The organism is Pseudomonas sp. B3(2017) (genome assembly GCF_002113595.1).
Classification (GTDB): Bacteria; Pseudomonadota; Gammaproteobacteria; order Pseudomonadales; family Pseudomonadaceae; genus Aquipseudomonas; species Aquipseudomonas ekonensis.
In genome coordinates this window covers 171562-229232 of record NZ_NEIU01000001.1, presented here as the reverse complement: position 1 = coordinate 229232, position 57671 = coordinate 171562, and the positions used below count along the sequence as shown (strand labels likewise).

The 57671-nt window shown below is 64.4% G+C and carries 47 protein-coding genes, 1 tRNA gene and 1 pseudogene (1 of these 49 running past the window's edge); 15 read left to right on the top strand and 34 right to left on the bottom strand.

Annotated features, from left to right (window positions below; genetic code table 11):
* Window positions 1-42: 42 nt before the first annotated feature.
* From CAG33_RS00925 to CAG33_RS00840, 18 genes are all read right to left on the bottom strand, one after another.
* Window positions 43-118: transfer RNA gene (locus tag CAG33_RS00925), tRNA-Lys, on the bottom strand.
* Window positions 119-181: 63 nt separating this feature from the next.
* Window positions 182-874, bottom strand: a complete 693-nt coding sequence (gene queC, locus CAG33_RS00920) for a 7-cyano-7-deazaguanine synthase QueC (RefSeq protein ID WP_085629538.1) — start codon at window positions 872-874, stop codon at window positions 182-184.
* A gap of 1 nt (window position 875) precedes the next feature.
* Window positions 876-1523 carry a 7-carboxy-7-deazaguanine synthase QueE gene (gene queE, locus CAG33_RS00915; protein WP_085580478.1) on the bottom strand — a complete coding sequence of 216 codons (648 nt, stop codon included), beginning with the start codon at window positions 1521-1523 and terminating at the stop codon, window positions 876-878.
* Between the two features lie 181 nt (window positions 1524-1704).
* The gene (gene ybgF, locus CAG33_RS00910) at window positions 1705-2538 is read right to left on the bottom strand and encodes a tol-pal system protein YbgF (protein ID WP_085580476.1); all 834 of its coding nucleotides are present in this window, start codon (window positions 2536-2538) and stop codon (window positions 1705-1707) included.
* A gap of 6 nt (window positions 2539-2544) precedes the next feature.
* The gene (pal, locus tag CAG33_RS00905; protein WP_003178634.1) at window positions 2545-3042 is read right to left on the bottom strand and encodes a peptidoglycan-associated lipoprotein Pal; all 498 of its coding nucleotides are present in this window, start codon (window positions 3040-3042) and stop codon (window positions 2545-2547) included.
* A 52-nt stretch (window positions 3043-3094) separates the two neighbouring features.
* A complete protein-coding gene (tolB, locus tag CAG33_RS00900; protein ID WP_225927298.1) occupies window positions 3095-4354 on the bottom strand; it encodes a Tol-Pal system beta propeller repeat protein TolB in 1260 nt (419 codons plus the stop codon).
* A gap of 38 nt (window positions 4355-4392) precedes the next feature.
* On the bottom strand, window positions 4393-5472 hold the full coding sequence (gene tolA / locus CAG33_RS00895; protein ID WP_085580472.1) for a cell envelope integrity protein TolA: 1080 nt from the start codon (window positions 5470-5472) through the stop codon (window positions 4393-4395).
* Complete coding sequence (tolR, locus tag CAG33_RS00890; RefSeq protein WP_170929939.1) at window positions 5472-5924, bottom strand: protein TolR; 453 nt, start codon at window positions 5922-5924, stop codon at window positions 5472-5474. Before tolR ends, tolA begins: the two co-directional genes overlap by 1 nt.
* Window positions 5925-5947: 23 nt before the next feature.
* Entirely contained in the window at window positions 5948-6643 is a 696-nt protein-coding gene (gene tolQ / locus CAG33_RS00885; protein WP_085580467.1) for a protein TolQ, read from the bottom strand.
* Complete coding sequence (gene ybgC, locus CAG33_RS00880) at window positions 6633-7100, bottom strand: tol-pal system-associated acyl-CoA thioesterase (RefSeq protein ID WP_085580465.1); 468 nt, start codon at window positions 7098-7100, stop codon at window positions 6633-6635. Before ybgC ends, tolQ begins: the two co-directional genes overlap by 11 nt.
* Window positions 7101-7227: 127 nt before the next feature.
* Window positions 7228-8289, bottom strand: coding sequence for a Holliday junction branch migration DNA helicase RuvB (gene ruvB, locus CAG33_RS00875; protein WP_085580463.1), 1062 nt, complete (start codon window positions 8287-8289; stop codon window positions 7228-7230).
* Entirely contained in the window at window positions 8290-8898 is a 609-nt protein-coding gene (ruvA, locus tag CAG33_RS00870) for a Holliday junction branch migration protein RuvA (protein ID WP_085580461.1), read from the bottom strand. It lies immediately after the preceding gene.
* Window positions 8899-9012: 114 nt separating this feature from the next.
* A complete protein-coding gene (ruvC, locus tag CAG33_RS00865; protein WP_085580459.1) occupies window positions 9013-9537 on the bottom strand; it encodes a crossover junction endodeoxyribonuclease RuvC in 525 nt (174 codons plus the stop codon).
* A 158-nt stretch (window positions 9538-9695) separates the two neighbouring features.
* On the bottom strand, window positions 9696-10442 hold the full coding sequence (locus CAG33_RS00860) for a YebC/PmpR family DNA-binding transcriptional regulator (protein ID WP_085580457.1): 747 nt from the start codon (window positions 10440-10442) through the stop codon (window positions 9696-9698).
* Between the two features lie 136 nt (window positions 10443-10578).
* Entirely contained in the window at window positions 10579-12354 is a 1776-nt protein-coding gene (gene aspS, locus CAG33_RS00855; protein WP_085580455.1) for an aspartate--tRNA ligase, read from the bottom strand.
* Between the two features lie 109 nt (window positions 12355-12463).
* Window positions 12464-12685 carry an FmdB family zinc ribbon protein gene (locus tag CAG33_RS00850; protein ID WP_085580453.1) on the bottom strand — a complete coding sequence of 74 codons (222 nt, stop codon included), beginning with the start codon at window positions 12683-12685 and terminating at the stop codon, window positions 12464-12466.
* A 119-nt stretch (window positions 12686-12804) separates the two neighbouring features.
* Window positions 12805-13149, bottom strand: coding sequence for a ribbon-helix-helix domain-containing protein (locus CAG33_RS00845; RefSeq protein WP_085580451.1), 345 nt, complete (start codon window positions 13147-13149; stop codon window positions 12805-12807).
* A gap of 183 nt (window positions 13150-13332) precedes the next feature.
* Window positions 13333-13803: a Dps family protein gene (locus CAG33_RS00840; RefSeq protein WP_085580448.1), complete on the bottom strand. Its 471-nt coding sequence runs from the start codon at window positions 13801-13803 to the stop codon at window positions 13333-13335.
* Between the two features lie 309 nt (window positions 13804-14112).
* On the opposite strand from CAG33_RS00840, the gene CAG33_RS28890 reads away from it, so the two are divergent.
* Entirely contained in the window at window positions 14113-14715 is a 603-nt protein-coding gene (locus tag CAG33_RS28890; protein ID WP_085629532.1) for a cold-shock protein, read from the top strand.
* A gap of 77 nt (window positions 14716-14792) precedes the next feature.
* Here CAG33_RS28890 and CAG33_RS00830 read toward each other — a convergent pair whose 3' ends face one another.
* Together CAG33_RS00830 and CAG33_RS00825 are read right to left on the bottom strand one after the other, a co-directional pair.
* The gene (locus CAG33_RS00830; RefSeq protein ID WP_085580444.1) at window positions 14793-14999 is read right to left on the bottom strand and encodes a SlyX family protein; all 207 of its coding nucleotides are present in this window, start codon (window positions 14997-14999) and stop codon (window positions 14793-14795) included.
* A 3-nt stretch (window positions 15000-15002) separates the two neighbouring features.
* Window positions 15003-15428, bottom strand: coding sequence for an HIT domain-containing protein (locus tag CAG33_RS00825; RefSeq protein WP_085580442.1), 426 nt, complete (start codon window positions 15426-15428; stop codon window positions 15003-15005).
* An 878-nt stretch (window positions 15429-16306) separates the two neighbouring features.
* On the opposite strand from CAG33_RS00825, the gene CAG33_RS00820 reads away from it, so the two are divergent.
* On the top strand, window positions 16307-17635 hold the full coding sequence (locus tag CAG33_RS00820) for an OprD family porin (protein WP_085629531.1): 1329 nt from the start codon (window positions 16307-16309) through the stop codon (window positions 17633-17635).
* A 138-nt stretch (window positions 17636-17773) separates the two neighbouring features.
* Here CAG33_RS00820 and CAG33_RS00815 read toward each other — a convergent pair whose 3' ends face one another.
* Both CAG33_RS00815 and CAG33_RS00810 read right to left on the bottom strand, forming a co-directional pair.
* Window positions 17774-18616, bottom strand: a complete 843-nt coding sequence (locus CAG33_RS00815) for a mechanosensitive ion channel family protein (RefSeq protein ID WP_085580438.1) — start codon at window positions 18614-18616, stop codon at window positions 17774-17776.
* Between the two features lie 137 nt (window positions 18617-18753).
* Window positions 18754-19239: a YajQ family cyclic di-GMP-binding protein gene (locus tag CAG33_RS00810; protein ID WP_085580436.1), complete on the bottom strand. Its 486-nt coding sequence runs from the start codon at window positions 19237-19239 to the stop codon at window positions 18754-18756.
* Between the two features lie 140 nt (window positions 19240-19379).
* Here CAG33_RS00810 and CAG33_RS00805 point away from each other — a divergent pair, with 140 nt between their 5' ends.
* The 3 genes from CAG33_RS00805 to CAG33_RS00795 are packed head-to-tail and all read left to right on the top strand — an operon-like array spanning window position 19380 to window position 22967.
* Entirely contained in the window at window positions 19380-20297 is a 918-nt protein-coding gene (locus CAG33_RS00805) for a putative 2-dehydropantoate 2-reductase (RefSeq protein WP_085636608.1), read from the top strand.
* A gap of 45 nt (window positions 20298-20342) precedes the next feature.
* Complete coding sequence (locus CAG33_RS00800; protein WP_085636606.1) at window positions 20343-22379, top strand: ATP-binding protein; 2037 nt, start codon at window positions 20343-20345, stop codon at window positions 22377-22379.
* 3 nt (window positions 22380-22382) lie between these two features.
* On the top strand, window positions 22383-22967 hold the full coding sequence (locus CAG33_RS00795; RefSeq protein WP_085580430.1) for a cob(I)yrinic acid a,c-diamide adenosyltransferase: 585 nt from the start codon (window positions 22383-22385) through the stop codon (window positions 22965-22967).
* A 120-nt stretch (window positions 22968-23087) separates the two neighbouring features.
* On the opposite strand, the gene CAG33_RS00790 is transcribed toward CAG33_RS00795, so the two are convergent.
* The 4 genes from CAG33_RS00790 to secA form a co-directional block, all read right to left on the bottom strand.
* Window positions 23088-24032, bottom strand: coding sequence for a Nudix family hydrolase (locus tag CAG33_RS00790; RefSeq protein ID WP_085580428.1), 945 nt, complete (start codon window positions 24030-24032; stop codon window positions 23088-23090).
* Entirely contained in the window at window positions 24029-24661 is a 633-nt protein-coding gene (locus CAG33_RS00785) for a glutathione S-transferase (protein WP_085580426.1), read from the bottom strand. Before CAG33_RS00785 ends, CAG33_RS00790 begins: the two co-directional genes overlap by 4 nt.
* A 151-nt stretch (window positions 24662-24812) precedes the next feature.
* Window positions 24813-26030 carry a bifunctional glutamate N-acetyltransferase/amino-acid acetyltransferase ArgJ gene (argJ, locus tag CAG33_RS00780; protein ID WP_085580424.1) on the bottom strand — a complete coding sequence of 406 codons (1218 nt, stop codon included), beginning with the start codon at window positions 26028-26030 and terminating at the stop codon, window positions 24813-24815.
* Window positions 26031-26152: 122 nt separating this feature from the next.
* Window positions 26153-28891 (bottom strand): preprotein translocase subunit SecA, encoded by a 2739-nt coding sequence (gene secA, locus CAG33_RS00775; RefSeq protein WP_085580422.1) that lies wholly within the window; start codon window positions 28889-28891, stop codon window positions 26153-26155.
* A 320-nt stretch (window positions 28892-29211) separates the two neighbouring features.
* Here secA and CAG33_RS00770 point away from each other — a divergent pair, with 320 nt between their 5' ends.
* Window positions 29212-29667, top strand: coding sequence for a DUF721 domain-containing protein (locus CAG33_RS00770; protein WP_085580420.1), 456 nt, complete (start codon window positions 29212-29214; stop codon window positions 29665-29667).
* Between the two features lie 30 nt (window positions 29668-29697).
* Here CAG33_RS00770 and CAG33_RS00765 read toward each other — a convergent pair whose 3' ends face one another.
* Entirely contained in the window at window positions 29698-31185 is a 1488-nt protein-coding gene (locus CAG33_RS00765; protein WP_085580418.1) for a helicase HerA-like domain-containing protein, read from the bottom strand.
* Between the two features lie 189 nt (window positions 31186-31374).
* Here CAG33_RS00765 and CAG33_RS28920 point away from each other — a divergent pair.
* Together CAG33_RS28920 and CAG33_RS28915 are read left to right on the top strand one after the other, a co-directional pair.
* Window positions 31375-32406, top strand: a pseudogene (locus tag CAG33_RS28920) (cache domain-containing protein); the annotation flags it as partial.
* Window positions 32407-32499: 93 nt separating this feature from the next.
* Window positions 32500-33264 carry a methyl-accepting chemotaxis protein gene (locus tag CAG33_RS28915; RefSeq protein WP_371856095.1) on the top strand — a complete coding sequence of 255 codons (765 nt, stop codon included), beginning with the start codon at window positions 32500-32502 and terminating at the stop codon, window positions 33262-33264.
* Between the two features lie 292 nt (window positions 33265-33556).
* Here the strand turns inward: CAG33_RS28915 and CAG33_RS00755 are convergent, their stop codons facing one another.
* Complete coding sequence (locus CAG33_RS00755; RefSeq protein ID WP_085580414.1) at window positions 33557-33748, bottom strand: hypothetical protein; 192 nt, start codon at window positions 33746-33748, stop codon at window positions 33557-33559.
* Between the two features lie 101 nt (window positions 33749-33849).
* A complete protein-coding gene (gene purU / locus CAG33_RS00750) occupies window positions 33850-34698 on the bottom strand; it encodes a formyltetrahydrofolate deformylase (RefSeq protein WP_085580412.1) in 849 nt (282 codons plus the stop codon).
* Window positions 34699-35032: 334 nt separating this feature from the next.
* Here purU and mvaT point away from each other — a divergent pair, with 334 nt between their 5' ends.
* Window positions 35033-35410 carry a histone-like nucleoid-structuring protein MvaT gene (gene mvaT, locus CAG33_RS00745; protein WP_085580410.1) on the top strand — a complete coding sequence of 126 codons (378 nt, stop codon included), beginning with the start codon at window positions 35033-35035 and terminating at the stop codon, window positions 35408-35410.
* A 100-nt stretch (window positions 35411-35510) separates the two neighbouring features.
* Here the strand turns inward: mvaT and sbcB are convergent, their stop codons facing one another.
* Complete coding sequence (gene sbcB, locus CAG33_RS00740) at window positions 35511-36941, bottom strand: exodeoxyribonuclease I (RefSeq protein ID WP_085636602.1); 1431 nt, start codon at window positions 36939-36941, stop codon at window positions 35511-35513.
* A gap of 182 nt (window positions 36942-37123) precedes the next feature.
* On the opposite strand from sbcB, the gene CAG33_RS00735 reads away from it, so the two are divergent.
* From CAG33_RS00735 to CAG33_RS00710, 6 genes are read left to right on the top strand one after another with little or no spacing between them, the layout of a single operon-like run.
* Window positions 37124-37849 carry an RDD family protein gene (locus tag CAG33_RS00735; RefSeq protein WP_085636600.1) on the top strand — a complete coding sequence of 242 codons (726 nt, stop codon included), beginning with the start codon at window positions 37124-37126 and terminating at the stop codon, window positions 37847-37849.
* The gene (locus CAG33_RS00730; protein ID WP_085636598.1) at window positions 37846-38823 is read left to right on the top strand and encodes a stage II sporulation protein M; all 978 of its coding nucleotides are present in this window, start codon (window positions 37846-37848) and stop codon (window positions 38821-38823) included. The genes CAG33_RS00735 and CAG33_RS00730 overlap by 4 nt, the downstream gene beginning before the upstream one ends.
* Window positions 38810-40354, top strand: a complete 1545-nt coding sequence (locus CAG33_RS00725; protein WP_085636596.1) for a DUF4129 domain-containing protein — start codon at window positions 38810-38812, stop codon at window positions 40352-40354. The genes CAG33_RS00730 and CAG33_RS00725 overlap by 14 nt, the downstream gene beginning before the upstream one ends.
* Window positions 40351-41514 (top strand): DUF4350 domain-containing protein, encoded by a 1164-nt coding sequence (locus CAG33_RS00720; protein ID WP_085629521.1) that lies wholly within the window; start codon window positions 40351-40353, stop codon window positions 41512-41514. The genes CAG33_RS00725 and CAG33_RS00720 overlap by 4 nt, the downstream gene beginning before the upstream one ends.
* Window positions 41511-42512, top strand: a complete 1002-nt coding sequence (locus CAG33_RS00715; protein WP_085580396.1) for a MoxR family ATPase — start codon at window positions 41511-41513, stop codon at window positions 42510-42512. Before CAG33_RS00720 ends, CAG33_RS00715 begins: the two co-directional genes overlap by 4 nt.
* A gap of 31 nt (window positions 42513-42543) precedes the next feature.
* Window positions 42544-43875: a DUF58 domain-containing protein gene (locus CAG33_RS00710; protein WP_085636594.1), complete on the top strand. Its 1332-nt coding sequence runs from the start codon at window positions 42544-42546 to the stop codon at window positions 43873-43875.
* Between the two features lie 28 nt (window positions 43876-43903).
* On the opposite strand, the gene CAG33_RS00705 is transcribed toward CAG33_RS00710, so the two are convergent.
* The 4 genes from CAG33_RS00705 to CAG33_RS28705 form a co-directional block, all read right to left on the bottom strand.
* Entirely contained in the window at window positions 43904-48175 is a 4272-nt protein-coding gene (locus tag CAG33_RS00705) for a hypothetical protein (RefSeq protein WP_085636592.1), read from the bottom strand.
* On the bottom strand, window positions 48168-52259 hold the full coding sequence (locus tag CAG33_RS00700) for a neuraminidase-like domain-containing protein (RefSeq protein ID WP_085636590.1): 4092 nt from the start codon (window positions 52257-52259) through the stop codon (window positions 48168-48170). Before CAG33_RS00700 ends, CAG33_RS00705 begins: the two co-directional genes overlap by 8 nt.
* A 55-nt stretch (window positions 52260-52314) precedes the next feature.
* The gene (locus CAG33_RS00695; RefSeq protein WP_085636588.1) at window positions 52315-55905 is read right to left on the bottom strand and encodes a Tc toxin subunit A; all 3591 of its coding nucleotides are present in this window, start codon (window positions 55903-55905) and stop codon (window positions 52315-52317) included.
* Between the two features lie 148 nt (window positions 55906-56053).
* A protein-coding gene (locus CAG33_RS28705) for a hypothetical protein (RefSeq protein WP_256576709.1) crosses the window boundary here: on the bottom strand, window positions 56054-57671 show its final stretch. 1652 nt of this gene lie beyond the right edge of the window; 1618 of the gene's 3270 nt are visible here — the last part of the coding sequence; the start codon falls outside the window, past its right edge; its stop codon occupies window positions 56054-56056.

Sequence of the window (57671 nt, the reverse complement as noted above, 5' to 3'; positions counted from 1 at the left end):
CTCACTTGCGTGGGCCTTCCAGACTTTTTGAAACTTCGAAAATGGTGGGTCGTGTAGGATTCGAACCTACGACCAATTGGTTAAAAGCCAACTGCTCTACCAACTGAGCTAACGACCCGCTTCGTTGTGGCGCGTATAATACTGATTTTTAAGGACTATTCAACACCTAATTTGAAAAAAATCAAAAATAAGGGGTTGGATCGCTGATTCCGGCCGCTGCGAAGCCGTCTGCGCGCAGGCGGCAGCTGTCGCACTTGCCGCACGCACGGCCCTCATCGTCAGCCTGATAGCAGGAAACGGTCAGCCCGTAATTCACGCCCAGCTTCACACCGGCCTGAACGATCTGTGCCTTGCTCAGGTTCTGCAGCGGTGCCTGGATGCGGAAACCGTTGCCTTCCACGCCAGCCTTGGTCGCGAGATTGGCCATGCGCTCGAACGATTCGATGAACTCGGGACGGCAGTCCGGGTAACCGGAATAGTCCACCGCGTTGACGCCGATGAAGATATCGCGAGCCCCGAGCACTTCCGCCCAACCCAATGCCAACGACAGGAACACGGTGTTGCGCGCCGGCACGTAAGTCACCGGAATGCCCTCGCCCAGCTCCTCCGGAATGTCGATGCTGCTGTCGGTCAGCGCCGAACCGCCCATGCCGTTCAGGTTCAGGCCGATCACCTTATGCTCGATCACGCCCAGGTCACGAGCCACCCGAGCGGCAGCATGCAATTCGGCGTGGGAGCGCTGACCGTAGTCGAAGCTCATGGTGTAGCAGCTGTAGCCCTCTGCACGGGCCATCGCCACGACGGTCGCGGAGTCCAGGCCACCGGACAGCAGAATGACCGCGCGTTTTTCAGTGGTGTTCAGTTGTTCAGTCATCTCAGCGCCCCGGCTCGTCGTTCCAAAGATATTTGTGCAACTGCAACTGCAGGCGTACCGGCAGGTTGTCCGCCACGATCCAGTCCGCTAGGTCCCGTGCATTCAGGTCATGGTGGCTGGGGGAAAACAGCACTTCGCCGGCACGGCGGTCGAGGCCGTACTGGATCAGCTTGGAGACCGCCCAGTCGTAGTCCTCCCGCGAACAGATGACGAATTTCACCTGGTCGTTGGACGTCAGCAGTTCGATGTTTTCGTAGCGGTTGCGGTGGGCCTCTTTCGAGCCCGGCGTCTTCAGGTCCAGCACACGGCTGACCCGCGGATCGACGGCCGAAATGTCGAGGGCGCCGCTGGTTTCCAGCGAGACCTCGTAACCGGCGTCACACAATCGCTTGAGCAAAGGAATGGCATTGGGCTGCGCCAGGGGCTCGCCGCCCGTCACGCAGACATAGCGTGGACGGAAGCCGGCCACCTGCTCGGCGATGTCGTCGAGGGTGCGCAGGGTGCCGCCGCTGAAGGCGTAGGCGCTGTCGCAGTACTGGCAACGCAGAGGGCATCCGGTCAGGCGCACGAAAACCGTGGGCAGCCCGGCAGTCCGCGTTTCCCCCTGCAACGAGTAGAAAACTTCGGTGATTCTCAATGTGTCTTGCATAGTCGCCACGGGCGTAACAGCTAAACAGGCTGTCCGCCTCCGTCAGGCACTTCAGGCCACCCCGCCAACGCGCAGATCGCCAAAAGCGTGTTTCATGAAAAAAGGGCGTGAATTCTAACGAAAAAACCCGCGACAGGCGCGGGTTTCTTCTGAACGGGTAACGCTTTCCCAGGCAGCAGCCTTACATGCGCTGCAGATCGCGTTGGGCCAGCTGAGCGGCGGACGTGCCCGGGTATTGGGCAACCACCTGCTGCAGAATGCCTTTGACCTTGTCGGTGTGACCCAGTCGGCGTTCCACGTCAGCCAGCTTGTACAGCGAGTCCGGCACCTTGGCGTGCTTGGGGTACAGCTGCGAAACCTTGGCGAACGCCTGACCTGCGCCTTGCAGGTCGCCCTTCGCCAGGTTCACTTCACCCAGCCAGTACTGGGCGTTGCCCGCGTATTGGCTGTTCGGGTACTTGCGCAGGAACGCGGCGAAGGCCTGGCTGGCCTTGTCGAAGTCCTTGGCCTTGATCAGGTCGAAAGCGGCATCGTAATACAGCTTTTCCTTGGCCGGATCACCGGGTTCGCTGCTGGCCGCAGGCGCCTGGGCAGCAGCCCCGGCACCCGCAGCAGCACCGGCGGCAGCACTTGCATCGCCGCCGGCGGAAGAATTCTCAGGAGTCGCGGCAGGTGCAACGCCGGATCCTATGCGCCGATCAAGATCCTGGTATCGCTCCAGGGATTCCTGCTTCATGCGCGCAACCTGATTCTGCAGTTCTTCGATCACGCCTTGCTGGCGCGAAATCTGATCCTGCATCTGTTGCAGTTGGTTGAACAGCATGCCTTGTGCCGAGGCAGGGGCCGTAGCCGCTCCCCCGGCATAGGCGCCGTTCGTACCGTAACCCGCAGGCGGATAACTGCTCCCGCTACTGTTGTAACCGGAGTTGTCATCGACCACAGGAACCGCAGCCCACGCCGCAAGCGGCGCGAGGCTGAGAGCCAGGACAGTTACAGCACGACGGCACGTTCGCATATCGAATTACTTACGCAGTTCGACGCGACGGTTTTGAGCCCAGGACTGCTCGTCGTTGCCGGTGGCAACTGGACGCTCTTCGCCGTAGGAAACCAGTTCCAGCTGAGCTGGGGAAACACCTTGCAGTACCAGGTAGCGCTGAACGGCTTTCGCACGACGCTCGCCCAGTGCCATGTTGTACTCACGAGTACCACGTTCGTCGGTGTTGCCTTCCAGAACAACGCGAGCGCCGTTTGCTTTCAGGTCTTTGGCGTGAACGTCCAGAGCGCGCATGGCTTCTGGCTTCAGGTCCGAGCTGTCGTATTCGAAGTAGAAGGTGGTGATTGCGCGCAGAGCAGCTTCTTCGCTCAGGGAACCGTCAACGGCGCCGGTGTTTGCACCGTAGCCAGCGTTTGGATCGACAGCGCCTTCACCGGCGTTGTCGCCGCCCTTGGACGAGCAACCTACAGCTACGGCCATGGCCAGAGCCAGCGCAGCAAATTTACCAAACTTCAGCATTTCCATCGTGAAACTCCTAATGAACCCCAGTGTGTTAAGTAAAACGTAAAGCGCCGCGTCAGTTCAGGTAAGGGGACCAGGACGGTTCTCTGACTTCGCCTTGAGCGGTAGGAAGCGGGAGCCTCACGCGTCCGTTAATGGACACGAGCATCAAGACTCCCCGGCCCTGCTGGCGGGTGGCGTAGATTACCATGGTGCCGTTGGGCGCAACAGTAGGCGACTCGTCCAGAGTGCTATCAGTGAGGATTTTTACGCTTCCGCGCTGAAGATCCTGGGCCGCCACTTTGAAATTGGTGAAACCGTCCTGACGATGGATCATCACCAGGGTCTTTTCGTCGGCCGACAGTTTCGGGTTGGCGTTGTAGTTGCCCACGAACGTCACGCGCTCGGCACCGCCGCCACCGGCGCTGGTCTTGTAGATCTGCGGCTTGCCGCCACGGTCGGAGGTGAAGTAGATGGTCGAGCCATCCTTGCCCCAGTACGGCTCGGTGTTGATGCCGGGACCTGCGGTGACGCGGGTGATCTGGCGCGAACCGAGGTTCATCACGTAGATGTCCGGGTTGCCGTCCTTGGACAGCACGAACGCCAGGCGATTGCCGTCAGGCGACCAGGCCGGCGCGCCGTTCAGGCCTTCGAAGTTGGTGATCTGCTCGCGGCGGCCGGTGTCGATGTTCTGCACGAAGATCCGCGGACGCTTCTGCTCGAACGACACGTAGGCGATGCGCTTGCCGTCCGGGGCGAAACGCGGCGACAGGATCGGCTCACGCGATTGCAGAAGGGTCACGGCGCGGGCACCGTCGTAGTCCGAACGCTGCAGGGTGTAGCGGGTGTTCTTCTCGGAGAAGCGTTCGGCCGTCACGTACAGCAGACGGGTCGAGAACGCGCCCTTGATGCCGGTGAGCTTCTCGAACGACTGGTCGGAGATGTAGTGCGCCATGTCGCGCAGCTGCTCGGTGGTGCCGGAAACGCTGCCGTCGGCCACTTTCTGCTCGGTGGCGACGTTGAACAGCGCCCATTGCACCTGCAGGCGACCGCCCGCCGGAACGATGCTGCCGACCATCATGTACTGGGCGCCCACCGCCTTCCAGTCACGGAAGATGATTTCGCTCGGCTGGCTCGGCTGGCTGATCATGTTTTGCTTCGGAATCGGCGAGTAGTAGCCCGAGTTGCGCAAATCGTTACCAATGATTTCAGCCATGTCGTCCGGCAGGACGGCACCGCCCTGGAAACCGAACGGCACGACGGCGATCGGGGTCGCCCGATCGCTGCCGCTGGTGACCAGAATGTTCTTTTCATCCGCCATCGCGATCCCTGCCATGCAGCAGACCGCGATCAGCAATCCTCGAAGAAGGTTTCTCACAAGGCTAGATCCTCAGGTGTGAATGTCATCTTGAAGGAACGATACGGAGCGAAATCGCTCGCCTTCATTCCCTGCATTTCCGTCAATCGTCCAATGTTCTTGACCGCCGCCACCGCCGAAGCGTCGAACGGACCGTCGCCGCTGGACTTGGCCACGCTGACCGTGGTCACGGTGCCGTCCGGCAACATGCCGATCTGCAGCACAACCGTCATGCCTTTGCGTGCCGAAGGCGGACGGGCCCAGCCTTCCGCTGCCCGCGCACGAATCAGGTCATCGAAACTGCCCGCGACTTCGTCGCCCTGCTCATCGGCCAAGGCCTGCTGGCGCTGCGGCGTGTCGGAAAGCAGATCTGCCAAGGCCTGGGCCTTCTTGTCTTCGGCAGACTTGCGCGCGGCGTCCTGCGCTTTCTTCTTCGCAGCGTCGGCGGCAGCTTTCTTCTTCGCTTCTTCGGCGACTTTCTTCTTCGCCTCTTCAGCTTCAGCTTTCTTCTTGGCGTCTTCGGCGGCTTTCTTCTTCGCGTCTTCGACGATCTTCTTCTTGGCTTCTTCAGCGGCCGCTTTCTTGGCCTCTTCTTCAGCAGCCTTCTTGGCTTCTTCTTCAGCTTTCTTCTTGGCTATATCAGCCAATTGTTTCTCTTCTGCCTTCTTGGCTTCGGCGGCTTTCTTCGCGTCGTCGGCCTTCTTGGCTTCGTCAGCCTTCTTCGCCTCTTCCGCTTTCTTCGCCTCGTCGGCCTTCTTGGCTTCCTCGGCCTTTTGAGCCGCTTCTTCTTTCTTTTGTTCCGCGGCCTTCACCGCTTCCTGCTCGACCTTCTTCTGCTCCATCTGCTCGACTTCGGTCTGGCGCGCGGCGGATTTCTTCGCCTCACCCGCAATCTTCTGATTGGTCTGGGTGGTCGCCTGACTTTTCGATTTCAGCTGGTACAAGGTCGCCTGGACGATCGGCTTGGCCGGCGGCAGCTCAGGCGTCAGGGCAAAACTGACGAACAGCATGCCGAACACCAGCACGTGCAAGCCGATTGCCCAGACGCTGGGCCAGAAGTAGCTTTCCGAGGCTGACGGCTCTCGCTGTGCCTGCATCAGGGGGCCTCGGTGATCAAGCCAACGTTACCGACCCCGGCTTTCTGCAGCCCGCCCATGGCGCCCATGACGGCGCCGTAGTCCACGGACTTGTCGCCGCGGATGAAGACCTGGGTGTGCTTGCCGCCTTCGTTGCCGGCACGGATGATCTTGGTCACCGCATCCGTCATCTGCGGCAGGGTCATGGCGCGGTCCTGCTGCTTCTCGGTATCCACTTCGCTGCCCAGGTTCCAGTAGTAGGTCTTGTCGGCCTTGATGGAAATGGTCAGCACCTGGGTGTTGTTGTCCTGCGGCAAGGCATCGCTGGATACCTTCGGCAGATCCACCTTCACGCCCTGATTGAGCATCGGCGCAGTCACCATGAAGATGACCAGCAGCACCAGCATCACGTCGATGTAAGGCACCACGTTCATCTCGGCGACCGGCTTGCGCTTGTGTCGGGCTCGAGTGATTAAAGCCATTGGGATTTACCTGCTCAGTCTTCGCTGGTGTGCACTTTGCGGTGCAGGATCGCCTGGAACTCATCGGCGAAGGTGTAGTAGCGGCCCAGCAAGGTTTCGCTGCGGGCGGAGAAGCGGTTGTAGGCGATGACCGCCGGGATCGCGGCGAACAGGCCGATCGCGGTGGCGACCAGGGCCTCGGCGATGCCGGGTGCCACGGTGGCGAGGGTCGCCTGCTGGGCGCTGGCCAGGCCGCGGAAGGAGTTCATGATCCCCCAGACCGTACCGAACAGACCGATGTACGGGCTGACGGAACCGACGGTGGCGAGGAACGGCAGGCTCTGCTCCAGTTTCTCTTCTTCGCGGGAGATCGCCACACGCATGGCACGGGCCACGCCTTCCATCACCGCCTCAGGGTCGACGCCCGGCTGCTGGCGCAGGCGGGAGAATTCCTTGAAGCCGGCACGGAAGATCTGCTCCACGCCCGAGTCCGGATCCGGGTTGCTGCCGGCCTGGCGGTACAGCTTGGACAGGTCGATGCCCGACCAGAAGCGCTCCTCGAAGGTCTCCAGGGCGCGTCGACCGGCGCGCAGCAGGTTGCTGCGCTGAAAGATCATGATCCATGAGGTCACCGATGCGGCCACCAGGGTCAACATTACCAACTGCACCACGATGCTGGCATTGCTGACCAGGCTCCACATGGAGGAATGGTCGACGACGTTAGCTTCCACGCTTTATCTCCTGCTTTGAGTGTGTACCCGTGCCGACCGCGTCGGCGAAGGCCGCACGCAGGTCATCGGGAAGGGCCCGGGGTTTCAAACTGTTAGTGCGCACACAGGCCACCAGAAACTGCCCCTCGCAGAGCAGCGCATTATCCGTCGCCCGCCTGACTTGCTGTCTGAAGCGCAGGCTGGCGCGGTTCAATTCGATTACATCAGCGCTTACCAGAAGCTCGTCGTCCAGTCGCGCCGGCGCGTGGTAGCGCGCTTCGCTGGAATGCACGACGAACAACAGGTCCTCCCCGGCCAGCGCCGACTGGGCGAAGCCCAGCGTCCGGAGCCGCTCGGTTCGAGCCCGTTCCATAAACTTGAGGTAATTAACGTAATACACGATGCCGCCGGCATCGGTGTCCTCGTAATAAACGCGACAACGATGTGCGAACGGCTCAAGCCCGTTTTGCGCGCGCATACTCTAGTGCTTACTCCTCGGGTTGCCAATCGGGGCAGGCAACTGTTTTTCGTTGAACGGTGGCTTCACCGCAAAAGTACCGTCCTCGGACAGCGCAAATGCGGAATAAATCGCCACACGATGTGTATCAATCGTCCAGGGCATCGAGAAACTCGTCTGCCACGGGGGTTTCGCCCATCCGCGACGGAATATTCAGGCCGAAGTGCAGGTACGCATGCCGGGTCACCACCCTGCCCCGCGGCGTGCGCATGATGTAGCCCTGCTGGATCAGGTAAGGCTCCAGCACGTCCTCGATGGTGTGACGTTCCTCGCTGATGGCCGCCGCCAGGCTGTCGATCCCCACCGGCCCGCCGTCGAACTTCTCGATCATGGTCAGCAGCAGCCGCCGATCCTGGTGGTCGAAGCCATGCTCGTCGACATCCAGCAGGTTCAGCGCCAGATCGGCGACGGCCTTGGTGATGTGCCCCTTGGCCCGCACTTCGGCGAAGTCCCGCACCCGGCGCAGCAGCCGGTTGGCGATCCGCGGCGTGCCGCGGGCGCGGCGGGCCACTTCGAACGCCCCGTCCGAATCCAGCGGCAAGCCCAGGATGCCGGCCGAACGGCTGACGATGGTCGCCAGGTCCGCCGTGCTGTAGAACTCCAGGCGCTGGACGATCCCGAAACGGTCGCGCAACGGGTTGGTCAGCATGCCCGCCCGCGTGGTGGCGCCCACCAGGGTGAACGGCGGCAGGTCGAGCTTGATCGAACGCGCCGCCGGCCCTTCGCCGATCATGATGTCGAGCTGGAAGTCTTCCATGGCTGGATACAGCACTTCCTCGACGATCGGCGACAGACGATGGATTTCGTCGATGAACAGCACATCGTGCGGCTCAAGGTTGGTCAACAGGGCCGCCAGGTCCCCCGGCCGTTCGAGCACAGGCCCGGAGGTGCTCTTGATCGACACGCCCATTTCCTGGGCGATGATGTTGGCCAGGGTGGTCTTGCCCAATCCCGGCGGGCCGAAGATCAACGTGTGGTCCAGGGACTCGCTGCGCCCGCGCGCGGCCTGGATGAACAGCTCCATTTGCTCGCGCACGGTCGGCTGGCCGATGTAGTCGGCCAGACTGACGGGGCGAATCGCCCGATCCTGGACTTCTTCGCGCTCACGCGGACTGTGCGTGGCGGCGATCAGACGATCAGCTTCAATCACTTAAATCATTCCCTTCAGGGCGCGTCGGATCATGTCTTCACTGCTCAAGCCTTTCTCCTTGATCGCGGAAATCGCCTTGCTCGCCTCCTGCGGCTTGTAGCCCAGGGAGATCAGCGCGCTGACCGCGTCGTTCTCGGCGTGGTTGACCGGCGCCGGGCCGTCCGGCTGGTTCGGCACCAGCGCAAACATCGCCGGCACGGTCTCCCAGGCCTTGAAGCGGTCCTTGAGCTCGACCAGCAGACGCTCGGCGGTCTTCTTGCCCACGCCCGGCACCTTGGTCAGGGCCGAGGTGTCCTGGGACTGCACGCAGCGGATCAGCTCGTCCACCTCCAGGCTCGACATCAGGGCCAGGGCCAGTTTCGGGCCGACACCATTGAGACGGATCAGCTCGCGGAAAAAGTCTCGCTCACGCTTGCCGGCAAAGCCATAGAGTAACTGCGCGTCCTCGCGAACGACCAAATGGGTGTGCAAGGTCAGCGGTTCACCGACCGACGGCAGGCGATAGAGGGTGGTCATGGGCACTTCCAGCTCATACCCGAGGCCGTTTACATCCAGAATCAGGTGCGGCGGCTGCTTTTCAGCCAGGGTGCCGCGCAAGCGTCCAATCACGTTTCAGATCCTTGAGCGTTGGCCAGCCCATGGCTGGCGGGGGCCGGAACCGGGGAGGCGGGCCGACGGCCCGGGCGCTCGGCCCCCATTCCGGAAAATTGACTGCTGATGCTATCAGAGACGCAGGCGCCCGCCACGACTGCGTGCCGCCCCCAACCCGTGGGGCAGCAGGCTGGCACGGGTGTGCGCATGGCAAATGGCGATGGCCAGGGCGTCCGAGGCGTCGATCTGCGGTTTGCTGGTGAGCTTGAGCATGTGCATGACCATCATCTGCACCTGCTCCTTGTTCGCCGCACCGGTGCCGACCACCGCCTGCTTGACCTGGGTCGCCGTGTACTCGGCGATCTCCAGGCTTTCCTCGGCGCCGGCCACGATCGCCGCGCCCCGGGCCTGGCCCAGCTTCAGCGCCGAGTCGGCGTTGCGCGCCATGAACACCTTTTCGATGCCCATGGTCACGGGGCCGTAGGTCTGGATGATCTCCCGCACACCGCGGTAAACGATCTGCAGCCGTTCGTGCAGCTCGCCGCCGCCGGTGCGGATGCAGCCGGAGGCCACGTACACGCAGCCGCGTCCGGTGTCGCGGACCACGCCGTAACCGGTGATGCGCGAGCCGGGGTCGATTCCAAGGATTAAAGTCATAACGCCTGCGGGTTCGAAAAATCCACGAAATTCAAGATAACGCATTACGAATGCGGGAGCCGGCTTGCCGGCGATGACGTTGTGTCAGGCGACATCAATGCTTGATGCGCCGACGCCATCGCTGGCAAGCCAGCTCCCACAGGGCTCAATGCAGGACTTCAGTTGAGTTGGGCGGCCACATCTTCCGGGATGTCGGCGTTGGAGTAGACGTTCTGCACGTCGTCCAGGTCCTCGAGCATGTCGATCAGCTTGAGCACCTTCTCCGCGCCTTCCAGATCCAGCTCGGCGCTGGTGGTCGGCTGCATGACGATTTCCGCGTCGTCGCCCTTGAAGCCGGCGGCCTCCAGCGCGTTCTTCACGGCATAGAACCCGGAGAACGAGGTGAACACCTCGATGGAACCGTCCTCATGGGCGACGACGTCATCGGCGTCGGCTTCCAGCGCCGCTTCCGTCAGGGCATCTTCGTCGACGCCCGGCGCGAAGCTGATCTGGCCCTTGCGCTCGAACAGGTACGCCACCGAACCGTCGGTGCCGAGGTTGCCGCCGCACTTGCTGAACGCATGGCGCACGGCCGCTGCGGTGCGGTTGCGGTTGTCGGTCATGCACTCGACCATCACCGCCACGCCGCCCGGGCCGTAGCCTTCGTAGGTCAGCTCTTCGACATTGTCGGCCTCGGTGGCGCCTGCGCCGCGGGCGACAGCGCGATCGATGATGTCGCGACTCATGTTCGCGCCCAGGGCCTTGTCCAGGGCCAGGCGCAGACGCGGGTTGGAGCCCGGGTCGCCGCCGCCCTGCTTGGCCGCCACGGTCAGCTCACGGATCCACTTGGTGAAGATCTTGCCTCGTTTGGCATCCTGGCGTTCTTTGCGGTGCTTGATGTTCGCCCACTTGGAATGACCTGCCATATCTCGCTCCGAATTCTCTTTGACACATTGCCCGCCCCGCGAAGCCGCGCCGGCCGGCAAACAAAAATTTCGACCTGTTTTCCAGTCCTTGCAGAATGAAAAAAGGCGCATCCGAAGATGCGCCTTCAGGCCCGTCTTACTCAGCCTTTGGCGTTTCGCGCAAACGGATGTGCAGTTCGCGCAGCGCCTTGGCGTCCACCAGACCCGGCGCCTGCGTCATGACGCACGCCGCGCTCTGGGTTTTCGGGAAGGCGATCACTTCGCGGATCGACTGGGCGCCGGTCATCAGCATCACCAGACGGTCCAGGCCGAAGGCCAGGCCACCGTGCGGCGGCGCACCGTACTTCAGCGCGTCGAGCAGGAAGCCGAACTTCTCTTCCTGTTCCGCTTCGTTGATGCCCAGCAGGCGGAACACCGCCTGTTGCATTTCCTTGCGGTGGATACGGATCGAACCGCCGCCCAGCTCGGTGCCGTTCAGGACCATGTCGTAGGCGCGGGACAGCGCGGTGGCCGGGTTGGCCTCCAGCTCCTCCGGCGTGCACTTCGGCGCGGTGAACGGGTGGTGCAGCGCGGTGAAGCTGCCGTCGTCGTTCTCTTCGAACATCGGGAAGTCGACGACCCACATCGGCGCCCACTCGCAGGTCAGCAGGTTCAGGTCGTGGCCCAGCTTGATGCGCAGCGCGCCCAGGGCTTCGCTGACGATCTTGGCCTTGTCGGCACCGAAGAACACGATGTCGCCGTCGACCGCGCCGACGCGATCGAGGATCACGTTCAGATTGGCTTCAGGAATGTTCTTGACGATCGGCGACTGCAGGCCATCGACACCGGCGGCGCGCTCGTTGACCTTGATGTACGCCAGGCCCTTGGCGCCGTAGATGCCGACGAACTTGGTGTAGTCGTCGATCTGCTTGCGCGGCATGCTCGCCCCGCCAGGGACGCGCAGCGCGGCGATACGGCATTTCGGATCGTTGGCCGGGCCGCTGAACACCTTGAACTCCACGTCCTTGAGCTGATCGGCAACGTCCACCAGTTCCAGCGGAATACGCAGGTCAGGCTTGTCGGAACCGTAGCGGCGCATGGCCTCTTCGAAGGTCATGTGCGGGAACTCGCCGAACTCCAGACCCAGCACTTCCTTGAACAGGGCGCGGATCATGCCTTCGGTCAGGCCCATGATGTCCTTTTCATCGAGGAAGCTGGTCTCGATGTCGATCTGGGTGAATTCCGGCTGACGGTCGGCGCGCAGGTCTTCGTCGCGGAAGCACTTGGCGATCTGGTAGTAGCGGTCGAAGCCGGCCACCATCAGCAGTTGCTTGAACAGCTGAGGCGATTGCGGCAGCGCGAAGAACGAACCGGCGTGGGTACGGCTCGGCACCAGGTAGTCACGGGCGCCTTCCGGCGTCGCGCGGGTCAGGATCGGCGTCTCGACGTCCAGGAAGCCGTTCTCGTCCAGGTAGCGGCGGATGCTGGTGGTCATGCGCGAACGCAGACGCAGCTTCTCGGCCATTTCCGGGCGGCGCAGGTCGATGAAGCGGTAACGCAGGCGGGTCTCTTCGCCGACGTCGGAGTATTCGTTGAGCGGGAACGGCGGGGTTTCCGCCTCATTCAGCACTTCCAGCTCGTAGCCCAGCACTTCGATCATGCCCGAAGCCATGTTCGCGTTGCCGGCGCCGGCCGGACGCAGGCGCACCTTGCCGGTGATCTTGACCACGTATTCGCTGCGCACGCGGTCGGCGGCGGCGAAGGTCTCGGCGCGGTCCGGGTCGAAGACCACCTGGGCCAGGCCCTCACGATCACGGATATCGAGGAAGATCACCCCGCCGTGGTCGCGGCGACGGTGAACCCATCCGCAAAGGGTAACTTCCTGGCCTTCCAGGCTTTCGTTCAGTTGGCCGCAATAATGGCTGCGCATCATGGTAGTGGTTTCGCTTCTCGTAATTCGAAATTCGGTGGAGATCCTGCCGCACCCAAGCGGTGTGCCGACGCCGGAACTCGCGCGTGTCGTTCGACCCAGGCCCTAAACCCTAGTCAGATTTGTCGCCACCGGCCAGATTCTTCTTCGCGCCGGTCTTGAAATCGGTTTCGTACCAACCGCTGCCACTCAGGCGGAAACCGGGCATGGACAGCAGCTTCTTGAGTGCCGGCGCCTGACAGGCCGGGCAATCGACCAGCGGTGCGTCACTGATCTTCTGAATGGCTTCCAACTGATGACCACAGGAAGCACATTGGTAATCGTACATCGGCATGGCGGGGTGTCTCGGCGAACAGGTTGCCGCCGCATGCAGGGCCGTGCGGCGAAAGGGCGGGATTATAGCCATTAAATTCGCCCTGTGCAGCCGTAGACTGCACAGGGCGGATCAGCCTCTCAACACGGGGGCGATGCCGCGCCCGTCGGGGCCTTGAGCCCGCGCATCACGCACACCACCCGCACCAGCGCGCTGAAGTTCTTCACGCCGCCGTGCCGCAGATGCACTTCCCGGTCCACATGGGAGAGCAGCGCATTGACCGAACATGCGTTGTCCTGCGCCATGCCGCCGAGAATGTTCCAGTAGACCTGCTCCAGCCTCAGGCACGTCGCGAATCCGTTCAGACGCACGGACCGGGACAACGGCCTGATCAATGCCATGTCGAGGCCGTCGTCAAACGGGTCGACCTTCAGTTTCCCCTGCGCGGCGACCGTCCTGTCGCTCCGCCTGTCTCCATCTGCCATATCGTTGACACTCCTTTGCCATCTCTACGTTTTGCCAGGGACAATCTCTGCCCCCTCATAGAAACGCAGCCGCAAAGTTATATCCAGATGACTATTTGACCGTCGCCGTAGGATAAGCCAACGGAAAAAGTCAGAAACAGCAGACCGGCGCGAACGCCCGGCGCAAGCGTCCGCGCCGCCCGGTCAGGCCTCGAGCAGTGCGCGGAGCATCCACGCGGTCTTCTCATGCACCTGCATGCGCTGAGTCAGCAGGTCCGCGGTAGGCTCGTCGCTGACCTTGTCCAGCAGCGGGAAAATGCCGCGGGCGGTGCGGGTCACGGCCTCTTGCCCGGCAACCAGTTGCCGGATCATGTCTTCGGCGCTCGGCACGCCTTCCTCTTCCTTGATCGAGGACAGCCTGGCGTAGGTCGAATAGGCCCCCGGCGCCGGGAAGCCCAGGGCGCGGATGCGCTCCGCGATCAGATCGACGGCCAGGGCCAGTTCGTTGTACTGCTCCTCGAACATCAGGTGCAGCGTGCGGAACATGGGGCCGGTGACGTTCCAATGGAAGTTGTGGGTCTTCAGATACAGCACGTAGGTATCCGACAGCAGCCGGGACAACCCGTCGACGATGGATTTGCGGTCTGCTTCACTGATACCGATATCGATGGCCATGCTTACCCCCTAACGGCGATTGAGTTCATCCAGCAGGTGCAGACCCACTCTAGCAAGCCCGGCGATGCCCCGCAGCCCTGCATCCCGGCGCAGGCTGCGGCAAAACGTCCGGCCGCCCGCCATTGGCCGGGCCGGTTTGAGAACCCGCAATCTTTGCTGTTAAATAGGCAGTGTGTCGCTACGCCCCGTTTTCCGGGCGTTGCGCATAGGCTGATGCCGTGCGCGTGTCCAACGCCTCTTTATCGTTTCGAAGCGAACCGTGCGCCTTCAGCTCTTCCTTGTGAGCCGTCATAACGTGAGTCAATAAAAATGTTGAAAATCGTCCACCTGCTAATGGGCGCAGCAGCCTTGCTGCTGTCCTTCATACCCAGCCTGAGGTCCGAAGCCGTACCTTACCTGCAACAGCCCGATGCCCTGTACCTGGCCCTTTTCGGCCTGCTGAACCTGGTGCTGGCGCCTGTGATCCCGCAATGGAACAAGGGCCCTCGCCAACACCTGCAAAACCTGGCCAGCGCCTTGCTGCTGCTGACCGTGGTCTTGCAGACCCTGACGCTGATCGCGCCGATGCCGGTCATCGCCGGCCAGCCGGCCGTGCTGTTCAGCCTGGCCATCGCCCTGGTCGCCGTGGCGCTGCACTTGGCCGTCGGCTTCCACAAGTCCTCGCCGGCCGCCGCAGCGCCGAGCTACGACATGAGCAACCGCGATACCGGCACGGTGAAGTGGTTCAACACCTCCAAGGGCTTCGGCTTCATCTCCCGGGATTCCGGCGACGATATCTTCGTGCACTTCCGGGCCATCCGCGGTGAAGGCCACCGCGTCCTGGTCGAAGGCCAGCGCGTGGAGTTCTCGGTGATGAACCGCGACAAAGGCCTGCAAGCCGAGGACGTGATCGCAGCCCTGCCCCGCCGCTGATCCGAAGCCTCAAAAAAACCGCGGACAGCCAAGGCTGCCCGCGGTTTTTTATTGCCCGCCGAAAAGCACGGCGACACTCAGTAGTGGGGCGGCGGCGCATCCTCTTCGAAGGAGCCGATCTGGCCGACCAGCTCTTCCTGACGCTTGAGCAGCGCGGCCATCTGCAACTGCAGGCGCTCCACCACCCGCTGCTGCTCCACCAGCACATCGTTCAGCGCCTGGATGGTGTCGTCCTGAAACGCCAGACGGCTTTCCAGATCGGTAACCCGTTGTTCAAGGCTCATGGCTCAGGCCTCCAGAAACGTGAATTCATCGCCCAGCACCAGGCGCAGCCGCTCGCGGATGGCCGTCACCTGAGCCGCCTCATAGGGCTTGGCCGGGTGCTTGCCCCAGACCGGCGCCGGCCAGGCGGCGTCGTCACGCTTGCGCACGATCACGTGCATGTGCAGTTGGCTGACGACATTGCCCAGCGTCGCGACATTGAGCTTGTCGGCATCGAACGAGTCCTTGAGCACCTCGGCCAGGGCGGTGGTTTCCTGCCAAAGCCGTTGCTGGTCGGCGACATCCAACTGAAACAACTCGCTGATATCTTCGCGGCGTGGCACCAGGATGAACCACGGATAGTTGGAGTCGTTGGACAGCAGCAAGCGGCAGAGCGGGAAGTCGCCGATCGTCAGGGTGTCCTGTTGAAGTCGTGAATCTAAAGCAAACACTGCGCGCACTCCCGGCTGATCACATTATTCAGCTTAGCGGCCCGTCCCGGGGGCGGCGCGCCAAGCGACCGGACGGCAGCATACCTGCGAATGCCCGATCCTTCACGGCGAACGACACGGCATCCGGTGACGGCTGCGCTGCCCCGAGATGCGGCATTTGCGCTTTCCTTGCACCAGCAAGCGACGCGCAAGGCAACCGGACGGCGGGAGAATGCAGCCGCGTTCAGGGCTGAACGGCATGAATCCGGTACGGCCCCAAAATTTTTTGCACCAAAACCGCACAGTGGGTCTACGCTCATTGCTTCGGGCATCCGCCGAATACTCACTGGCGGGGTGAACCGGTAACGTTTTTGGTTGTCGCGGGCCGAAACGGCCGTGGCAACACCATAGGAGGAATGGCGTCAAGCCCGCTGAAACACGCGCTTGAACGCCCGTATTTACAAGGTTTTCACAGCGGCAGGCGGGCGTTTTGAAAAATATCCGCATCAGAAATGCGGTTTGTGCACGCTTGTTGCATTCGTACTCATATGGTCTATGGGCACGCCACGGGAAGTGGTTACCCCAAGGCCAAAAAAAACAGTGGCAGGGTTGCCCGATGGAGATTCAAGCGTTTTGCCAAGGGACTCTTTTTTACCGATGCTCAAGCCCTGTAAAACAGTGCTGAAGTTGCCAGTCCCATTGCATTCGGACTGTAAATTTGCGACATCTACGAAGCCGATTGCGACAGGGTCGTAAAGAAGCTGAAAGGTTGGATGCGCAAGTATCGCCAACATGGTCGGCGTGATATAAGTTTGCGCCGACACAAAAAGAAAGAGCCGCCCAGATAATAAAACCGGTGGGACGGCAGTACTCTTCTAAAACCAAAGGAGCAAATCACGATGCGCGTGATGAAGTGGAGCATGATCGCACTGGCAGTTGCTGCAGCAGCCAGTACTCAGCTGGCTACGGCCGCACCTTTTGTAAGTGACCAGTCTGAAGCCAAAGGCTTTGTTGAAGACGCCAAGTTCGACCTGTTGCTTCGCAACTACTACTACAACCGCAACAAGAAAGACGGTGCGGTGGACGACAAGGACTGGACCCAGGGCTTCCAGGCTCACTTCAGCTCCGGCTACACCCAAGGCACCGTGGGCGTGGGCGTTGAAGGCTGGGGTCAACTGGCGATCAAACTGGACGGCTCCGACAAGTACTCCGGTTCGGGCAACCTGAGCACCAACGCCCAGGGCGAGAACAACGACAGCCAAGGCAAGGCCGGCGCCGCCGTCAAGTTCCGCGTATCCAAGACCGAGCTGAAGATCGGCGACATGCAGCCAAGCACCGCTCCGGTGTTCGCTGTAGGCGGCTCCCGCATCCTTCACCAAACCGCCAGCGGTATCCAACTGCAGAGCAGCGAAGTCAAAGACCTGGATCTGGAAGCCGGTCACTTCTACTCCGCCACCAGCCAGGACCGCAACGCCCGTGACGGCGACCTGTGGGCCAACTACGCTGGCGTACGCGCCAAGAGCATCGACTACTTCGGCGGCAAGTACGGCATCACCGACAACCTGAGCGCATCGCTCTACGGCGCCAAGCTGGAAGACATCTGGAACCAGTACTACGCCAACGTGAACCTCACCACGCCGTTCGGTGGTGACACCTCGCTGAACACCGACTTCAACATCTACCGCACCACCGACACCGGTAGCGCGAACGCCGGCGAAATCAGCAACACCGCCTGGTCCCTGGCAACCGCCCTGTCCTTCCTGAAAGCCCACACCTTCACCATCGGCTTCCAGAAAGTGAACGGCGACACCCCGTTCGACTACATCGGCGTAGGCAAGAACAACCGCGGCGGCGACTCGATCTTCCTCGCCAACTCCATCCAGTACTCTGACTTCAACGGCCCAGGCGAGAAATCCGTTCAGGCTCGTTATGACCTGAAAATGGCCGAGTACGGCGTTCCAGGCCTGAGCTTCATGGCCCGTTACGTCAAAGGTTGGGACATCGACGGCACCAACACCCCAGCCGGCAGCGCCTACACCGGTCTGTACGGCGAAGACGGCAAACACCACGAAACCAACGTGGAAGCCAAGTACGTCGTTCAATCCGGCCCTGCCAAAGACCTGTCCTTCCGTATCCGTCAAGCTTGGCACCGTGCTAACACTGACCAAGGCGAAGGTGATATCGACGAGTTCCGCCTGATCGTCGACTACCCACTGTCGATCTTGTAATCGCAGCGGGTTAGTTCGCTACACAAAAAAAGGCCCATCTTGCGATGGGCCTTTTTATATGCGGCGTTATTACATCTGCTCGATCGTCTTCAAGTTCGACCATTGACTGAAGAGTCAACCGAAGAACTGTCAATTCAATCACTGCACTGCCGATTCCTGAACCACACGAATCACCCGTTGCGGAAACGGAATATCAATGCCGGCGGTCTTTAAACGGTCGCGGGACAGTTCATTAAACATGAACATCACATCCCAATAGTCTGCGGTCTTGACCCAGACGCGCAGGGAAACAGTGATCGAACTGTCGCCCAGAGTCGAAATAACCGCTTGCGGCGCAGGATCCTGCAACACGCGCTCATCCTTGGCCAACTCCAACAGCACCTGACGGGCCTTTTGCAGATCGGCTTCGTAGTCGACGCCGACATCGAACACGACCTTGCGGGTCGGCTGACGGTTGGTGTTGGTGATGATGCCGTTCGACAGGTTGCCGTTGGGCACGATGATGGTCTTGTTGTCGCCGGTGCGCAGCACGGTGTGGAAAATCTGGATGCTGTCGACGGTGCCGGCCACGCCTTGGGCCTCGATCCAGTCACCGATGCGGAACGGACGGAACAGCAGGATCAGCACGCCGCCGGCGAAGTTCGCCAGGCTGCCCTGCAACGCCAGGCCGATGGCCAGGCCGGCCGCACCGATGGCCGCGACGAACGATGTGGTTTCGACGCCGATCATCGACGCCACGCTGACGATCAGCAGCACCTTGAGAATGATGTTCGCCAGGCTGCTGATGAAACCTTGCAGCGCCAGGTCGGCATTGCGCAGGGCCAGCAGGCCGCCGAGCTTCTGGGTCACCTTGTTGATCAGCCACCAACCGATGGCCAGGGTCACGACCGCCAGCAAGACGCGGCTGCCGTACTCCATGATCATCGGGATCCACGCCTGAGACACCTTGACGAGGTTGTCCACCTCAGCATTCAAATCCATGTTCTATCTCCTGAATTTTCCGGCTACCCGGGCTATAAAAACCAGCGGCAGAAAGACCGGGCCGAAGGGGCCGGATCGTTTCTGCCGCTGCTTGGGCCTCGGACGCCTTAAACGCCGAGAGGTTCCACAATGATGGCTCAGTCGCGGAAGTTGTTGAACTGCAGCGGCATGCCGAATTCCTTGGCGCGCAGCGCCGCGATGGCTTCCTGCAGGTCATCGCGCTTCTTGCCGGTGACGCGCACCTGCTCGCCCTGGATGGCGGCCTGCACCTTGAGCTTGGCGTCCTTGATGTGCGCGACGATCTTCTTCGCCAGCTCTTTGTCGATGCCTTCCTTGAGCACGGCTTCCTGTTTCATCACCTTGCCCGATGCGAAAGCGTCCTTGACCTCAAGGCACTGCACATCGATCTTGCGCTTGACCAGGGCCAGCTTGAGGATCTCGATCATCGCTTCCAGCTGGAACTCGGCTTCAGCGGTCAGGTTGACGGTCAGGTCTTTGTCCTTGAACTCGAAGCTGCCCTTGCCTTTGAGGTCATAGCGACGATCGAGCTCCTTCACGGCGTTCTCGACCGCGTTGGTGACTTCGTGTTTGTCCAGCTCGGATACCACGTCGAACGACGGCATGTAATCTCTCCAATGAAAAGGCGCGCCCGTACAGGACGCGGCGCGCTTGGCTTGCGGTTAAAATCGGGCTCATTATAACGGGTCTTTTCCCCACCACACGGCGAGCCTTGCATGCCTTTACCCCAGCGAGCGAAAAACTGATGTCCACCCCTTGGCATGTGCTCGGCGCCGGCAGCCTCGGCACCTTGTGGGCCACGCGGCTGGCCCGGGCCGGACGGCCGGTGCGGCTGATCCTGCGTGACGCGGCGCGCCTGCGCGACTACGAAGCGACCGGCGGGCTGACCCTGGTGGAACACGGCGAGCCGGGCACCTGGGCCGTGCCGGCGCAGACGCCGGATCACCCTGAGCCCATCCGGCGGCTGCTGGTGGCCTGCAAGGCCTATGACGCCGAAAGCGCCGTCGCCCGCCTCGCCCCGCGCCTGGCGCCGGATGCCGAGCTGATCCTGCTGCAGAACGGCCTCGGCAGCCAGGAAGCGGTCGCCGCCCGGGTGCCGCACGCACGGTGCATTTTCGCTTCCAGCACAGAAGGCGCCTTCCGCGACGGCGACTGGCGCGTGGTGTTCGCCGGCCATGGCTACACCTGGCTCGGCGACGCCGCGCATCCGGTGGCGCCCATTTGGCTGGACGACCTGAGCGCCGCGAAGATCCCCCACGAGTGGAGCACCGACATCCTCACCCGCCTGTGGCGCAAATTGGCGCTCAATTGCGCGATCAATCCCCTGACGGTGCTGCACGACTGCCGCAACGGCGGCTTGCAGCAGCATGCCTGCGAAGTCGCCACCCTGTGCGCCGAGCTGACCGACCTGCTGGAGCGCTGCGGCCAACCGGCGGCGGCCGACAACCTGCAACAAGAGGTCGAACGGGTGATCCAGGCCACGGCCGCCAACTTCTCCTCGATGCACCAGGACGTGGCGAACCGGCGCCGCACCGAGATCAGCTACCTGCTGGGCCACGCCTGCAAAGCCGCCGAGCGGCACCGGGTGAACCTGCCTCACCTGCATCAGTTGCAGCAGCGCCTGATCACCCATCTGCAACGCCTCGGATTGCCCGGCGATTGAGCAGCGGCTACGCTGGCCACTTGTTCCTTTGCTGCGATAAACCCGATGCCATTGCGCCAGCGCCTCGAAAACCTGCCGGTCGGCCAGAAACTGCTGGCCGCCCTGCTGGTGCTGTTGACCACCGTCCTGCTGGTCGCCAACCTGACCTTCATCAGCGCCGCCTACTACATTTCCCAGGAAAGCATGGCGCCCCAGGCGTTGCAGACCATCGGCCGGCTGGTGTCGAACCCCGCCCTGGTGGCCGAGGCCCTGCAATCGCCGCAAAGCGCTGAGCGGCTGCTCAAGGAGCTCGACAGCTATTCGCCGCTGCGCGCCGCCGCCCTGTATGACGGCAAGGGCGAACGCATCGCCCAGGTGCAGCGCGGCGACAAGCTCAGCCTGCCCGAGCGCTACCGGCACATCGAAGCTTGGCAGTTGACCGAATTCCGCAGCAACCAACTGATCACCCTGCCCCGCCCCGGCGCGGCCCCCGGCCACCTGTTGCTGGTGGCCAGCAGCGAACTGCCGGTGGCGTTCTACACCGGCACCCTCACCGCCAGCCTGGGCATCCTGATCTTCAGCGTACTGCTGTGGCTGGTCATCGCACGGCAAATCAAACGCCTGATCACCCATCCCATCCACCAGCTCGAAGAGCTGTCGCGCCAGGTGACCCGCGAAGAGAACTACGCCCTGCGCGCCTCCCGGGGCAACCACGACGAGATCGGCAGCCTGGCCGAGGCCTTCAATACCATGCTGTCGCGCATCGAGGCCCGCGAGCAGCAGCTCAAGCGCGCCCGCGACGACTCCCAGGCCGCCTACGACCAGGCCCAGGGCCTGGCCGAGGAAACCCGCCACACCAACCGCAAGCTGGAACTGGAAGTCCAGGTGCGCAGCAAGATCGAAAAGAAGCTCACGGGTTTTCAGAACTACCTCAACAGCATCATCGACTCCATGCCCTCGGCCCTGATCGCCCTCGACGAACAGCTCTACGTCACCCAGTGGAACCAGGAGGCCAGCGCCCTTTCCGGCACGCGGCTGGACGAAGCGCTGAACCAGCCGATCTTCCTCGCGTTCGAACCGCTCAAGCCATTCCTGCCGCAGCTCAAGCAGACCGTCGAGCAGCACACCGTGGCGAAGATCGAGCGGGTGACCTGGCTCAAGGACGACGAGCCCAAGCACTACGCCCTCACCTTCTACCCGCTGATGGGCGGCGCCGGGCGCGGCGTGGTGATCCGGATCGACGACATCACCCAACGCCTGTCGCTTGAGGAAATGATGGTGCAGTCGGAGAAGATGCTCTCGGTCGGCGGCCTCGCCGCCGGCATGGCCCACGAAATCAACAACCCGCTGGGGGCGATCCTGCACAACGTGCAGAACATCCGCCGGCGGCTGTCGGCGGACCTGCCGAAGAACCTGGAGCAGGCCGAACTGCTGGGCCTGGAACTGGAGGCGGTCAACCGCTACCTGCAGAACCGCGAAGTGCCGCAACTGCTCGACGGCATCCAGCAGGCTGGCGCCCGGGCCGCGAAGATCGTCACCCACATGCTCAGCTTCAGCCGCCGCAGCACCCGGCAAATGGCCCCGTGCGACCTGCCGGCGCTGATCGACCAGGCCGTGGAGATCGCCGGCAACGATTTCGACCTGGCCATCGGCTTCGACTTCAAGGGCCAGGCGATCGTCCGCCAGTTCGATCCGGCGCTCGGCCCGGTGCCGGGCACCGCCAACGAACTGGAGCAAGTGCTGCTCAACCTGTTGAAGAACGCCGCCCAGGCCATCCACCAGCGCGAAGACGACCGCGAGCCGGGACGGATCACCCTGCGCACCCGGCTGAACCCGCCGTGGGCGGAGATCCAGGTCGAAGACAACGGCATCGGCATGAGCGAGAACGTGCGCAAACGCACCTTCGAACCGTTCTTCACCACCAAGGAAATCGGTCAGGGCACAGGGCTTGGGCTGTCGGTGTCGTACTTCATCATCACCAACAACCACAAGGGCCAGATGGAGGTGCAGTCCACGCTCGGCCAAGGCACCTGCTTCACCCTGCGCCTGCCGCTCGTGCAGCCGACCGCCAATGCACCCGAACTGAATCAGATAGCGAGGTAAACCATGGGCTTTCGCCTGTCGAAGATCTACACCCGCACCGGCGACAAGGGCGAGACGGGCCTGGGCGACGGCCGCCGCGTGCCCAAGGATCACCCACGGATCGAGGCCATCGGCGAAGTCGATTCGCTGAACAGCCAAATGGGCGTGCTGCTGGCGGGGCTGATCGCCGAGCGCGGGCAATGCCCGGGGCTCAATGAACTGATCGAGGTGCTTGCGCCCTGCCAGCACCGGCTGTTCGACCTCGGCGGCGAACTGGCGATGCCGGCGTATCAGGCGTTGGACACGGCCGAGGTGGAGCGCCTGGAGGCCGCCATCGATGTCTGGAACGAAGAGCTGGGGCCGCTGGAGAACTTCATTCTGCCCGGCGGCTCGATGCTGATCGCCCAGGCCCACGCCTGCCGCAGCCTGGCCCGCAGCGCCGAGCGACGGTGCCAGCACTTGAATGCCGTGGAACCGCTGGCCGGCGTCGGGCTGGCGTACATCAACCGGCTGTCGGACCTGCTGTTTGTGGCGGCGCGGCTGATTGCCCGTCGCCAAGGGATCGCCGAGATCCTTTGGCAGCCGGCGGCCAAGCCTTCAGGGCAGTAAAAGCCATCGCCAGCAGGCTGGCTCCCACAGTTATCTCGGTTGAATGCAGCCTCTGTGTTCACCGCAGAACCCTGGGGGAGCCAGCCTGCTGGCGATGAGGCCGGCAAGCTCACCGCAAGCTCAAGCCTGCGGCCAGAACGCCCGAATCCCCGCCACGCCCTGGGCCCCGACACCCCAGGCCTTCTCCCGCTCCGCAGGGCCGACGCCGCCCAACAGGAACACCGGCTTGCTGAAGCCCTCGATCAAAGCCTGGGCCTGTTCCCAGCCCAGCGGCTGCGCGTCCGGATGGGTCAGGGTCGGCTGCACCGGCGACAGGGTCACGAAGTCCACGCCCATCTGCTCGGCCAGCGCCAGCTCTTCGGCGTTGTGGCAGGACGCCGCCAGCCAGCGGTTGGCCGGCAACGGACGCCCCGCCGCCGCGTGCTTGCGCAACTGCGCCGCAGTGATGTGCCAACCGGCGGAGGGGAAATCCCCCAGCCATTCGAACGGCCCCTTGAGCATCAGCTGAGCCTTGCCGGCGCAAAGCCCCACCGCATCCACCGCCAGATCGCGGTATTTGGGGTCGTAGCCGTTTGGCGCGCGCAGCTGGATCAGTTTGATCCCGCCGGCGATGGCCTTCTGGATGCCCCGCAGCAAGGCCGGCGTCTCCAGGCCGTCCGGGGTGATCAGGTATTCGCCGGGCAACCGTGCCGCCGCGACGATCGGCTGGTTGGCCGCCGGGAACTCGTAGTTCGCCAGCTCCCGGGCCGTCACCCAGGCCAACGGCTGGCCTTCGGCGCCGTGGGGCTCGCCGGTGAAGGCTGCGACCTCCCAGACATCCAGCAGCACCTGCTTGTCCGGATAGTCGTGGCGCACCTTGATCAGCGGGCGCGCCTGGCCGACCACGATCCCCAGCTCTTCGCGCAGCTCACGGGCCAGCGCGGCCTCGACCGATTCGCCGTCCTCGACCTTGCCGCCGGGGAATTCCCACAACCCGCCCTGATGCTGGCTGTCCGCCCGTTTGGCGATCAGGATCTTGCCGCTGCCGTCACGGATGACGGCCGCAGCGACGTGTACACGTTTCACGACTGCAACTCCTCAAGGCCCGCCTTCTGCCAGGCCTGGAAGGCCGGCCATCGGTAGACCGTTTCAACATAGGCTTCGTCCGCCGCCGGCAGGCTCACCTGATAGGTGCGCAGGCGCACGGCGATCGGGGCGAAGAACGCGTCGGCCAGGCTGGCGCGACCGAACAGGTAGGGACCGGTTTCCGTAGCCACGGCGCGGCACTCGGCCCACAGCGCGAGCATGCGCTCGATGTCGGCCTTCACTTCCGGCGGCACCGGGTTCAGCGGCGCTTCGTGGCTCAGGTCGAACGGCATGTGGTTGCGCATGGCGAAGAAACCGCTGTGCATCTGGGCGCAGGCCGAGCGGGCCTGGGCGCGGGCAGCGACGTCGGCGGGCCAGAGCTGCGCAGCCGGGAACTGCTCGGCCACGTACTCGGCGATGGCCAGCGAGTCGGCGATGGTGCCGTGGGGGGTCTTGAGCAGCGGCACCTTGGCGGTCGGCGAGTGCTTGAGCAGACGCTCGCGGGTGTCGGGCTTGCCGAGCTTGACCCGTTCTTCGGTGTAGGCCGCACCGGCCAGCTCAAGGGCCAGGGCACCGCGCAGGGACCAGGAGGAAAGCAGTTTGTCGCCGATGATCAGGTGCAGGGACATGGTTTGGCGCCTTTTCGTCAGTGGAAAACGTCGGGACTTTCAGTGCCGGGCCGCCGTCATCGCCAGCAGGCTGGCTCCCACAGAACCTGCATGCGCAGAATGTCCGTTGCGAGAGCCAGCCTGCTGGCGATGGCCGCGACCCGGTTCCGAATCAGGTGCGGTATTCGGCGTTGATCTTCACGTACTCGTGGGACAGGTCGGTGGTCCAGATCGTTTCGCTGCAATCGCCGCGGCCCAGCTCGATGCGGATGGTGATCTCTTCACGCTGCATCACCGCCGCGCCTTGGGCTTCGGTGTAGGTCGCGGCACGGGCGCCGCGGCTGGCGATGCACACTTCGCCGAGGAACACGTCGATCTTGCTCACGTCCAGGTCCGGCACGCCGGCACGGCCCACGGCCGCCAGGATGCGGCCCCAGTTCGGGTCGGAGGCGAACAGCGCGGTCTTGATCAGCGGCGAGTGGGCGACGGTGTAGCCGACGTCCAGGCATTCCTGGTGGTTGCCGCCGCCGTTGACTTCGACGGTCACGAACTTGGTCGCGCCTTCGCCGTCGCGCACGATGGCCTGGGCCACGTCCATGCACACCTCGAACACCGCCTGCTTGAGCTTGGCGAACAGCTCGCCCTCGGCCCGGGTGATTTCCGGCAGCGCGGCCTTGCCGGTGGCGATCAGCATGCAGCAGTCGTTGGTCGAGGTGTCGCCGTCGATGGTGATGCGGTTGAACGACTTGTTGGCGCCGTCCAGCATCAGGTTCTGCAGCACGTCGCGGGAGACCTTGGCGTCGGTGGCGATGTAGCCGAGCATGGTCGCCATGTTCGGCCGGATCATGCCGGCGCCCTTGCTGATGCCGGTCACGGTGACGGTCACGCCGTCATGCCGGAACTGGCGGCTGGCGCCCTTGGGCAGGGTGTCGGTGGTCATGATGCCGGTGGCGGCGGCTTCCCAGTTGTTTTCCGACAGGTCGTCCAGGGCGGCCTGCAGCGCGCCTTCGATCTTCTCGACCGGCAGCGGCTCGCCGATCACGCCGGTGGAGTACGGCAGCACCAGGCTGGCGTCCACGCCGGTCAGTTCGGCCAGCTTGGCGCAGGTGCGCTCGGCGGCGGCCAGGCCCGGCTCGCCGGTGCCGGCGTTGGCGTTGCCGGTGTTGGTCAGCAGGTAACGCACCGGATTCTTCACGCGCTGCTTGGCCAGGATCACCGGCGCTGCGCAGAAAGCGTTCAACGTGAACACGCCGGCCACGGTGGAGCCTTCGGCACAGCGCATCACGACGACATCCTTGCGCCCCGGGCGCTTGATGCCGGCCGAGGCGATACCGAGTTCAAAACCGGCAACCGGGTGCAACGTTGGCAAAGGACCAAGACCAACAGCCATGAATGCGCTCCTCAATCAGTAATGTCAGCACCGCCACACGGAAAAGCGGCGGGATAAATGGCAAAACGCCGCGACGGCTGATGCCGGTCGCGGCGCGGGTATTTCAGCGATTGAAACGGGTTTTACTGGATCTGCCCGTGGCAATGCTTGAATTTCTTGCCCGAACCGCAATAGCACAGCTCGTTGCGGCCCAGTTTCTGCTCGTTGCGAACCGGCGCGGCGGCGAGGGCCACGTCGACCTCTTCACCCACTTCTTCCGGCTGCGCTTCCAGGCCGGGGGCCTCGGCGTGCTGGAACTGCATGCGGGCGGCCAGCGCTTCGGCTTCCTGGCGCAGACGGGCCTCTTCCTCGGCCGGGTCTTCGCGGCGCACCTGAACGTGCGACAGCACACGGATCGAGTCGCGCTTGATCGAATCCAGCAGTTCGGAGAACAGCGTGAAGGACTCGCGCTTGTACTCCTGCTTCGGGTTCTTCTGGGCATAGCCGCGCAGGTGGATGCCGTGGCGCAGGTGATCCATGGTCGACAGGTGGTCTTTCCACAGGTCGTCCAGCACCCGCAGCACGATCTGCTTCTCGAAGGAACGCAGGGCGTCGGCGCCGGCCTGGTCTTCCTTCTCGTTGTAGGCGGCGACCAGCTCGTTCAGCAGCTTCTCGCGCAGGGTCTCTTCGTACAGGTGATCGTCTTCGTCGAGCCATTTCTGGATCGGCAGCGATACGCCGAAGTCGCTCTGCAACGCGGCTTCCAGGCCGGCCACGTCCCACTGCTCCGGCAGCGACTGCGGCGGGATGTGGGCGCTGACGGTGGCGTTGAGCACGTCCTGGCGGAAGTCGGCGATGGTCTCACCGACGTTGTCGGCGGCCAGCAACGTGTTGCGCATGTGATAGATCACTTTACGCTGTTCGTTGTTGACGTCGTCGAACTCCAGCAGTTGCTTGCGGATGTCGAAGTTGCGGCCTTCGACCTTGCGCTGCGCCTTTTCGATGGCGTTGGTCACCATGCGGTGCTCGATCGCCTCGCCCGGCTGCATGCCCAGGGCCTTCATGAAGTTCTTCACCCGGTCGGAGGCGAAGATGCGCATCAGGCTGTCTTCCAGCGACAGGTAGAAGCGGCTGGAGCCGGCGTCGCCCTGACGGCCGGCACGGCCACGCAGCTGGTTGTCGATACGGCGGGATTCGTGACGTTCGGAGGCGATCACCTGCAGACCGCCCGCCTCCAGCACTTGCTGGTGACGCTTCTGCCAGTCGGCCTTGATCTGGGCGATCTGCTCAGGGGTCGGGTTTTCCAGCGAAGCGACTTCCACTTCCCAGTTGCCGCCCAACAGGATGTCGGTACCGCGACCGGCCATGTTGGTGGCGATGGTCAGCGCGCCCGGACGACCGGCCTGGGCGATGATTTCCGCTTCCTTCTCGTGGAACTTGGCGTTCAGCACCTTGTGCTCGATGCCTTCCTTCACCAGCAGGTTGGACATGTGCTCGGACGTTTCGATGGTGGCCGTACCGACCAGCACCGGACGGCCGGCCGCCATGCTTTCCTTGATGTCGTTGACGATCGCCGCGTATTTCTCTTCGGCGGTCAGGAACACCAGGTCGTTGTAGTCCTTACGGGCCAACGGCTTGTTGGTCGGAATCACGATCACCGGCAGGTTGTAGATCTGGTGGAACTCGAACGCTTCGGTGTCGGCCGTACCGGTCATGCCGGACAGTTTGGTGTACAGACGGAAGTAGTTCTGGAACGTGGTCGAGGCCAGGGTCTGGCTTTCGGCCTGGATGTTCAGGTTTTCCTTGGCTTCGATGGCCTGGTGCAGGCCCTCGGACAGACGGCGGCCCGGCATGGTGCGGCCGGTGTGCTCGTCGACCAGCACGACCTGGCCGTCCTGCACGATGTACTCGACGTTGCGGTGGAACAGCTTGTGCGCACGCAGGCCGGCGTAGACGTGGGTCAGCAGGCTCAGGTTGTGCGCCGAGTACAGGCTCTCGCCTTCGGCCAGCAGGCCGATGCTGGTCAGCTGGTCTTCGATGAACTGGTGGCCGGCCTCGTTGAGTTCGACCTGGCGGGTCTTCTCGTCAACGGTGTAGTGGCCTTCCTGGGTGACTTCGCCTTCGACCTCTTCGACGTGCAGCTTGAGTTTCGGGATCAGTTTGTTGATCTCGATGTACAGCTTGGAACTGTCCTCGGCCTGGCCGGAGATGATCAGCGGGGTACGGGCTTCGTCGATGAGGATGGAGTCGACTTCGTCGATCACGGCAAAGTTGAGTTCGCGCTGGAATTTCTCTTCCATGCTGAACGCCATGTTGTCGCGCAGGTAGTCGAACCCGAATTCGTTGTTGGTGCCGTAGGTGATGTCGGCGGCGTAGGCCAGACGCTTTTCCTCAGGCGGCTGGAACGGCGTGACGATACCGACGGTCAGGCCGAGGAACTCGTACAGCGGACGCATCCAGTTGGCGTCGCGGCGGGCCAGGTAGTCGTTCACCGTCACCACATGCACGCCCTTGCCGGACAGCGCGTTGAGGTAAACGCCCAGGGTGCCCACGAGGGTCTTGCCCTCACCAGTGCGCATTTCGGCGATCCGGCCTTCGTGCAGGGTCATGCCGCCGATCAGCTGAACGTCGAAGTGACGCATGCCCATGACGCGCTTGCCGGCTTCGCGGGCGACCGCGAACGCTTCGGGCAGCAGCTTGTCGAGGGTTTCCCCTTTGGCGATGCGGTCCTTGAACTCGGCAGTCTTGGCGCGCAGTTGATCGTCCGAAAGGGCGACCATCTTCTCTTCGAAGGCATTGACGAGTTGCACCGTCTTGAGCATGCGTTTGACTTCACGCTCGTTCTTGCTTCCAAAAAGTTTCTTTAACAAAGGCGCAAACATATCGGCAGGATCTTCCACACTAAAGGGATGGAGGGCGGCCCCGTGAGTCGCCCGTGCAGCCCTCATGGCCGCATGCGAACGAGCATTCTACCCGGAAACGGTGGTGAGGAAAGTGGCGATGTTCCACGATGCTGGCACTGCGCTTTGACGGGGCTCACTTAAAATAGGGGCGTTTTGCTCGACTTCAAGCCGTACGGCACTTAAGTCAGTCGGTGATTTAAGGGGCAAAGCAGAGGCAAAAGCAATGGGGCGAGTGCGTGAGCCGCTTCCTGACAACCTTCCTGCTAACATAGTGCCCCCGTCAATTTCGGTGTTCGATCATGGCATTTCGCCCGCACACAGCCAAGGCACCCGCTGTCCTGCTTCGCGAAGCCAGGCCGCTGAAGGCCATCCTCAACCACGCCCAACGCCTGGGGCACCTGCAGCGCCTGCTCGAAACCCAGTTGCAGCCCGCCGCCCGCGAGCACTGCCATGTGGCCAAGTGGCGTGAAGGGGATTTGTTGCTGATTGTCACCGACGGCCACTGGGCGACCCGCCTGCGCTATCAGCAAAAACGCCTGCAACGGCAATTGCAGATGTTCGACGAGTTCGCCGGGCTGACGCGGATTCTGTTCAAGGTGCAACCACCGACCGTCCAGCGCGGGCCGAGCGAACACAGCGTCGACCTGTCGACGGATGCGGCGGCGACCCTTCAGTCCACCGCCGAGGGGATCAGCGACCCGAACCTGCGGGCGGCGCTGGAGCGGCTGGCGGCACACGCCAAGACCAAAGGCTGACCGCCGACCTGCTGGCGATGGCGGCGCCGGTCAGCGCCGCTTGCTGCCCCCCAGCAAAGAGCCCATCAAGCCGCGCACCAATTGCTTGCCCAACTGGTTCGCCGCCTGTCGCATCGCCGATTTCAGCGCCTGACCCGCCGCCGTGCCGAGGAATTCCCCGGCGCGGTCGGCCAGGCTCGGTTCCTCTGCCGCCGGTTTGCCCGGCGCCGCTTCGGCCTCCGGCGCCAGCCCCTTGCGGCCCATCAGGATCTCGTAGGCCGACTCGCGGTCGATGGGCTTGTCGTAACGCCCCTTGAACGGCGATCCGCCGATCAGCACGGTGCGTTCGGTCTCGGTCAATGGCCCGATCCGCGATTGCGGCGGCGCCACCAGCACGCGCTGCACCGTCTCCGGGGTGCCTTTTTCCTGCAAGGTGCCGACCAGCGCTTCGCCGATGCCAAGCTCGGTCAGCACCGTCAGGGTGTCGAACGCAGGATTGGGCCGGAAGCCGTCCGCCACCGCCCGCAGGGACTTCTGTTCCTTGGCGGTGAAGGCCCGCAGGCCGTGCTGGATGCGCAGGCCCAACTGCGCCAGCACATCGTCCGGCAGGTCGCCCGGCGACTGGGTGACGAAATACACCCCCACGCCCTTGGAGCGGATCAGCCGCACCACCTGCTCCAGCCGATCCTGCAAGGCCTTGGGCGTATCGGTGAACAGCAAATGGGCCTCGTCGAAGAACAGCGCCAGCAGCGGCTTGTCGGCGTCGCCGCGCTCGGGCAACTGCTCGAACAACTCGGCCAGCAGCCACAGCAGGAAGGTCGCGTACACCTTCGGCGCCTCGTGCACCAGGCGGCTGGCGTCGAGCAGATGAATGCGCCCGCGCCCGTCGGCCGCCGGCTGCAGGATGTCTTCGAGCTGCAGCGCCGGCTCGCCGAACAGCGCTTCGGCGCCCTGCTGCTCCAGCGTCGCCAGACGCCGCAGCAGCGCTTGACTCGAGCCGGTGGTGAACAGTGCCGCATCCTCGCCCAACAGTTGCGGGTTGTCCTTGAGGTGGTTGAGCAGCGCCTTCAGGTCTTTCAGATCCAGCAACAGCAGCCCTTCGCGATCCGCCACCTTGAACGCCGCGTACAACGCCGACTGCTGGCTGTCGGTGAGTTCCAGCAGGCTGCCGATCAGCAGCGGGCCCATTTCGCTCAAGGTGGTGCGCAACGGATGACCGGACTGACCGTGGATGTCCCACAGCGTCACCGGATAGGCCTGAGGGGTGTGGTTCAGCCACGGCATGCCGGCGATGCGCTCGGCGACCTTGCCCTGAGGATTGCCGGCGGCCCCGAGGCCGCACAGGTCACCCTTGACGTCGGCGGCGAACACCGCGACCCCGGCGTCGCTGAACGCTTCGGCCAGGCGCTGCAAGGTGACGGTCTTGCCGGTGCCGGTGGCGCCGGCCACCAGGCCGTGGCGGTTGGCCAGGCGCATGGCCTGGGCGATCGGTTGCCCGGCGAGATCGGCGCCGATTACGAGTTGCAGAGAGTCAGGCATTTTGTCACCTAATGGTTAATCTTTGATTCTGCATGGCCGATACATAAAGGCGAGAGACCCAGCCACAAGCTTGGTCTGACATTTCCCTAAGGAGAGACGGAAATATCAGCTTACTTTCACCCTTGCCCATTCTGCGCGCTTCCATAAAAGCACGTCCTGGACATTAAGACCTTAGCGGAACCCCAAGCCATGAACAAAAACCTGCGCTTCAGCCATAAAATCCTGCTTGCCGCCGCCCTCATCGTCATCGCCGCCTTCGCCTCGTTCACGCTGTACAACGACTGGCTGCAACGCAACGCGATCCGCGAGGACCTGAACAACTACCTCAACGAGATGGGCGAGGTCACCGCCGGCAACATCCAGACCTGGCTCAACGGCCGCATCCTGCTGATCGAGAACGCCGCCCAGAACATCGCCATCAACTCGGAACCTTCGACGGTCGCCGGTCTGCTGGAACAGAAAGCCCTGACGTCGACGTTCATGGCTTCCTACCTGGGCGATGCCACCGGCCACTTCACCATCCGCCCGGACGCCAAGATGCCGGACGGCTTCGACCCCCGCGTCCGCCCCTGGTACAAGGGCGCCGAGGGCAGCAGCACCTCGACCCTGACCGAACCCTACATCGACGCGGCCACCGGCCAGTTGATCATTTCCATCGCCACGGCCTCGAAAAAGGCCGGTCAGAGCGTGGGCGTGGTCGGCGGCGACCTGAGCCTGCAAACCCTGATCGACACCCTCGCCGCCCGTGACTTCGACGGCATGGGCTATGTGTTCCTGGTCAGCGCCGACGGCAAGATCCTGGTGCACCCGGACAAGGCCCTGGTGATGAAATCGCTCAAGGAAGCCTACCCGCAGGACACCCCGCGCATCAGCAGCGACTTCAGCGAAGTCACCGTCGACGGCAAGACCCGCATCGTCACCTTCACCCCGATCAAGGGCCTGCCGTCGGTGAACTGGTACATCGGCCTGTCGGTGGACAAGGACAAGGCGTTCTCGATGCTCAGCCAGTTCCGCACCTCGGCCGTGATCGCGACCGTGATCGCGGTGGCAATCATCATCGCCCTGCTCGGCATGCTGATCCGCATCCTGATCCAGCCGCTGCACGTCATGACCCGCGCCATGGAAGACATCGCCGACGGCGAAGGCGACCTGACCAAGCGCCTGACCATCCAGAACCAGGACGAGTTCGGCGTGCTCGGCACCGCGTTCAACCGTTTCGTGGAGCGCATCCACGGTTCGATCCGCGAAGTGTCCTCGGCCACCGGCCAAGTCAACGAAGTCGCCCTGCGGGTGGTCGCAGCGTCCAACTCGTCGATGTACAACTCCGACCAGCAGGCCTCGCGCACCAACAGCGTGGCCGCCGCGATCAACCAGCTCGGCGCCGCCGCCCAGGAAATCGCCCGCAACGCCGCGCAAGCCTCGACCCAGGCCAGCGACGCGCGCAACCTGGCCGAAGACGGTCAGCAGGTGGTGGACCGCAGCATCAAGGCGATGAACCAATTGTCGAGCATGCTCAGCGCGTCGAGCACCAATATCGAATCGCTCAACAGCAAGACCGTGAACATCGGCCAGATCCTGGAAGTGATCACCAGCATTTCCCAGCAGACCAACCTGCTGGCGCTCAACGCCGCCATCGAAGCGGCCCGTGCCGGCGAGGCGGGCCGCGGCTTCGCCGTGGTGGCCGACGAAGTGCGCAACCTGGCGCACCGCACCCAGGAGTCGGCGCAACAGGTGCAGACCATGATCGAGGAGCTGCAGGTCGGCGCCCGGGAATCCGTCAGCACCATGAGCGACAGCCAGCGCCACAGTCAGGACAGCGTGGAGATCGCCAACCAGGCCGGCGAACGCCTGAGCAGCGTGACCCAGCGCATCGGCGAGATCGACGGCATGAACCAGTCGGTGGCCACCGCGACCGAAGAGCAGACCGCCGTGGTGGAGTCGATCAACGTCGACATCACCGAGATCAACACGTTGAACCAGGAAGGCGTGGAAAACCTGCAGGCCACTCTGCGCGCCTGCTCGGACCTCGAGCAGCAGGCGGCGCGGCTCAAGCATCTGGTGGGCACCTTCCGGATCTGAGGCGCCTTCACCGGCCTGCTCGCGATCGCGGCGGCATTGCCGGCCCCGATGGGGGCTGGTTTGCCGTCATCGCCAGCAGGCTGGCTCCCACAGGTTTTTGCGGCGGACACAGAATCCGCAAACGCCGCAAAAACCTGTGGGAGCTGGCTTGCCAGCGATGAGGCCGCAACAACCGACATCTTTGGCGACTGATCCAACGCTCCCACTAAAGCGGTGGGAGCCAGCCTGCTGGCGATGGCGTCAGCCCAAACACCGCCAGTCAGGTGAGGGTGCAACGCAAACCACTGCGGCGCTAACGCTCCACCGACTCCCCCTCAGGCTCGTCGTTCTCCTCCTGATCCTTGAGCCGCTCCCACAGCTCAGCCGCGCCGGGAAACTCCGTCCCGTCCTCAGGGCCCATGTCATCCGGGTCGTAGCGGGCCAGACACCCCTCCCCCAACGTCGCAGGCGCTTTTGAAGTGGCTTTGTCCAGTGGATCGCTCATGGCATCTCCTCGGGGTTCGAACGGATTCTGCGGATAAAAAAAGGGCCTGGACGATTGAACGCCCAAGCCCTTGCTTTTTCAACCGACGCCTTTGGGGCCGGTCAGAACACCACGGTCTTGTTGCCGTGCACCAGCACGCGGTCTTCCAGGTGATAGCGCAGGCCGCGGGCCAGCACCATCTTCTCGACGTCACGGCCGAAACGCACCATGTCCTCGATGCTGTCGCTGTGGCTGACGCGCACCACGTCCTGCTCGATGATCGGGCCGGCGTCCAGCTCTTCGGTCACGTAGTGGCAGGTTGCGCCGATCAGCTTCACGCCACGCAGCGAAGCCTGGTGGTATGGCTTGGCGCCGACGAACGACGGCAGGAAGCTGTGGTGGATGTTGATGACCTTCTGCGCGTACTCGCTGCACAGTTCCGGCGGCAGGATCTGCATGTAGCGCGCCAGCACCACGACGTCGGCTTCGTGCTGGCGAACCAGGCGCGAGACTTCGGCGAAGGCCGGCTGCTTGTCCTGCGGGTTCACCGGCACGTGGTAGTAAGGGATGCCGTGCCACTCGACCATGCTGCGCAGGTCGTCGTGGTTGGAGATCACGCAGGCGATCTCGCAGTCCAGCTCATCGCTGTGCCAGCGGTGCAGCAGGTCGGCCAGGCAGTGGGACTCGCGGCTGGCCATCAGCACTACGCGCTTTTTCTGCTCGGTGTCGGTGATGCGCCAGTCCATCGAGAACTCTTCGGCGATCGGCGCGAACTTCTCGCGCAGGGTTTCGATGCCGAACGGCAGGGAGTCGGCACGGATTTCGTGACGCATGAAGAACCAGCCGACCTGATTGTCCGAGTGGTGGCTCGCTTCGGTGATCCAGCCGTTGTGGGACGCCAGAAAGTTACTGACTTTGGCAACGATGCCAACGCGGTCCGGGCAGGAAATCACCAACCGAAAGGTGCGCATGAGGGGGAAACTCCAGAACTTCGCAAAGGCGGCCATTCTAGCGACTGTGCGCAAAAACTGCAGTATTGATGACCGCCCGGTCCGTTTCCGGGGCGGACGGGACGCTCGCCACCGCCTGCCGTCAGGGGCGCAGGCGCAAAAGCCATGGGCGAACGGACGACCGTGAATATCGCTGAAGACTGCATCACATTATTTAACCGAATATTCAATTCAGGCCTTTTCATCGAAACTAATTCAAATAAATGACCCGGTTAAATGTTTACTTGATGAAACAGCCTGACTATTATTGCGGCACTGTCCCTGCCACCCAGCACTCCTACATAAGGTAGTAACCATGTCCTTGATCAACGAATACCGCGCCACCGAAGAAGCCATCAAAGAGCTGCAAGCCCGTCTGCAGAACCTGTCGCAAGACGACAAACTGCAAAAAGAACTGGAATTCGAAGGCAAACTGCGCGCCCTGATGGGCGAGTACTCCAAGTCCCTGCGCGACATCATCGCGCTGCTGGATCCAGAGTCCAAAACCAAGGCCCCACGCGGCGGCGCAGTCAAAACTACCGGCACCAAGCGTGCACGCAAAGTTAAACAATACAAGAACCCGCACAACGGTGAAGTCATCGAAACCAAAGGCGGCAACCACAAGACTCTGAAAGAGTGGAAAGCCAAGTGGGGCGGTGACGTGGTCGAGAGCTGGTCCACCCTGCTGGGCTAAGCTGCAACCCCCGTCGCAGACACGTCCGCGACACACGAAGAAACGCCAGCATCCGCTGGCGTTTTTTTATGCCTTCAATTTTATGGGGACTTGTCCGGATTCACAGGTTCAAACGTTTGCGCAACACCTGGACATAATCCTGCCATTGCGCGAGCACCGCACTTTGCTCAGGCGTCGCACTAAGCGCCCATTGCCCCATGGCTTCGGCAAATGATGTCAGGGTATTGGGAGCCCCCCACTCGCTGTCCGACAACCGCTGCCGGCAGAAATCCGTCCAGCGTTGTTGTTCTTCGGAATTCAACGTCTGCGCAAAGTTGCGCGCTCGATATCGAAACAACAACTCCGGCAGACGTTCATCATCGAAAGGCCATTGTTCCTGCGCCAATTGCGCAGGATCCGCCGCCCTCACTTGTTCACACAGACGCCGATCCCGGTCGCCGATAAATCCGTCGTACAACTGTTGTTCCGGATCTTCGCTCGGGGTGAATTCCTCACTGGCGTAAATGGCCGGGATCTTATCTTTCCAAACTTGCTGTGCGTCACTTAGCCGCAAGGCACGGGCCTGATACAACGCCATGTCCAGGCCAAGCCGTTGTTGATCCTGGGCACGCAATACCGACATCGGCGCCACCACCGGACAGCGGTTGATGTGGATCTGCTTGAGCGGCACCGGCAGTTCGCCTTCGGCCAGGTCTTCGCGCCGGGTGTACAGGCGCCGGCGCAGGGTGTCGGCATCCAGATCCAGCAACCCCTGCGGATCGAGGTGCAGGTCGCAGACGATCAGCGCGTTGCGGTTGCGCGGATGCCAGGCCAACGGCAACACCACGCCCACATAATGCCGCGCCGCCGAGAAGCGACCGGAAATGTGCACCATCGGCTGCATCAGGCGGATCTGATCCATGACCTTCTGTTTGCTGCGCAGTTGAAACAGCCAGTCATACAGTTTCGGCTGCTTCTCGCGGATCAGCCGCGCCAGGGCGATGGTGGCGCGCACGTCCGACAGCGCTTCGTGGGCATGACCGTGATCGATGCCATTGGCGGCGGTCAGGCGTTCGAGCTTGAGCGTCACCCGCCCTTCGTCGTCGGTGGGCCATTCCAGGCCGTCAGGACGCAAGGCATAGGCGGCGCGCACCACGTCGATCAGGTCCCAGCGGCTGTTGCCGCCCTGCCATTCCCGGGCATAGGGATCGAAGAAGTTGCGGTACAGGCTGTAACGGGTCATTTCATCGTCGAAGCGCAAAGTGTTGTAGCCCGCGCCGCAGGTGCCGGGCGCCGCCAGTTGCGCATGCACCCGGGTCATGAAGTCGGCTTCGCTCAGGCCGTCGCTGGCCAGGCGGCCGGGCGTGATGCCGGTGATCGCGCACGCCGCCGGATGCGGCAGGATGTCGTCGCTGGGCCGGCAATAGAGATTGACCGGCTCGCCGATCTCGTTGAGCGCGTGGTCGGTGCGGATGCCGGCCACCTGCAGCGGGCGGTCGCTGCGCGGGTTGATGCCGGTGGTCTCGTAGTCGTACCAGAAGATGGAAGTCACGGGGTGTTCCTGAACTGAAGATCGGCGAAGTCTAGGCGCTCGAACGCCGTCACGACCAGCGCGGCATCATTCAGGCACATTTCGCGGCGCGGTGTGCAATACATAGTTATGTCGTTTTCCCCCAAGAGGCTGCTAGCATCGGACGCACTCGTATCCCCATCCGGCGACATCTCAGGTAGCCCATGTTCGAGCCTTCAGCACCGCCAAGGAAAGCACCGCTGGTTACGCCGCAGGACACCCGGCATCAGGTCGAGACGCCGGAAGGCATCGACCTGCCTTTGCGCCCGGCAGGGCTGCCGGTGCGCGCGGTGGCATTCGCCATCGACCTGGCCCTGCGGGGAGCGGCGCTCGGCGTCCTGTTCATGGCGCTGGCGGCATTGGGCAGGCTCGGCATGGGCCTGGGCTCGCTCCTGCTGTTCGGGGTGAGCTGGTGGTACATGGTGCTGTTCGAGGTGCTGCGCCAGGGCCGGTCGCCGGGCAAGCAGTGGATGGGCCTGCGGGTGGTGCACGACGACGGCACGCCGGTCGGCTGGTCGGCCTCGCTGCTGCGCAACCTGCTGCGCGTCGTCGACCTGATGCCGTTCGGCTACTTCCTCGGCGCCCTCAGTTGCCTGCAGCACCCGACCTTCAAACGCCTGGGCGACATCGCCGCCGGCACGCTGGTGGTCTACGGCGAAACCCCGCCCCGACCTCCGTCATTGCCTGAGGCTGTTCCCCGCCTGTGTCCGGTGCCCCTCACCTTGAGCGAGCAACGCGCCCTGCTCGGTTTCGCCGAACGCCAAAGCGAGCTGTCGCCGGCACGGGTCAACGAACTCGCCGCCCTGCTCGCCCAGCCGCTGCACATCAGCGCACCGAAGGCGGTCGGCGAGCTCAACGGCATCGCCCGCGGCCTGCTGGGCCCGACATGAAGCAGAACCTCTTCGAAAACCGCCACAAGGCCGAATGGGAGCGTTTCGCGCTGACGCTCGAACGCCTGGAGCGAGGCAAGGACACGTCGCAGGTGGCCGGTTTCCCCAAGGCCTACCGCCGGCTCTGCCAGCACCTGGCCCTGGCTCAGGAGCGGGGCTACAGCAGTTTCCTGATCGACTCGCTGCAGCAGCAGGCGCTGCGCGGTCATCAGCAGTTGTACCGTCAGCGCAGCCGGGCCGGCGCCGGTCTGGCGGGGTTCGTCCTTGCCGGGTTTCCCCGCACTGTGCGCGATGAATGGCGGTTCGTGCTGACCGCCGCCCTGCTGTTCTTCGCCAGCCTGATCGGCTTCGGTGTGCTGGTGCGGCTGTTCCCTGACCTGGCGTACGCCCTGATTCCCGCCGACCAGGTGCGCGAAGTGCAAAGCATGTACGACCCGGCCGCCGGTCATCTCGGGCGGCCGACCGAACGGGCGGCCAGCGAAGACTGGGTGATGTTCGGCTATTACGTCATGCACAACATCGGCATCGCCTTCCAGACCTTCGCCAGCGGGCTGCTGCTCGGGCTGGGCAGCGTTTTCTACCTGGTCTACAACGGCCTGTTCATCGGTGCGGTGGCCGGGCACCTGAGCGCCATCGGTTTCGGCCAGCCGTTCTGGTCGTTCGTGATCGGCCACGGCGCCTTCGAGCTCACGGCCATCGCCCTGTCCGGGGCGGCGGGGCTGAAGCTGGGCTGGGCCTTGGTCGCCCCCGGGCGCCTGACCCGCGGCGAAGCGCTCAGGCACGCGGCGCGCCAAAGCGTGTCGCTGGTGTGCGGGGTCATGCTGTTCCTGCTGATCGCGGCCTTCATCGAGGCCTACTGGTCCTCGCGCGCCACCGTGGCGCCGCTGACCAAGTACGGGGTCGGCGCAGGGCTTTGGGCCTTGGTGGCCGCCTATCTGCTGTTTGCCGGAAAGGCCCGCCATGCGCCTGAGTGACGCCACCGTGGCGATCCGTCCGCGCTCGACCTGGGAAGCCATGGATCTGGGCGTGCTGATGAGCCAGCGGCACCGGCGCCTGCTGATGACCAGTTGGGCCCTCGTCACCTTGCCGTTGTTCGCCCTGCTGAGCCTGTCGCTGTGGCGTTCGCCGTCGCTGGCCCTGTTCATCTTCTGGTGGCTGAAGCCGGCCTACGAACGCTTGCCGCTGTATATCCTCTCCAGGGCCCTGTTCGGTGAAACGCCGACCCTGAGACAGACGCTGCGGGAATGGCCGCGCCTGCTCAAGCCGCAGTTGCTCGCCAGCCTGACCTGGCGCCGCCTGAGCCTGAGCCGCAGCTTCCTGCTGCCGGTGGTGCAGCTCGAAGGCCTGTCCGGCAGCGCGCGCCAGCAGCGTCTGCGGGTGCTGCTGCAACGCAATGCCGGGGCGGCGCAGTGGCTGACGATCATCGGCGTCCATCTCGAAACGGCGCTGTGGATCGGTCTGATGGTGCTGTTCTACCTGCTGCTGCCGCAACAAATAGAAACCGATTGGGACTGGCAGAGCCTGATCCTGGCCGCCGATCAGGACTGGCTTTGGCTGGAACACCTGACCAACGCCTTCTACGCCTTGGTGCTGGTGGTATGGGAGCCGGTCTACGTGGCCTGCGGCTTCAGCCTTTACCTGAACCGGCGCACCGTGCTGGAGGCCTGGGACATCGAACTGGTGTTCCGCCGCCTGCGCCAGCGCCTGAGCGGCGTCGCGCCGGTCCTGCTGCTGGCGTTCGCCTTGCTGTGGTCCGCCCCGCCGACCGCCTGGGCGGCGGAACCGGTCGACGCCCCGCAGGCGCCGCGCCTGCTGCACCAACCCCTCACCAGCCAGGCCTCCCGCGACGACATCAAGGCATTGCTGGAGCAACCGCCGTTCAAGAACCCGGAAACCGTCACCCGCTACCGCTTCGGCGACGATCCCGAACAGTCAGAGAAAACCCACGAAGGCGGCGTGCCGCAATGGCTGGAAACGCTGTTCGACTGGCTCGACAGCCGGCATTTTGACGGCCTTGCGCAATTGATCGAAGTGCTGTTGTGGGGCGCCTTGTCGGCCGCGCTCGGCTGGCTGATCTGGCGCTACCGCGATTGGCTGCAGGCATTCGCCGGCCGTCGTCCGAAGAGGCCGTCACGCCCGCACCGCCCCGCGCCGCAGCAGGCCTTCGGCCTCGACCTGAACCGGGAAACGCTGCCCGACGACATCGCCACCAGCGCCGAACAGCTCTGGGCCAGCCAACCCCGGGCGGCGTTGGGCCTGCTCTACCGGGCGCTGCTCAGCCATCTGCTGCACGACTTCGGCCTGACGCTCAAACCCGCCGACACCGAACACCAGGTGCTGGCGCAGATCGAGCGGTTGCAGCGCCCGGAACTGCTTGCGTTCAGCCGCAGCCTGACCGGGCACTGGCAGAACATGGCCTACGGGCACCGGTTGCCCGCCGCGCACCTGCAACAGGAACTGTGCGACGGCTGGCGCACCCTGTTCGGCCCGGGAGCGGCGCATTGAACCGGCTCGCGGTCAGGCTGGCCGCTGCCTTGGCCGTCGCCCTGCTGGGCGCGCTGTGCCTCTTGCTGTACCTCAAGGCCGAACCCTACCAGAGCGTGATCGACCACGGCCCCTCTCCCGCCGCGCAGGCCAATCCTTACCTGGCGGCGGAGCTGTTCCTGCGCGGGCGCGGCCTGTCCGTCACCCATGCCGAAAGCCTGGATGCGTTGCCCGGCATCGACCCGCGCCGGCACACACTGCTGCTGTTCGGCGACCGTTCGAACATGACGCCGCGCCAGGTCGAGCAAACGCTCAACTGGGCCCGTGCCGGCGGACGGCTGGTGTTCGTCGCCGAATCGCTGTGGGACGAACGCAGCGGCCAAAGCAACGACCTGTTGCTCGACCGTGTGCAGCTTCACCAGTCGCTGAGCAAGGATCTCAAGGAGCCTGCGCCGGACGCGGCGGACGATCCCTACCCCAATTTGACCAAGCTGTACCTGGAAGACGAAGACGCCCCGGCCTACGTCGGCTTCGACACCGACTTTCACCTTGAAGACCCGAAGAACCTGGCCCAGGCCTGGGCCAACAGCGGCAGGGCCACCCACATGATGCAACTGCCCTACGGCGTCGGCACGATCACCGTGGTCACCGATGCCGAACTCTGGAAGACCCCGGACATCGCCCGGCACGACAACGCCTGGCTGCTCTGGTACCTGAGCGCCGACACCTCGGTGACCCTGCTGTTCAACACGGCCCGCGACGGCCTGCCGACCCTGCTCTGGCGCCACTTTCCGCAAGCCATCGTGGCCCTGACGGCCCTGATCCTCTTGTGGCTGTGGCACGCCGGCGTCCGTCACGGGCCGGTCGTTGCGCCCGCCCCCGGCGGACGCCGGCAATTGCAGGAGCATCTGCGCGCCAGCGCCGGTTTCATCCTGCGCCACAACGGGCAGCGGACATTGCTGCAAGCCCTGCAGCAGGATGTGCTGCGCCGGGCCCGACGGCGCCATCCGGGCTTCGATCAATTGAACGTGGCCGAGCAATGGCTGGCGCTGTCGCGCCTGACCCGGCAGCCGACCCGCGCCATCAGCCAGGCCCTGAGCCCGGTGCGCAAGCAGCGCCTGTCCGGCGCCGAATTCAGCCGGCAGGTCGCCCACCTGCAATCCTTGAGGAACGCCCTATGAACGAACAGACCGAGCCCGGCGCCGCCAGCCATGCCGCCCAGCAACGCCAGCGGGCCACCCAGTTGGCCCAGGCGGTGCGCAACGAACTGCAGAAGGCCCTGATCGGCCAGGACAGCGTGATCGACGACGTGCTTACCGCCCTGATCGCCGGCGGCCACGTCTTGCTCGAAGGCGTGCCGGGGCTCGGCAAGACCCTGCTGGTCCGGGCCCTGGCCAAGACGTTCGGCGGCGAGTTCGCGCGCATCCAGTTCACCCCGGACCTGATGCCCAGCGACGTCACCGGTCACGCGGTGTACGACCTGCAGACCGAACAGTTCAAGCTGCGCAAGGGGCCGCTGTTCACTCACCTGCTGCTGGCCGACGAGATCAACCGTGCGCCGGCCAAGACCCAGGCCGCCCTGCTGGAGGCCATGCAGGAGCGCCAGGTCACCCTCGAAGGGCGGGCCCTGCCCATCGCGCAACCGTTTATGGTGCTGGCCACCCAGAACCCGATCGAGCAGGAAGGCACCTACCCGCTGCCCGAAGCCGAACTCGACCGGTTCATGCTCAAGGTGCGCATGGACTACCCAGACGCCGACCAGGAACTGGACATGGTGCGACAGGTCACCCGCTCCAGCCGTGCCGACATGCTCGACGTGCAGCCGCTGCGCACGGTGCTGCAGGCCAAGGACGTCCAGGCCCTGCAACGCATCGCCAGCGACCTGCCGCTGGACGACCAGGTGCTCGACTATGCCGTGCGCCTGGCCCGCAGCACCCGCAGCTGGCCGGGCCTGAGCCTCGGCGCCGGCCCCCGGGCCTCCATTGCGCTGGTGCGCTGCGCCCGGGCCCGTGCCGTCCTGCGCGGCGCCGAGTTCGTGATCCCGGATGACATCAAGGGCTGTGCGCTGGCGGTGCTGCGCCATCGGGTGCGCATCACCCCGGAGCTGGACATCGAAGGACTGCAAGTGGATCAGGTGCTCCAGCAACTGCTCGACCAAGTGCCGGCGCCGCGCCAATGACGCCGCCCCTCACCACACGGGGGAGGCACCCGTGAAACCGTCGAAACGGCTGCTGGTCTGGCTGTCGGCCCTGCTGGCCCTGGGTGTCCTGCTGGGCAGCCTGAGCGCGTTGGACATCGACACGCCACCCAGCCTGCAGGCGGTCAACTGGGGCATGCTCCTGGCGTTGCTGGCCTTGGCGATCCTGGATGCCCTCCGTCTCCAGCGCCTGCCCTTGCCCCGGGTGCAGCGGCAAGTACCGGGCAGCCTGGCGCTCGGCCGCTGGGGCGAGGTGAGCCTTACGGTCGGTCACGACTTTGCCGAACCGTTGCGCATCCGACTGTTCGACCATGTGCCGGACGGCCTTGACTTCGAGCACCTGCCGCTGACGGTCGAACTGCAGCCGGGCCAAGCCAGCCAGGTCGGTTATCGCGTGCGGCCGCTCAAGCGCGGCCACTTCCGCTTCGAGCATTGCGAGGTCAACCTGCCGAGCCCCTTGGGCCTGTGGTCAGGCAAACGCCTGTTGCCCGTGATGGACAACACCCGGGTCTACCCCGACTTCGCCCGGCTCTACGGCGGGCAACTGCTGGCGGTGGACAACTGGCTCAGCCAGCTCGGCGTGCGTCAGCGGCAACGGCGCGGGCAAGGCCTGGAATTCCACCAGTTGCGCGAGTTCCGCGAAGGCGACAGCCTGCGCCAGATCGACTGGAAAGCCACCGCCCGCCAGCGCACGCCGATCGCCCGCGAGTACCAGGATGAGCGCGATCAGCAGATCATGTTCCTGCTCGATTGCGGGCGGCGCATGCGCAGCCAGGACGATGAGCTGTCGCATTTCGACCATGCGCTGAATGCGTGCCTGCTGCTCAGTTATGTGGCGTTGCGCCAAGGGGATGCGGTGGGGTTGTGCACGTTTGCCGGCGAGCAGGAACGCTACCTCGCGCCGATCAAGGGGCCCGGACAACTCAATGTGTTGCTCAACGCCGCCTATGACCTTGAAAGCGGTCAGCGCTCGGCGGATTACCAGAGCGCTGCCCGGAAACTGCTGACACGGCAGAAGCGTCGGGCCCTGGTGGTGCTGGTGACCAACCTGCGCGATGAGGATGACGATGATCTGCTCGTGGCGGTCAAACATTTGAGCCAACAACATCAGGTGCTGGTGGCCAGCCTGCGCGAGGCAACGCTTGATCGGATACGCAGCTCGCCGGTGCAGACCCTCGATGAAGCGTTGGCCTACTGCGGCACGGTGGACTTTCTCAATGCACGGGCAGAATGTCATGAGCGGTTGGGGGCTCATGGGGTGGCGATGCTGAACCTACGGCCTGAGGAGCTGGGAACCGATCTGGTGACCCGCTACTTGAAGTACAAGCGCGCCGGGTCGTTTTGACCCGGCTCAACGACAGGGCTGAGTAACGTTACAACGGAAGGGCGAGATCGGAGCCTCCCCGAACACGTGCGACTAACGTTCCCCGGTTATGCAGAACGAACTTCACCTCAGCACGTCCTGATGAATCGGCAATCGTGGAAACCACTCTGGCCTTCGGAAAACTCCAGAAGACTTCCTCTCCCTCTACGGGCAGACCTGCGGGATTTCGGACGAGGACATAGCAATGCGCTTGCGCACCGATCAGGCTCTGTCCGTGCAGTTTTCCGATGGTGTAGATCTGAGGCAACGTAGCCGATTCGACAATGTTGAAATCCAGCGAATGAGGCTTGGTCACGTCAATCGTTGCCTGCAAAGAATACTTGCCGAGCGCTGGAGGGACGAACTCGATCAGTGATCGTCCGTCCGGGTTCGTGAAGGTGGACGGCAGCGTCACTCCCGGGAAGCTCCATTCCACGTTGACGCCGCCGATGGGTAGCCCGTCCAGGGCGGAAGCCACCGTCACTTGCGCCAGCGCCTTCCTGCCCAACCCGACATCCTGATCCGGACTGGTCAACGACGTGATCGTCGGCACCTTTCTGTCGAACAGAATATGCGTGTAGTCCCAGCCTCCCAGTCCACCCTTCACGGTAGCGCCCAATACACCTTGTTCGGGATACGTAAAGGCCAGTTGCGCAATGCCTTCAGCATCGGTCAGCGACGTTGAAACAAAGTGCCCCGAGAAGTCCCACCAAACCTCGACCCCAGCCAGCGGCAACCCCGTAAACGCCGAAAGCACCACGGCTCGGGCAAGGACTCCGGATCTGTCGGGTAGAGGTTGCGGGCCGTCCGGCTCATACAGCTCACTGATTTCACGGGGCTCATTGAGCGTAAACGCCAACTCGACCGACACCGAGCCCACCGTTGCCACCAACACGGATGTGCCTGTCGTATGCGGCCTGAAACGAACCTTGGCCACTCCGTAGAAATCAGTCTGACTGGTCACGCCCTCCAGGTCCGGATGTTCCCAGGCAACCGTCGCCCCGACCATCGGCTTGCCCGTGGTAGACGCAATCACCCTCACCTGCTCGACCAGTTCCTCTCCCCAGTCGAGCACCTGACGGGTACGGCCCGTCCCCTCGATCTCCATGACCTGCGCGCCCTCCCCCAACGACATCGCATTGGCCGGCGACAGGCTCGCCAAGCGCTCGGCCCCAAGGCGCAAGGCGAAGCCACCGTCCTTGAGGTCGCCGCACCTGAGCAGGTAATGCAGGCCGATGCCGGAGAACAGGCGCGGCGCCCCGAGCCCCGGTGCCTGGAACTGCAGGCCCAGTTCGGCGGGACCGGTGCCCGTCAGGCCCAGGGTCAGGCTGCGCTCCAGCAACGGGCTGCCCGCCTCGGCCAGCACTTCGATCCGGTGCTCGCCCTTGCGCCGCGGGAAGAACGTCTGCTCGCCCCAACGGCTGGCAGGCTGGCCATCGAAGCGAACCTGCACGCTGCGCCAAGGATCGTCCGCCAATGCCGTCACCGGGAACGGACGCCGCTCCTGAAAACCGTCGAAACGGCTCAGCACCTGCGCCTCGACCGTGTGCTCGCCGGCCAGGACCGGCGCGAACCCGAACCCGCTCCAGCCGGTCTCGTCGCAGGTCCGGCTGGCCACCTCACCCTGAGCGCTCCAGTCCACGGGGGCCTGCGCCACAGGCTGGCCGGTGAACACCGATTCGACCTGCACCCAGAGCCAGGCCCGATCCTGGCCGACCACCGGATCGACGGCCGTATCACGACGGTTTGCGATACGCAGCCGGTTGTGCCCCAGATGCATCGCGTCCGCCTGCAATGCCACGCCCAACGCCGGCAGCGCCAGGGCCAGGGAAAAGTCTCCGGCCGTCGGGCTCGACGTGAAGTCCAGCGTCCAGGCCACACCGCCGTCCTCGATCGGCTGCGCACGGTCCGGGGGCGGCTCGACCCCGGCCTGCAAGTCGTCGGCGGGGGTTCCCTGCCACACCAGCCGGCCCTGCAGGCCCACCAGCGGGCTCAGGGGATTGGGCAAATACCTGACGGCATGCCGGGCCCCCAGGCACGGATAGAAAGGTTGCCCCGCCGGCGGCTGCGTCACCTGATCGAGCATCACCGTCAGTTCGTCGGCCAGGTCCGCCGCGATCAGTCGCCCGATCAGTTCCCTGGGCGACGCGGCGATGCCGGTGGACAGTTGCAGGGCAAACAATGCGCTGAAGCTCTGCGGCGCCGAGGAACTGAACGTCCATTCGAGCCCTGCGGCGGTCAGGATCCTGCCGCTGCCGAGCCCGCTGACGCTCAGCCCGATGCCCGGATCGCCCGCGCGCCAGTCCAGCGTGACGGATTGCCCGATGAACGGACTGCCCGCCACCGGCAGGATCTTCAGCACATGCGCACCGCCGCGCCGGCACAGCAACCCCGTGCCGACCAGATCCACGTCGCGCCCATCGAACAGGATCCTGATCCGGTCTTTCCACGGGCTGGTCGCCAGTGCCTTCACGGCAAACGGCCGCTCCACGGCAACGGCTTCGGCGTGGGCCCTGACCCGGGCCGTCACCACCAGGTCGCCGGCCCTCGCCGGACGGTACAGCATGCTCGCCCAGCCTCCCGCCCCCGAGCGGGTCGAAACCGTGCCTTCGGGCGTCACCCAATCCACCTGTGCATTGCTCACCGGGTCACCGTCGCCGCTGGTGACCACGTGAATCACCTGGACCCGCAGCAGCACGCTTTCGCCCTCGTCCACCACCGGAAACCGGTCGGCTTCGCGCACCTCGCCGATCCGCACCACATTGCGCGCCAGCGACATGGGTTTGGCCGGTGAAGGGTGCAGCAGCTTCGAGCAGGCCAGTGTCAGGCTGAACTGCCCGTCCAGCCGGTCTTCGCTCGACAGCGTCCAGTCGATGTGTGTGCTTTCGACGGGCTGCGGCTGTCCGAGCGCCGGGCTGATGCCCACACCCAGCTGTTCGTGCGAATCTCCGCTCCAATGCAATGAAACCTCTGTCCCGAGCATCGGGCTCCCCGCAGGCAACCGCACCCTGAGCGGATAATCCGTACCTCGGTTGGGATAGCCGGTGCTCTGCGCCCAGGGCAGTGCCGCGTCTTCGACCACTGCCAATGCATCGCTCCACGGATCCGTCGCCAGCACCCGCACCTCAAACAGGGCGCTGATCGCACCGCTGGCGTAGTAGGGGCTGTCCACCGAGGCCGCTACGGTGAAATCCCCCGCGGCGGTGGGCAGGTAATCGAACCAGGCCCAGCCCTGCGGATCCGAGTCCGCGGCCGCAAGCGTCTGCCCCGCCACCCGCCAGGTCACCGTCCGCCCGCCCAATGGCTGGCCGGTGTAGTGCGACGCCACCTGCACACCCAGCCGGACGCTCTGCTTGAGCGCCAGCACCGGGAAATGGGCCGCCTCCAGCTTGCCGAGGAACACCAGGCGGTGATGCCCCAGCGACACCGTGAGCGGATAGGGATCGGCGGTGTACTGGTTGACCAGGTTGACGGTGAACAACTCGGCCCCGTCTTCGCCGATCACCGGGCAATCGAGGATCCAGGGCAGGTCCAGCGGTTGGTCCTCACCCCAGACGGGTGTGGCCACGACCGCTTGCTGCGGATTGCCGTCGCTGGTCAGCGCCGCCCGGGTGGTGTGCCAGGCACTGTCCGGCGCCACGTTGAAGCCCAATCGGTGGGCCAGGCCCGCCGTGGCGCCCTTGCACAGATAGACTGTTTGCAGAGGCGCCAGCGGTTGTTCATCGAGGATCAGCGAAACCATCGTCGCCGGCTCCAGGTGCACCTCAAGCCGGATACGGGTGATGCAGATTTTCGACAGGTAGTCGCCGGGCGCGTTGGCCGGACTCTGCACCTCGACCACCAGCGTGTCCTGGCCGCTGAACGGCAGCGCCAGTTCCTCGCGGTACTCGCGCGGCCGGAACTCCAGCGGCTGTCCGGCGGCCAGGCGCGCCCGATCCGCCTCGATGTCGCGCGACGCACCCGGCAACAGCGCAATCTCCAGTCGCTCAGGACGCCCCTGAATGCCGACCCGCAGCCACCCGGCTTCGGCGTGCCGCGTCTCGCACAGAAAGCTCAAGACATAGCGTGCGCCAGGGGAAGGCGTCTTGGGCGCCGACAGGGCCTGGCTCACCGACGACTGGTTGCCGGCCGCCAGGAGACGGATCACGTCTTCCTGATACGCCTCCGCTTCAATCGCCAGCCAGTCCGGGTTGAGCGACCCTTTGCGCCAATGGGTGAACGCTTCGGTGAACGCCCCGTTGAGCACCAGGCTCTGGTTCGCCTGAACGCCTGACTCATTCATGGCCGCGTGCCTCTTCGGCAGTGATGTTGCCGGTGGCGCCTTCGAGCTGGGTCACCATGTCCTGCACGGTACGCAGGAACGTCGGTTCCCCTGCCCTGGCGGTGTAGCGGATGCGCACGATGATGTCGGTCAGCGAACCGAGCATGGACACCTGCGGTTCCTTTTTCGGCCACGGGAACGTCAGGCGCCAGGCGGACACCGCACCCGTGCACTCGAAGGGGTTGAGCAAGCCCTCGTCCGCCTTGGTTCCGTGCATGCCGTTGGCCGCGATGCCCAGCGACAGGGCGATCTGCTGGCCGCTGCGCAGGTTGACCTGCACATCGGCGGGCGCGACGCCTTGCTGGGGATTGTGCAGATACTTCACCGACTGGACGTTGGCCTTGGTCGCGGTCATGCTGCCGACCTGCAGCAACGTGGCACGGACGTCTTCGTAGGGCCCGGCCAGCACCGGCAGATCCACCTCAAGCGAACCGATCTGCCGGCAGTAATGCCCCGGGTGGTCGCGGTCGAACAGCAATTGGGTGAGTCGGAACTCCAGCGTCCCGGTGTCCAGCAGTTGCTGCAGCGCGGCCTGCCAGCCGTCGAGTCCCTGTTGGGGCTCGACGCGGTCGTCGAACAGTCTGCGCAGAGAGACCGTCTTGACCAACTCCAGCCGGCGCTCGTGCCGTTGCAGGTATTCGCGCTCCATGCGCAACAGGTGACCGCGCAAGTGCTCGCCCGCCGTCAGGCCGTGACGGTTGTCGAGCCAGACCTGCGGCAAGGGAATGACCGAGTCGTAATCGCCGGTTTCGGCGCTGAGCGACGCCTGGGCGTTGAGGCACAGGCTGACCACAGCGTCGTAGGCCTGGTAGTGCAAGGCCTTGAGCTGGCCGAGCAGCCAGCCGTACAGCTCGGCGTTGCCCGCGCGCTTTTTCAGGAAGTCATAGACCGTCCGGGCCTGGCCGTTGGCCCGCAGCGTCTGTTGCAGGCCGGCCTTCGCCGCCTGCACGGCGTGGGTCTGCGCGGTGATCTGCTCATCGATGGCGAGCACTTCCGCCAACGCCTGGTCCCGCAGCAGCGCCCACTCCTCACGGCGGCGGCGGTAGCCTTCGGTGGCCGCCTGCTTGTCGGCGTCGATCTGCCTCACCTGGGCGGCGACGCCCAGCCCGAAACTCACGGCATCGAGCAACGCATCGGCGCGGTGCCCGCCATTGGCCAGGCCGAAGATGTTGGGAACGGCCGCCACGGCCGCCGCGGCAGGCTTGATGCTCGACGAGGCCAACGCCAGGACTTTCGAGAGATGCAGGCTTTCCATGACGTCGTACTCGACCGCCGTGACGTTCTCGGCGTGCCGTTGCGCATAGGCGTCGGCCCGCTCCTGGGCGACGGCCCGGCTGCGGACCAGGGCGGCAACGCCAGCCTCCTGTTGGCTGATGCTCTGTTCCTGCACGGTCTGGGCATAGGCGCCCAGTTCGATCAGATGGCTTTGCTGCAGGTCCTCTTGCTCGCAGCGGTCGCGCTGCTCAAGGAAACGCAGCACCTGATTGCCGAACTCCTGCAAGGTCTGCACGGCACGCAGGGCGGCCTCGAAGGTCACCCGCCAGCGGAACGCCCCCACCGCCAGCCGTCCGCCCATGGGCCGCGGCGCTCCGGCGCCCCCGTTCGCCAGGTCACGCAGCAACTGGTTCGGATCCGTGGGCGGGCTGAACAGCGGGATCTGCAGCGGCTTGCCGTCGAGGGTCAAGTTGTTGCGCAGGTTGAACAGCCGCTGGCCCGGCAAGGCGAACAAGTCGAGCAACGGCTGATTGATCGGCGTCTCGAAAGGCTCATTGGCCAGCAGCCCGAGCCGGGGCACGGCATCGCTGCCGGCAGGGATCTGGGCGAGGCTGAAGTCCAGTTCCCGCTCGAACCGCTCGAGCGCCGGGCGCGATGCGCTCCTGCCCAACAGGTTGGCGACCGTGTCGGTCCGCCATTGGTTCGTCGTACGCGCCGAAGGCGCCTTGCCCATCAGGAACTCGGCCTGCACGTAGCACAGCTTCGCCGCCACCAGGCTGTCACGGGTGAGCTGGCGGTAGTGCCAGTCGCCCCAGGCCATCAGGTTGCTGACGTACTCGGTGAACACCAGAATCTGAAAGTGCCTGGGCGCCGCGTAACCGATGGCGTCGGGGTCGGTCGGATCCAGGCTCTCGCACCCCGGGTTGCCGGGCTTCACCAAAGGCCGGCAACGCCAATACTGCGGCTTGGGATTGGCCGGCGGCGGATCCTCAGGGTCGGCCGCTGCCTGCGGATCGAACAGGTAATGCAGCCAGTCCTGCGCCTGGCTGAACCGGTCCTCGGCGCGCAGCCGCGTCGCCACCAGGTGCGGCAGATGGAAGAACAGCTCCCAGAAAAACAGGCCATTGGCGCCGTCGAACGCGCCGTTGAGCTCAGTGATCGGGCCCGACTCGGGCGGCGGCTCGTCGAGAAACTGCGTGTCCCAGTCCAGCACCGCATCGACGGACACATTGGAACGCTGCACCAGCTCAGGCCCGAACAGCGAGTTCAGGCGGGCGAACTTGAGGGCCAGCTCCGGTTGCCGCAGGGAGAGGAACTGCGCGGCATCCAAGGTGTTTTTCAGCAGGATCGCCGGCATGAAGCCCGTAACGTTGAGGAGGGTCAGATCAAATTTCTTGTGGATGACCGTGCCGGCCCCCCAAGTGAAGGTCACCGGTTGGGCGAACGAGCCCTTGGCGCGTTTGAAGACCTGCCAGTCCGTGCTCCAGCCTCCGGCGAGCGGAAAGCTCTTTTCGATAGGCGCAGGATCGCCCGCCGCTTCATTGACCAGATCGAACTTCAGCGTCACCGGATTCCCGCTCAGCCCCGTCGTCCGGCAAAGCCCCTGGATCACCAGCCAGTCCGCTTCGCCGACGCGGAACGCCAGCGCCTGCACGTCCAGAAAGGGCGTCAGGTCGGTGGCCGTTACCACGGTGGGCACCACGGTCGGCTGGTTCAGCAACGGGTGCTGCACCACCCGGGCATCCGAGAACCGATGATTGGCCGCATGCTCCAGCCAACTGGCGTCATCGCCCGCCACGGGCCGCATCAGCACGTCACGCACGGCGGCCTCCCGCAACGAGTCCGCGTCGCTCTTCCCGTTCGTCAGCAGCACCCCCAGCTTGCCCTTGGGGTGGTGACGGTCGGCCCACACGGTCACCACCAGCCGGCAGTCCGCGGACAGGTCCTCATCGAATTCGCGCCCGGCCAGGCCCATCGGCGCCGTCCACTGGCCGTTCTGCGTCATGAAGGCCAATCGGATGTCCAGCCTGTGCGGCAGGTACTCGTCCGCCGTCCGCCCCTCGACCTTGTCGCGCCACTGGGCCCAGACCAGGCACAGGCGCCCGCTCCAGAACACCGGGCGCATATCCAGCACCTTGGCCTCGACGGGAATGTCCACCGGTTGCCATTCCCCCCACGCGGCCGGATTGATGGCGGTGCAGCTCGGCGACAGCTCGACCTGCGCCTTGCGCCAGAAATACTGGAACGGCGCCGTTCTCTGACGGCCGATGAAGTAGTAGTCCGCTTTCGCGGGGGAACCGCCGGCCCTGTAGTCCATGTAACCGCTGACGACATCGAGGTTGCAGGTCTGCTCGAAGGCCTGCAGGTAATCGCGCAGCGCCGCCTGCACGCTGTCGGTGCCCAGGCGCGTCTGGTTGAGGTCGTTTTCCAGGGTCTTGAACAGGCTGGTCTTGCGCCGGCGCACGAACGGGTTGATGAAGTTCTCCGGATAAAGCTCGATCAACTGCAGCGCCGCCCAGTCCGGGTAGTTGCCGTAGAGCGCCCAGGTGGCCACATCGTCCTTGTCGAACTGATGCTCGCTGAACCCGGGCTCCAGCTTGCGGTACACCGCATGGATGTACTGCTGGGCGCAACTGGTCGCTTCGGCCACCCAGGAACTCTGTACCGCATAGCTGTCCAGCGGATCCATGCGCAGCAGCTCGAACAGGTCGGCCGGCGTGCGCAGAAAGCCGTAATCCCGCCCGTCGGCGCCGTTGACCTGGCCGATGCAGTACTCCACCAGCGCAGCACGCCGTTTTTCCTGCAACGCAGCCATCGTGTCCTGTTCCATGAGCCATTCTCCTGCAGCGATGATCCGTCCAGACACACTCGCTCGACCGGCCAAGTCATGCAGAGCCCGTCGGGGCGGCAAACATGATGGGGTCGAAGTAGGTTCTCTTTTCGCTGGCCTCGCTGAGCACGCTGAAGGTGAAGGTGCCGCCGGTCGGGCTGGCGACGAACACCCGCACAAGCCCCTGCGGATCGGTGAAGGTCTGCCGGGGCCGGATGACGGCTTGACCGCCCTCTTCCTGCGGCTCAGCGAACCACTGCACCAGGCTGTTGGCGCCCGGATTGCCGTAGGCGTCCATGAGCACGGCATACAGTTGCGCTTCACCGCCGGGCTCCACAGTGTCCAACGGCACCGGCGACTTGAGCGGGGCCGGGAACTGCAGCGAGGCCGTCTCGAACGTGACCTGGACGGTGGGAGCCAGCTGTTCGTCGAACAGGTCCAGCCAATAGGCCGGCGTATCGGTGCCCGTCACCTTGCCCGGCAGATAGTCCGCCTTGACCGTCCCGTCCGTTCCGGTGGCTTGTGCGGCCACGCTGCCCAAGGCCGCCCGCCAGTGCACCATGACCCCGCTCAAGGGCCGGCCGTCGGCCCTCTTGAGCGTCACCGTGAACCTGATCCTTTCGCCCGGCTTGTTGGCGACGGCCTCAGTCTTGTCGGCGACGCAGCTCATCTGCACGAGTTCCTTCACCCCTCCGGCGACGCGCCCCGCCGGGGCACGGCTCTCCGTGAGGCTCAGCAACGCGTGTTCGGCGGCATCGGCATAGGCCTGGGTGTCCAACTCTTCGGGCAGGCGACCGATCATAAAGATGGTCAAGGCGTCCATACCGCTGTCGGCCGACAGCGCACGCACCCGCATCAGCACATCCAGCTGAACCAGATTCTTGAGCACCTTGAGGCCCGACGGATCGATTCGACTAACGCACTCGCGAACGTCCTGAAGGCTCCAGCCAAAGAACTCGGCCAGCCTGATCGACGCGGCCTGCTGCGCCAGCCACAACGCATCGCCCGTAACGTCAGGCAAATGATTGACCTGCCACAGATAGTCGAGCAGCTTCTGTTCAGGCTGCTCGCCCATCGCAAAGGCCCGGCTGAGCAATGTGAGGTAATAGAGCGTCCTGACCGAAAGCACGTGCCGGTCGTCCTGGTTGAGCCAGGCCTTGTGGCCGTATGCCAGATAATCGCGCAGCAGGGCGACACTCAGGCCCAGCTTCGCCACGACCTCGCTGCGGCGCTGGATGTCGGCCAGCAGGGCGAGCAAGGGATCCGGCGACTCATTGAGTCCGCGCACCGGATCCTCCATCACCGCGATCCGGTCGCGCACCTGGCGCAGAAACCCGTGAACCGAGACGTCCGCCCATTCCAGCACCGGCAGGACCTGCGCCTCCTCAAGCGTGGCGTACACCGCCACCGCATGCTGAACCAGCGCCACCTGCGCCTGCCTGGCCTGCAGGAGAACCCCCAGCATCTGCTCGACGATGACCGCCCGGGCGTCGGCTCCGATCTCGCCCAGACCGTCGGTGACCGCATGGTCCAACGCCTCGCGGACCTTTGTAAGGTACTCCTCCTCCGTTCCCGGGAATGGCAGCACCAGACCGTCGCCGTCCGCCAGCGCCCCCAGCAATCCGAGCCAGTCGGCCGCCGGCAGCGGCGGCACGCCGGCCATCAAGAGCCCGTTGTTGGAAAACAGGGCTGCCGGCAGCAGGCTGACCACCTTGTCGAACAGTTGCCGCTGCGCATCGGACACCGCGCTCGACGGCTGCGGCGCAGCAGCCTGCTGCAGCATCCACAGCACCGGCAGGTCGCGGTCACGGCACCACTGCACACAGGCATGCAAGGCGTGGATGAGGTTCAGCACGCTCGGCGCCTCCCCCCCCGTGCTGATCCAGGGATCGCCCGCCAGGCCGTTGACCCATTCCTCGCCGCCCAGCGCGTTCAGCATCAGCAGACCTTCGACCGGCGTGATGCCCAACAGCCTGGGCAGCCTCACCAGACGGTAGAACGCCGACACGACCGCCGGGCTGCGCGCCAGGGTATCGCCCGCCCCGCGGGCCTGGGCAATGGCCACGGCCAGATAGCCGTAGGTCAGCGGATCGATGCCCAATCCGTTGCACAGTTGGCTGACCGTCAAATCGGTGCCCCCCTCGACGGGCAGCACCGCAAAGGGCAAGCCATCGAGCTGCAGGGGCCGGCGGTAGTCGCTCTGGCGATTGAACACCTGATCGAAGTGAGAGGCGGCCTCTCCCCGGCCATAGATCCCCATCGCATCGATGAACGCCGCAAAGTCCGGCGCCGTACAGCCATAGCGCTCACGCAACGACTGAAACAGCCCCAGCGCATGCACCACGTTTTCCGAGATCCACCAGGGGTCGTCCTTGCCGCCCCCACGCACTTGGGCATTGATCGCGGCCACCAGCAAGGCGTCCACCTGATCGCAGGGCAGCCCCAGCCAGGCGTCCAGGCGCACTTTGCGGTTCATGCGGTCGTAACGGGCCAGCCCGGCCGCGTCCGTCGGGTTGGCGGACAAGCGGTGCAGGAACGAGGAGCCGTTTGCGGCCCTGGTGAGGCTCACGGCCGGTGCCGTGTTGGCATTGAGGTAGACGGACCCTGAGCGTTCGCTTTCGTCCGCGGCCGGTGCCGCATCGGCGTAGGTCACATTGGCGGAGCGTACAGGCGCAAACCCGCGGGTCGAGAGCAAGGCCTCGACGCCCGGCGTGTCCAGCTTTGTCCGCTCACCGAAAAACAGCAACTGATTGAGGTTCTGCCAGGAAAGGCCGTCGGCACCGAAATTCCGTGCGTAGAAGTCTTCCCGATCCTCGAACTTCACTGCAGGCTCCATCAGCAACCGCCGCTGATAAGGCCCCAACCGCGAGGCATGGGCCAGCGCACGGCCGGCATCGGTGCTCCAGGCCTGGGGGCTGAGGAAATACGGAAACGACAGGTCGACCGTGTGCGCAAAGTCGCCCACCAGCAAGCCGTTGCGTCGGGCGACGGCGTCCAGCGAAGCCCAGTGCTGGTAGAAGGGCAGCCCGTTGGGGTAGCGCGACTCGATCAGGGCTTGCTCTATCGGCTGACCCGAACCGTGTTCGGCGATGAAGGTCTCCAGCACCGCCACGATGATGTCCACCGAAGACACCGACCGGTGCACGGCATTGAAATCCACCGACAGCCGTTTCAGGTCGGCCCGGCGCTCGTGCAGCGGATAGGTGTCCACCCCATGGGGTTCGATGCGGTCGCGTATCCAGCGCAGCAGTTCGATCAGGTACGCCACCGGCGAGGCGAGGGACTCCAGGGCATCCGCCGGGCAGAGCGCGTCGAACGGCGTGTTGAACAGGCGCTCGTAGGTGGGCCCGGTCACCATCGACAGCAAGCCGCTGGAGGCGCCCGCCGCCGCTTGTCCCTCGCCGGTCAACCGGCCCTCGATGTAGCGGCGCCGGACATAGGTGACCAGGCTGTTGGCCCTGCGGATGAAGGCCCGGGCCGACTCGTCGCTCATGCCGTACTCGACGGTCAGGGCCCGGGCACCCTTTTCCACCAGCGCGAAGACCGAGCCGCCGGCTTTGAGGTAACCCTCAAGACCGGCAGCGCCCTGCTCCTTGAAGACCTGTTGAAACAGTTGCAGGGCGGGGCGTTCGGCAGCGTCGCGCATCTTCCGGCTCCTCTGGCAGGGACTGTCCGCAGCAGCCTGGCGAACACGCCAGGCTGAACATGGGCTTGATGAGATTTGGCGCCAAGAATCGCCGACCGTCTACTGTCATAAATGACAGTTCTTTAGGCCATTCATCGGTTCGCTGGCATCAGGAGCGGGTCGCCTGCGGGGGCAGCGCTTCGAAGCGCTCGCTCTCCTGCCAGTCGGACATCGTCGGCCCGGCGGCGCCACCGGTGAGGGTCTGCCTGAACCGGCACCATTGGCCTCCTGGCGGCACGGCCTGAGCGGCACTGCCCTGCCAGCCGGCGGCGGTCACCGGCATGACCGCTGTCCAGGCCTGCTCCGGGTCGAACCAGCTCGTCACCTGCCCGCTGCCCGGCTGCCCCTGGCCCTTGAAGAGAACCGGATGAACGACCCACTGCCCCGGCGCCGGCAGATCGATCCCCGGCAGGAACGTCGCCAGCACCACCCGGCGCCGGGCCCCCGCCGACTCGAAACCGTCGAACGACGCCACCGCCGTCACCTCGCCGTCACCGCCGGGCAGGTCACTGAGCAAGGTCACCGACCAGGTGCGATCCCCCAGCACCGGGGCCTGCGCCGACACCGAGCGGTTCGTGCCTGCCAAGCTCACCGACACCGTATCGCCCGGCACCCCGAAGCCGGAGACCACCGCCCGCCGCCCGACGGGCTCGCCCGTCACCGGGGTCTCGATGAACGGCGCGGCGGGCACGACGCTGAACGCCAGCGGCGGGCTGTCCCGGGACGTCAGGGACTCGAACGTTTGCCGGGCCCGCAGGGTCTTGGGGCCGACGGGCAAGCTCACCTCGCCTTGCCAGCGGCCTTCGGCATCCACGGTGATGTCCTTGAGCAGGGGGGCGCTGTCGCCCTCCAGCAGCACCTCAACCTTCCCGCCGGGCATGGCCGTGCCCGACAGGATCGCGGTGCGCGGCAACGTGCCGCCCTGCTCCGGCGCCTCGAAGACCGGCGGCAGCAGCACCACCCGGAAGATGTGCAAGTCACTGCGCTCGGACTCCCGGCCGTTGCGCGCCTGCCTGGCGTCGAGGGTGTACTGGCGAAACTCCAGCGCCGTCAGGTCGATGGACCACGCGCCGTCGCTTGTCAGCGTTTTGGGCGTCCCCAGCGGTCTGCCGAACTGGGCGTCGCGCAACTGCATCGTCGCGCCGGCCACGCCGCTTTCCCCGCGCACGGTCACCTCAGTCCCCACCTCGGCGTTCTGGGCCGGGAAGGTGATGACAGGTTTGGGCAAGGGGGCATCGACGGTGAACGTGCGCGACACGATCGCCGACGTCTGACTGGCGGCGGTCTGGGTGACCTTGACGGTATAGGTGATGCCCGGCGCGAAGTCGGTGGCGCGACGGTAAGACCAGACGCCCCCGGCGCCGATCACTTTGTGAACGGTGGTGCTGTCACTGAACTCGATGTTCACTGTCGCACCCGGCCAGCAGGTGCCGCTCCATTGCGGCGACAGACCGTCCTCGACCGGAGCGTCGAGCGTCGGCACCTTGGGCGCGATGGTGACGTTGTCCGTGACCCCGTTGGATGCCTGTTCGCCGAGGAACTGCTTGACCTGCACGGAGCGCTCCCAGGTCGGCCCCCACACCTGCGACACCCGTACCGACCATTGGCCACCGCCGACAATGGCATCGGGCGCCAGCGGCACGGTGCCGCCCACGTCAAAGAGCCTCACCGTCGCGCCGTTCAGCCCCTTGCCCGAGCAGGTCGGCTGATAGTCCGCCGTGAACGCG

Bases quoted from the DNA above. Each gene is read 5' to 3' on its own strand.
- argJ (WP_085580424.1), bottom strand. From the start codon at position 26,030: ATGGCTGTTGGTCTTGGTCCTTTGCCAACGTTGCACCCGGTTGCCGGT.
- CAG33_RS28890 (WP_085629532.1), top strand. From the start codon at position 14,113: ATGTTGAAAATCGTCCACCTGCTAATGGGCGCAGCAGCCTTGCTGCTG.
- CAG33_RS28915 (WP_371856095.1), top strand. From the start codon at position 32,500: ATGTACAACTCCGACCAGCAGGCCTCGCGCACCAACAGCGTGGCCGCC.
- CAG33_RS00840 (WP_085580448.1), bottom strand. From the start codon at position 13,803: ATGGCCATCGATATCGGTATCAGTGAAGCAGACCGCAAATCCATCGTC.
- CAG33_RS00725 (WP_085636596.1), top strand. From the start codon at position 38,810: ATGCGCCTGAGTGACGCCACCGTGGCGATCCGTCCGCGCTCGACCTGG.
- CAG33_RS00830 (WP_085580444.1), bottom strand. From the start codon at position 14,999: ATGAGCCTTGAACAACGGGTTACCGATCTGGAAAGCCGTCTGGCGTTT.
- aspS (WP_085580455.1), bottom strand. From the start codon at position 12,354: ATGATGCGCAGCCATTATTGCGGCCAACTGAACGAAAGCCTGGAAGGC.
- CAG33_RS00735 (WP_085636600.1), top strand. From the start codon at position 37,124: ATGTTCGAGCCTTCAGCACCGCCAAGGAAAGCACCGCTGGTTACGCCG.
- CAG33_RS00810 (WP_085580436.1), bottom strand. From the start codon at position 19,239: ATGCCGTCGTTCGACGTGGTATCCGAGCTGGACAAACACGAAGTCACC.
- CAG33_RS00705 (WP_085636592.1), bottom strand. From the start codon at position 48,175: ATGAATGAGTCAGGCGTTCAGGCGAACCAGAGCCTGGTGCTCAACGGG.
- CAG33_RS00695 (WP_085636588.1), bottom strand. From the start codon at position 55,905: ATGCGCGACGCTGCCGAACGCCCCGCCCTGCAACTGTTTCAACAGGTC.
- tolA (WP_085580472.1), bottom strand. From the start codon at position 5,472: ATGCAGGCACAGCGAGAGCCGTCAGCCTCGGAAAGCTACTTCTGGCCC.
- queC (WP_085629538.1), bottom strand. From the start codon at position 874: ATGACTGAACAACTGAACACCACTGAAAAACGCGCGGTCATTCTGCTG.
- CAG33_RS00765 (WP_085580418.1), bottom strand. From the start codon at position 31,185: ATGCCTGACTCTCTGCAACTCGTAATCGGCGCCGATCTCGCCGGGCAA.
- CAG33_RS00785 (WP_085580426.1), bottom strand. From the start codon at position 24,661: ATGTCCCTGCACCTGATCATCGGCGACAAACTGCTTTCCTCCTGGTCC.
- CAG33_RS00730 (WP_085636598.1), top strand. From the start codon at position 37,846: ATGAAGCAGAACCTCTTCGAAAACCGCCACAAGGCCGAATGGGAGCGT.
- CAG33_RS00860 (WP_085580457.1), bottom strand. From the start codon at position 10,442: ATGGCAGGTCATTCCAAGTGGGCGAACATCAAGCACCGCAAAGAACGC.
- ybgC (WP_085580465.1), bottom strand. From the start codon at position 7,100: ATGCGCGCGCAAAACGGGCTTGAGCCGTTCGCACATCGTTGTCGCGTT.
- mvaT (WP_085580410.1), top strand. From the start codon at position 35,033: ATGTCCTTGATCAACGAATACCGCGCCACCGAAGAAGCCATCAAAGAG.
- secA (WP_085580422.1), bottom strand. From the start codon at position 28,891: ATGTTTGCGCCTTTGTTAAAGAAACTTTTTGGAAGCAAGAACGAGCGT.
- queE (WP_085580478.1), bottom strand. From the start codon at position 1,523: ATGCAAGACACATTGAGAATCACCGAAGTTTTCTACTCGTTGCAGGGG.
- CAG33_RS00815 (WP_085580438.1), bottom strand. From the start codon at position 18,616: ATGGATTTGAATGCTGAGGTGGACAACCTCGTCAAGGTGTCTCAGGCG.
- CAG33_RS00845 (WP_085580451.1), bottom strand. From the start codon at position 13,149: ATGGCAGATGGAGACAGGCGGAGCGACAGGACGGTCGCCGCGCAGGGG.
- CAG33_RS00820 (WP_085629531.1), top strand. From the start codon at position 16,307: ATGCGCGTGATGAAGTGGAGCATGATCGCACTGGCAGTTGCTGCAGCA.
- CAG33_RS00755 (WP_085580414.1), bottom strand. From the start codon at position 33,748: ATGAGCGATCCACTGGACAAAGCCACTTCAAAAGCGCCTGCGACGTTG.
- tolB (WP_225927298.1), bottom strand. From the start codon at position 4,354: ATGGCAGGGATCGCGATGGCGGATGAAAAGAACATTCTGGTCACCAGC.
- CAG33_RS00800 (WP_085636606.1), top strand. From the start codon at position 20,343: ATGCCATTGCGCCAGCGCCTCGAAAACCTGCCGGTCGGCCAGAAACTG.
- CAG33_RS00700 (WP_085636590.1), bottom strand. From the start codon at position 52,259: ATGGAACAGGACACGATGGCTGCGTTGCAGGAAAAACGGCGTGCTGCG.
- CAG33_RS00770 (WP_085580420.1), top strand. From the start codon at position 29,212: ATGGCATTTCGCCCGCACACAGCCAAGGCACCCGCTGTCCTGCTTCGC.
- CAG33_RS00850 (WP_085580453.1), bottom strand. From the start codon at position 12,685: ATGCCGATGTACGATTACCAATGTGCTTCCTGTGGTCATCAGTTGGAA.
- purU (WP_085580412.1), bottom strand. From the start codon at position 34,698: ATGCGCACCTTTCGGTTGGTGATTTCCTGCCCGGACCGCGTTGGCATC.
- ybgF (WP_085580476.1), bottom strand. From the start codon at position 2,538: ATGCGAACGTGCCGTCGTGCTGTAACTGTCCTGGCTCTCAGCCTCGCG.
- CAG33_RS00795 (WP_085580430.1), top strand. From the start codon at position 22,383: ATGGGCTTTCGCCTGTCGAAGATCTACACCCGCACCGGCGACAAGGGC.
- CAG33_RS00805 (WP_085636608.1), top strand. From the start codon at position 19,380: ATGTCCACCCCTTGGCATGTGCTCGGCGCCGGCAGCCTCGGCACCTTG.
- ruvC (WP_085580459.1), bottom strand. From the start codon at position 9,537: ATGACTTTAATCCTTGGAATCGACCCCGGCTCGCGCATCACCGGTTAC.
- pal (WP_003178634.1), bottom strand. From the start codon at position 3,042: ATGGAAATGCTGAAGTTTGGTAAATTTGCTGCGCTGGCTCTGGCCATG.
- CAG33_RS00715 (WP_085580396.1), top strand. From the start codon at position 41,511: ATGAACGAACAGACCGAGCCCGGCGCCGCCAGCCATGCCGCCCAGCAA.